This window comes from Bacterioplanoides pacificum (assembly GCF_042648445.1).
Classification (GTDB): domain Bacteria; phylum Pseudomonadota; class Gammaproteobacteria; order Pseudomonadales; family Oceanobacteraceae; genus Bacterioplanoides; species Bacterioplanoides pacificum.
In genome coordinates, this window is sequence record NZ_JBHRYB010000001.1 from 688,467 (window position 1) to 738,384 (window position 49,918).

Here is a 49,918-nt window from a genome sequence, read left to right on the forward strand (position 1 = left end):
CACCAGCCAGTACGAAAATTTAGGGTGCGGAATTCACATTTCCGCCGACAGAAAAAATGCTGCCGTTTTCGGCACTTTAAGAAAAATTTGTATTTTTTCCAAATATTTCTATTGCGGTGGATTTGTATCAGGTGATATTGATTAGGAGTCATTTTTCGTAGAGTAATTATTAATGAGTAAATCCAAATTTAGAACAATTTATGAGAGGGCAATATTTTATATTCAGTATGGCCGATATCCAAAAATCTCTACCCTGCTATCAGACTGGAAAAAATCTCCTGATGCGCATTTTCATGGGTACTTTAAAAACTCATTAAAATGGAGCAGTAGGGGGAGTTATGGATATGATATGAGTAATATTAGGTGCCAATATCCATTCGACGGAGTTGGTATTATCATCGGCCATGTCGAGAATGTAACAATGTCTAGGGCCGGAGTTGCGACAATAGGGCATTTTGCCGTTGCCTCAAATAATCGTTACGACCTGACAAACAATGTCGAGTATCGTGTGGGTAGGAGTCTAATTCTAGATTTGTTAGATTTTATGAGGGATCACAATGCAATTCAGGTTCGTTTTTTAGAGAGTCATAGCAAAAAAATCATGAATTACCGGAAATTTTTCGAGAAAAATGGTATTGCAGAAACCGAAAAAGGGTGCTGGACAGTTGATTTATATCCTGATGGTATTATTCCTCATCAGGTTAAAGAATTTTTGCGTATACAATGCGACTGATCTCAAGTGCGGTAGGAGTTACACCTACCGCTATTCACTCGCAACCTACGGAGGTATCGCTCTAGCTCGTTAACTCTCCCATCCTACTCAGCCATCAAAAAGATTTTTTAACTAGGTCGCCGAGTGAAGTGTATTCATCAATAGCATAAATTTGCCACTGTATACCAACGAATGTGGGTGGCAGTACTTGTAATAGCTGGGACCGTCCAATATACCGCCGTATACGTCCGGATGAGTCGATGGAATCACTCTCTATCCGGTCAAAAATATTTTGGAAGTAGCAGCCCTAGGTATCGTCAATCTGGCAAATCCATAGTGGTATCCTGATCTTCTCTAGTATATAGAAGGGAGAGTGCGGAAAAGCTTTGCTTCTGTGCTACAGGAATTGGGGGATATTGGTAGGCTAGGCGGTGAATAGTTCGCTCTGTTGTTACTCAATTACGATGATGAAGGAGGTGAAGTACATGCAAGGCGAAGACTGTTAAATCTTAGAAGTCTTCTATTTCCAGGCCTCCTTAGTATCAAAAATGTGACGGCGAGCATCAGTATTGCTACTCGCCACTTGGACTTAAGAGTCGATCGTTCACGCTGATAAGGCAATGCACAGGGTCGAAAGAAGCTATAGAAACGGCTGCCTACACTGAATAGCTTAGCATTTAGCCCTTCTGGCGGGTTACACCGCCCGTTATCAAATATCTTCTCCATTAATTGAGTGTGCGAATATTCTGATACTGATTTGTAGATGTTAGGGCAGCAGAAATTTTTGATAACCATACATATTGCTTCGATGAAGTGATCTTTCTTAGCTCTGGTGCTTAGGTTGTCTATAGCTTCTGGCGTGAGCTATGAGGAGGAAGCAGCCCTCGCAATTAGATAGTGTTTTTTGAATCTTTAGACATGGAACCTTTCTCGAAATTGAATGCCTCTTGATACTTCTGGAGCCAGGCTATAAATGTTATCAGTCTACCCAAAATTATAAAACCAATGCTGTCTAAAACTTATAAAAAATAATAAAGTTTAAAGATTGCCTACGATTTTCTACTTTGATTTTTGAAAAAAGTAAATTTTCAAAGGTGATTTTACATAAATACTTAATCTTTTACGAAGTTGATGATTTTCTAGGGCGAACGTGAAAAAAGATTAGTTATCGAATAAATACAGTATTTCGTTAAATACTCTTAGCCTTAAGGGAGAATACGTATTGCTTTTTATATTTTTTTTAGCGGATTTCCTGGATGAGGTGGTTTGAAATGCAGCCGGATATACGTTAGAGTTTTTAATGGCTTTGCAAGGGGGTGCCTCCCGAGCTTATGCGACGAGATCTAAGGGGTATCTCTTCAGCTACCCTGGAAATCTTAGGCACAGGAAACGCCTGCTTTAAAGCAGGTGTTTCTCTTCTTGGTCAGCTTGATAAGTTTCTGAGGTATATGAGGTTTCTTATGGCGAAATATATCGTTTACGTGGATATGGACCATACCTTATGTGACTACGACGAAGGATTTGGGCGCCATCAGCTTAAGCATCCAGAGCTCAAGTATCCCCAAAGTGAACCAGGTCTGTATATAAGCTTAAAACCACTCCCTAACGCTATAGAAAGCTTTGAGTGGCTAATGAAACACCCTGCCTTGGATGTTTATATACTGACTGCTCCTTCTATCCAAAACCCTCATTGTTATAGCGAAAAGCGCATTTGGGTCGAAGAGCACCTTGGAATGGAAGCGGTTCGCCGGCTTATTATTAGTCCTAATAAGGGCCTGAATAAGGGCCATTATCTGATTGATGATTGTGCTATCGGAAAAGGTCAGGAGAACTTTGAAGGTGAGCTGATTCAATATGGTTTTGGTAGGTTTAAAGACTGGAAATCAGTAATAAGCTTCTTTAAGGAAAAGCTTGCGGGTGAATAATTTTCTAATTGTAGACCTTGAGTGCACGTGTGATTCACCAGTTAACTTCCCAAAAGATGAGATTGAAGTCATTGAAATTGGTGCAGTAATTGGTTCAATTACTGAATTAGGCTTTGATTTACTAAGCAAAAAGCAAATCTATGTAATGCCGACAGTTCACACAGTGCTTACAGAGTTTTGTCGCGATCTGACTGGTATCACTCAAGAGGAAGTTGATTTAGCTAATGTACTAGGTGAGGCTTTGCAAGATTTTGATTTATGGCTAAGAGAATATAGTCCTGTTGCATGGGGAAGTTGGGGGAACTTCGATCGAAAGCAATTTGGAAGTGAGTGCGCTAGAAAAGGCTTGAATGACCCTCTTCACGGAGTTAGCCATATTAATATTAAGCAAGGCTTTGCGAGAAAATACGGGCATAGGGTTGGCTTAGGGCGTGCAGTGTCGATTTTAGGTTTAGAGTTTCAGGGAAAAGCACATTCTGGGGTTGTTGATGCAGAAAATATTGCGAGGCTATTATCAAGTTCAGAGAGTATTTGTAGCTATATTCATAAAAGAATTTCTTAATAGATAGGAAGTTTTTATGTATAAGGATAGGGAGTTATTAGGTATTTCTAATCGGTTATGTAAAAAACGAATAAAAAATGAGTAGAAAATAATTTGGTATAAGTTTTAGATGTGCATGGCGCTAGGCCATGTGGTGACTGGGCTTCTCTATTTCAGTTGGCTGCTTGTCTGAAAAGAATTATAAGAAAATCCTTCATTCATAGTTTTATGTCTTTTGTTTATTCTAGAAATTCCATAATTCAGTTGTTATTATTTGATTGAATTTTTCTGAAATAATTAGGGTGATTTTAATCGCTCTCGTATGGTTGTGGATTTTTTCTAGATATTTTATCGAATAATACCCGTTATTCGATAAAAAAATAAAGGAGATATAAATATGTAGATACAAAAAAACCGAAGCTAATTATTAATTAAATTATCTCCGGTTTTTAGGGAAGCGATGCTCCATGTGCTATGGCTTAGTATCAACTCCTTAAATTCCGGCGTCAAGTATTTTTAATCGAATTTTATATGTTCGAGGCCCAGACTCGCCTTTTCATCAGCGAATCTGGGCTGAGGGCAGGGAGTTCTACACATGTTAGATAGCTTAAAATTTCAGCAATATGCGGTTCGTTTACATGGGTTGTCACCGGCGGCAATTGAATACCTCACTACAACCAGGACATCTGAGCCCTCCAGGCCTGTTGGGGTTTTCGCAAGAACTAACGTCGTTTCTGCAGATGTTTCAATGAAAATGGGAAGAACAGTAGCTGCAGAGAGCCACACTGAGAGAACGGTTGCGCTGAAGTTTGAATGGGACCCAGAGGTACTTGAGTATTGGGATCAGCCTCCAAGTATCGAGATTCTTAAAGTAAACAAACGAGGGCACCGAAGGAGGCAGCAGTATACCTCAGACTTTTTATGTCTCAGTATAAATGGTCCAATAGTAGTTGAAGTTAAAACGATCGATGAAGCAGAGAGTTTAGTTAAAACAGACCCAAGGAATTGGGTAAAGACAGAGGATGGATATGACTATATTCCTGCTCGCGAAGCGTATGAGCAGCAGTATGGCTTAAAGTTCAAAGTCATTACGGTGGAAAGTGCCGATCATCTGGTGGCCGAGAATATCAGAATTCTCAACGCGGCCCGAACTGCTGAGCAATATGAGCCGATTCTTGGGCTAAGAGTTAATGAACTGCTAGCTGACCAGTCTGTTTGGAGGCTGGATGAGTTGAAGGCTGAACTTCTGCAGGCAGACTACACATCGGTTATTCAAATGATAGACAGTGGGGTGCTGGCATTTGATATGGCTTCTGCAAGTCTGGCTTTCCCTGATCAATGTTATGTCGCCTCGACTCCAGCCCTATTGAGTAACTTCAATCAGAATGACCCTGAGGACCTGCTGGGTGAAGACGCAGATCCGATTTCAACGACTCTGATGCCAACTGGACGGACTGCTAAACGTGCACTTGAGCGGCTAAGGCGTATAGAGTCAGGAGAAAGTAGTAGCTCGGTTAGGCGCTGGAAAAAACAGATTCTGGAGGGGCGGAAAAAAGGGCTGAACGCGCTTCAGGCATTGGTTGATGCTGATCGGAATATTATGGGGCGCCGCTCCAAGCTGAAAAAGGAGGTAAGAGAATTTCTGAATGACTTCATCGAAAACGAGTGTTTATCGATGAGAACGGAGTCGCTGATTCAAATGTACTATGAATACTGCGCCCAGGTTAAAACTGCAGAATACAAGCATAAGCCGGTAAGTACTCAAACTTTTTACAATAGAGTCGCGCAGATATCCCCAGAGCGTGTTGGTGAGGCAAAAGGGGGGAAGAGAATGTCACTCGCTATGGCTCCCCCGACGGATCCTAAGAAGAGACACATTGCACCTACTCTACCGTGGATGAAGGCGGGTGTAGATCACTACAACGTCGACATATCGCTTGTCGTTTATGAAGATTCTGAGACTATCTACACCGCTCGTCCATGGCTAACAATCATGAGAGATGTCGCGACAGACAAAGTGTTAGCTTTCTCGATTTCTTTAGAAGCTCCTTCCAGACGGTCTTGTGCAAAGCTAATTCGAGACTGTGTGCGTCGCCACGGAAAACTACCACGTGAAATACTTGTAGATCATGGAGCAGATCTTACCTCTGTGTATTTCCGATCTTTACTAGCGCATTACCATGTTACTCATTCTCTTCGCCCATCGGGAAGCGCGAGGGTTGGCTCTGATGTTGAGAGATTTTTCCGCCAGTTTATTGAGGAGCATCTCTCTCAGCGCCCTGGGTTTATAGCGGGAATAAAAAACCTAAGAGCGATTGATCGAAAAAAAGCACCTGAAAAAGCAGCGATACTAACTGTAGAGGATTTATATACTGAGCTGAGCGCCTATCTCATCTATCAATCAGAAAAGCCTATAGGGACGGCTGCTCAGTCCTCATCAGTTGTCTATGAAGATACGCTGAAGAGATTTCCATTTATTCCTATTCCTGTAGAGCTAGATCAAGAGTTTATTTTAGCTACTTCCGTTGATGCCGGGAGTTATCGAGTGGATCAGCAGCGGGGGATTCATGTCCGTGACTTGCACTATAGCTGTCCTGAACTTCAACTACTGCGCGGCGTTAAGACCCGGACTGATATTCGTATTGATCCAGAAAACCCGTACATGATTTTTGTACTGATACAAGGGTGCTGGTTTCCTGCGCGTAATACAAAAAATTATCGCTATAAGGCTAAGTCAATTGAGCAGAAAGTGGCTGAAGGAGTTTTGGTGTATGAGTGCTCCACTTTTAGAAGGTCAATCAAGATGGAGAAAGGAATTGGATATAGAGATGTACTAAACCAGAAGGATCAAGAGCTTGAAAGGCGGCTTGAAGCATCTGAAGAATTCTATAGACAAGAGAAACCCGATGTGTTCCAGCCTGTACAGCGCATGCAAGAAGATGATGTGTTCATTGTTCGTGATCTTAAAACGGAGGATTGGTAATCATGATAAATCTGGACTTAAAGATTTCTCATCGGAACTGGGAGGAAGCCTTAAATATGCTTTTTGCTCTCCTTATTCATGCTTCTCCTGGTGAAGTGGTTTGTGTTACTGGCCCTGCCAGGACTGGCAAAACCCGTATTATTGAAGAACTACGCACAATGCTGGATGGCCCCAATACCAGCAATGATGATCAGATTGTAGCGACGGCATATGTTCTTGTGGACAATGATGGAAATAATGGTCGTTTTACAACAAAGTCTTTCATCTGGGATGCATTGGTAGCGATACGTCATCCGGGGTTTTATGGGCTCACCGATACGGAAAATATCACCAGAAAGTTCGATCGCTCTTCCGAAGCCGCGATGAAAAAAGCGTTTATTGTTGGAGCAAAGCACCGGAAATTGAAGTATTTATTTTTTGATGAAGCACAGCACGTAAATTATGTTGCTAAAGGTGCAGATGCTCCTCACATGGTATTGGATTCATGGAAGAATATGGCGAAACAAGCGGGAGTCGTGCTTGTGTTAGCGGGAGCATACCCAATGCTGGATACACTGAGGAATTCTCCACACCTGATAGGCCGACAGTACAAGGTTAACTTGCCCAGATACTACGAAAATAAAGATGATCTCAACGAATTTGCTTCAATAGTTGGGCAGTATTCAGCTTGTCTTCCAGATGATCTCGTAGAAAACGATCTGGTGAGTCACACGCGCTATCTCCACCGGCATACATTCGGTTGTATTGGCCTTTTACGGTTGTGGCTATTGCATGCTGCTGTTTACGCAAAGCAGTATCGCACCCAAATCAATAAAGCTGTTTTGGAAAGTACACGAGCCACTGATGATGATCTCAAAAGTATAGGAAGGGAGATTGCTGCAGGTGAGGAGATTCTATTCAGAGGAACAGATTTTTCTGCTTTGAGTGTACCAGAGGCCCCTTGTTCACCCGAAGACCAACTCGGTAAACCTGTGAAGAAATCTCAACGCATACCGTTTAAAGCAAAGCAAAGACGGTATAAGCCAGGTTCCCGTACAGCGGGGGAGGAGTGATATGAGCCCCCATCCACTATTTAAGTTAGATTTGATGGGGAAGGGAACGGCAGAGGTTGAATCTCTGCCATCCTATCTCCATCGTTGTGCGATTGCCCATAGTTGCGATGTTGGGCAGTTGATGACAATTGCTGATCAGCTCGTCGATGGTTCAGGGCTTTGCCTTAAGGAATCAGGTAAGCCTCGATATACTAAACCACACGAACTGGTACGCTCTGGAAAGTTAGCCGACCTGTTTATCCACTCACTAGGGTGGGCGACTGGAGAACAATTGGATTCTTCAGTGATATGGGTGCTAAGGACGACCTTGGGGGTGTCAGCTAACGAAGTGGTTAAAGGGTTTCGCTGGTGTCCTGAGTGTTTTGCTGATAATGAAAAACTTGGAATCCCTGCGTACTTCAAGCTGATTTGGCATATGTCGTCAGTTACTGCTTGCCATATTCACCGCACACCATTGGTACAACAATGCGAATTTTGTGGTTGCAATCAAATACATTATAAAAAAACGCGAGAATTGGGTTTTTGCCAAGAGTGTGGCGTTAGTTTGTCTAAAAGGCGTGAAGAAATAGATCGCTGTGATCTTGCCAGTTCATGGGAAGACATAGGAAATGATATTGTAGAACTGTTTGGCGATTTAGCTTCAGTCAAACCAGGGTCATTACCAGAGGATGGCCCGTACAAATCGATTAATGATTTATTCGATTATTATTGGAAGATAAACCGTGAAGATGTGTTCTATGAAACTCTGACTCGTGATGAAATGATTGCTTTAGCCTATAAGCAGAAGAAGGTCAGTATGCTCACCGCGCGGAGGGTGGCTTTTCGTTTAGGAATTCCACTGTACGCCTTCTTGGCTGGTGAGGCAGCGAGCATATCCGGAGTGCTTAATCATGGGATGCTTTGTACATTACCTGACGGCTATTTGGATGTGAACCATAAGGCCCCTAAAAACCATATTGCAATTTTAAAGGAGGTTACAGAGATTATATCTGATTCAGAAGTACCGCTTACGGCTAAGGCTGTTTGTAAGCGTGCGGGTATCTCAACCGGTTATATGGCACACCGGTATCCAGCGTTGTACAGCTCTATTGTGGACAAGCGCAAAGACTACAACCAAGAGCAGCGGTTAAAGAAGCGGTATCGTGCTCAAGCCGCAGCATTGGAGTACTTTGTCGGTGATGAGTACAGTGCTAGTACAAAATCTCGTAATCATGCTTATAAGACGTTGAGGGAGAAGACTGGCCTTCCAAAGTGGGAGTTGGAGAGGGCGATTGAGGCAGCGTACCGAGCACTTAGCTGAGGATCGATCGTGAACTTCTACCTAAAATTGGATTTGAGTATATGTTGTATCTGAGCACTTTGTTTTTAGAATAGAGACGATGTTTTTAATATATGAATGGTGTTTACAGAATGAAAACACTGTGTTACCATTGATTTGAATGGGAAATTATCTATTGGTATGGATGATGTATTTCTCAATTTGGTAACCCTCACCCAGGGGTTTAGGAGATTATAGAAATGACTGAGCTAGGAATCTTTTTACGAAAAGCGCGCATTGATTTAGGCATTAGCCTTCGTCAAATGGCTGCTGCTGTAAGTATTAGCCCTGCTTTTCTCTCATCTATAGAAACTGGCAAGAAAGACGTTACTTCAGATGTTATCGATAGTTTGGCTGATTACATGAAGTTGTTTGGATCTGACCGTACAGACTTTCAAGTAATGGCTGTTCGTTCGAATTCTGAGTTGAAAGTTTCGTTAAAAAACAAGACCCAAGAAGAGGTCGATACTTTTGCTTTACTTGCACGAAAAATTAGCGGATTGACCGAGGAAGACTTGGGCAATATTCAATCCATTCTTAAAAAGAGCCAAACGATGGAAAAGTAATATGAGGTAATTTAGTGGCTGCGATTGTTCCCCCAAAAGACTTGAACGAGATCCGTGTAACTGCGGATGAAGTGAAAAACATAATCGGTGCATGGACGCGCGATGTATTCCCCGTAATGGAATTGATAGAGGCTTATGATGGCTTCAGCGTGCGTTCGAAAGGGGAGCACTTGCTAGAAATTGTCTCTAAAGAAGAGATGCCCTATAGCTCAGGGCAGACCTGCACTAAGAGCGGACTTATCAAGCTTCGGGAGGACTATTACATGGATGCATGTGATGGCAATTGCGAAGGTAGGTTTACTGCAGCACATGAGCTTGGGCACCACATATTGCACAAGGGAGTCACCTTGCAGCGAGTAGCTGACGGAATTGAGCTACCGGCAGACTATTGTCCTGAAGTCCAAGCTGATTCATTTGCCTGTGAGCTATTGATAGATCATGAGTATTTGAAACAGAACTTAGGAAAGCATGGCTTAGCGGCTATCGCTGAAAGGTATAGACTTCCTGTTCAAAAATTATTTGAACACGTTCAAAGGCTAATGGAGAACGGAGAACTAGCAGCTATTCAGCTTGAAATGAAATTTAGTTAAGAAAAAGACGCTAGTGAAACGTTGCCACTAGCGCCTCTTGTGAGGAACTGCGAATCGATGAGTTGGCGCTCATTGAACTACAGCTATGCCCTCGAGTTGACCCTTGAAGCCTAGCGTACCTGTAGAGAATTCGCAACCTTCCTTACAAGTTTCCATGATGCCGAAATGGAGACAATGTCTATGACTACTCCCGTTGATAATGCGGAGTACATCTTTGTGGCTAGCTTTCGACACCCAAAAACTGGGAAGAGGATTTATGCCTCTCAGCATGGGAAGAAAGCCTTCCGTATAAAAGTTAACAAAAGCCGTAAGTAAGGTTTGTAAATTTGGCCGAGGAGAACGTGATGCTACTCCGGCCCTTAGCAATGTCCTCGAGTTGACCTTGGGCAGCGTTGAGTCTATGCCATCACATGCAAGAGGAACCAAATCATGGTGCGCAAAACAGTGAAGGTACGTAAGTACAAGCGTTATCGATTAGGTCAGTGGGAAGAGGTTTGTACCCACTTTCGTCGTTGGCCGCGCAGCTAATGACCAGGGGGCTCAAAGCCCCCTTCTACTGAAAAACTATTGATAGACAAAAATATAGGTGAAAATATGGCTAAATCTGAAAATATCAGCGGTAATGCCGATGGTAAGAACGGTGAAAATCAATCTTATACCATTCGTGGTCGAGGTGAAGTTTCAAGGGCACAACTTGTGCGCGAAGTGAACAATGGACAGCATGAGGGTGTTCATGTTCAGTGTGTTAATGGAACAAATTACGTTCGTGCTAATCCAAATAGCCGGTCTTGTGACAATATTGATAAGTAGTCTCCTTAAGTAGATCTAGCTTTTCTGGTATTAACCTAGGAAGCTAGATCTATAGACTATTTGAGAATCTTTATATTATTTAAAGGCTAGAAGCTAAGATAAGTGCGGCAGCCTGCTCAACTTATCTAGAAACTCAGTATTGATGCGGTTTATAGGGCGATTTCGTTTTCAGAGAGAAATTTGGAGTGCTCAAGTTATCTAGAAAATGAGACTAAATTTGGAAGAATGCTCAGGTTGTCTAGAAACCTGCTCAAGTTAAGCTTTACCGCACACTGAGTACGATATCTGAGGATCAACTGGCCTCCCCACCAGGACTCGAACCTGGATCGATCGCTTAGGAGGCAACTGTTCTATCCAGTTGAACTATGGGGAGGCAGGTGGCGGATTCTAATACGTTATGCGGTTAATGTCATGTCTGACAGCTGAATGCCGGTTAAGGCAGTCGTTTTCAGACGTCACCCACTTCGGATTGCTGCTGTTCTTTGAGGCGTCGTTCTTCCCACTGGAATTCGGTAATCAGACGGTCGACATAACGCTGGGCGGTGGCAGATATCAGGGTAAAGGCAAAGCCGCAATGGGTGTTGCCGTCGTCGTCGAGAATGACATGGCGGGCTTCCAGCGAGCAGTCCATAAAGTGTTCCTGATTAAAGCGTACCTTGGCCACCGGGAAGTTGTGGGCTTCTTCCAGGCGTTTTTTCACATTGCCCTGAATGCGGGCGCGAAAGCCGCTGGACGACAGATCTTCTACTTTGCCCAGCAGGCTGCCTTCGTCATCCGGCATCTGAATCTTAACGCGGATGGTGTGAGCCGGTGGCACCATAACCCGGTAGGCTGTACGGCGTTGCAGGTAAAGTAATTCTTCCGGAAATTCGATGCGATAATGTTCTTTGGCTGCGCTGTATTTCAGCCGGCCGCTGACTTTAAATTCAATCCGGACACCCTGGGAGTCGCACTCGACACTGAAACGACGGCCCTTATGAATCAGGTCGTTGCCATCACTGGGGATCAGTTTGTCCATAAAGAAGCTGCGGCTTTTGAAATCGGCCTGGGTAATGGCCGAACGGAAAACCTCTTTGCTGCCTTCGATGTGGATATTGACGGGACTTTCCATCAATACAATTTTCCGTAGCGCACCGTAAACATCTTCCGGTGCGTTCAGCTGGTATTCCTGGTTGGTATCCTGTTGCATGTGGATTCCGCTTGTCCTGCCTGTGGTATTCAGCGTTAAAGTAGCCCTGACGTGCGCCCGCGCCGTCAGGCGCAGGTGTAACCGGAGCCTTTATTCAGGCCGCTGGTTCCGCCATTCGCATTATATAATTGTGGATCATTCTGCTTACCGCGCAAGATATTCAGTTGTTCCAGTGTGCGTTTTCGGGCTGTCAGCACCAGTTCGGCTAATAATTCGGACAATCGCTGGTTGTTTTCGTAGACGGCGGCCAGCTGTTGCCAGAGTCCGGCAAGGTCAGGGTGAGCGGCAAATTCCGGCCGCTGTAAACAGGCTGAGGAGTGTGGCAGCTGTTGGTCCGTCATCCAGTCAAGACGCTGACTGGCGTGTTGCTGCAGGGTTTGCAGTGCTGCTGATTTGGGTTGTTGCAGGTTGGCAAGCGGCTCCAGCTGTTGTTGTTGCAGGGCTTGCAGCTCTTGCTGCAACAGCTGATGGAGATGTTCAGCGTGCTGCAGCTCGGTGTTCAGGAGTTGGGCAAACAGTTCGGAGTTGGCAGGCATAAGCCCTCACAGGGTCAGTTTAAACGCTCCTCGAAATCAAGCATTTTCCCTGCCAGTTTTTGGTAGTCGACCTTGTATTCGCCATTTTCAATCTGACTGCGAATCCGCTCCACGGTGCTGTCATCCACTTCCGGCAGGTTGCGAACTTCAGCCTCAATCTGCTGGATGCTTTTACTGCTGGCGCTCAGCTTTACCTGGTCGGTAAAGGCGCCACTGTCTTTCTCCGCAGCCTGGCTTTGTGGTGTTGCCGGGGCCTTGGCGGGTTCATTACGGGTTCTCGCGTGATTGTCGAGACCCCCGGTAAACTTGTTGATGTTCATAACTAAATCTCCGAGCTTGATAGCCATTATACACTCCTGCATAGGTGTTATCGGCGCCTGAAATAAGAACTTTAGGCTTTTTTTGAAAAATTATTCGACCTGTACTAAACCGCGCGCCACGATGGTGGCACTGATGATTTTGCCTGACTGGTTGTTGCGTACCCGAATACGCTCTCCCTGATGACCGGAGCCCATCGCGGTACCTTCCATTTCTACCTGGATGCCGGGCCGTTCGATGCGGATGGCAACAAACTGACCACGCCTGACCAGCTCTGGCAGTTCCAGCATGTCAGGGCTGAGTATCGTGCCCGGGCGCAGCGCACGTTTTACCTGCAGGCCGATGACCTGATCCGGGGACTGATAAAAACCTTTGCTTAAGCTGCCGATATCCTGACGGCTTTGATGTAAATGCTGTGAGCTCAGCAGATCGTCACGGCGCACCAGCTGACTGAGTACCACGACTTGACGGTATACCTGCAACTGGATCGCCATATGTTGCTTCCAGTAGGGCGTGCCACAGCTGATTTCAACACCGTTACGGCCGGGTTGCAGCACTTTAACCAGCCGTATTTGTGGTGTATGACGGCACTCTGGCAGCTGGTAGTCATCGCCGATGCCAATAAAGCTGACAGCACTGTTGTTGTCCGGTTTATTGCCCGCAGTGGCTGCTGAATTGTGCCCCTGGCTTAGCTTGTGCCAGCGCATTAACAGATCCTGCTCAATTTGTGTCCGCCAGCCGTCTGCCCGGCTTACTGACACCAGGCTGAGCAGCAAAAAAGCAATAAATAACCGAACAAGTTGGCGGTTCTCTACTATGCTTTTTTTATTGTGAATATTAACTGTCATAAATCCGGCGGCTTTTTGTCACTTTGCAGTTGTTATAACGGACTGAGCAAGTGTCATGCCGGATAGGCGATAACCCAGGAGTGTTATATGGCGGGTGTGTTAGACACGGTCAACCAGAGGACTCAGCTGGTCGGGGAAAACCGGCTCGAGTTGTTGTTGTTCCGGGTGAACAGTGCTCAGGTCTACGGTATTAATGTGTTTAAAGTGCGGGAGGTGTTGCAGTGCCCGGATCTGACCATTTTGCCGGGCAGCCATCCGGTGGTGCGTGGTATCGCTCATATTCGTTCCGGCACACTGCCGATTATGGATCTGAGTCTGGCAACCGGTAATGCACCGTTACCGACGCTGGAAGATACGTTTGTCATCATCACTGAATACAACGGCAAAACCCAGGGGTTTCTGGTAGCCGGGGTGGAGCGCATCGTCAATATGAACTGGGGTGATATTCATCCGCCACCCAAGGGTACCGGGCGCGATCATTACCTGACGGCGGTAACCGAAGTCGATAAACAGCTGGTGGAAATTATCGACGTGGAAAAAATCCTCGCCGAAGTGGCACCAATCAGTGAAGAAATCAGCGAAGGTGTGGTGTCTGAGCAGGTCCATCAGGTGGCTCAGAGCAAGCGGGTACTGATTGTCGACGACTCAAAAATTGCGCGTAAACAAATTACCCGCTGCCTGGAGCACGTGGGTGTTGAAGTGGTGGCACTGAACGATGGTCGTGAAGCCTGGGAGCATCTGGTTGAAGTGGTTGAAAGCGGTGAAAAGCTGCAGGAACGTTACCTGATGCTGATTTCCGATATCGAAATGCCGGAAATGGATGGTTATACCCTGACGGCTCAGATCCGGGCAGATTCGCGTATGCAGGGTTTTCATGTGGTACTGCACTCATCCCTGAGTGGTGTATTTAACAAAGCCATGGTGGAAAAAGTGGGTGCGGACAACTTTATTGCTAAATTTGATCCGGATGTGCTGGCGGAACAGGTTGCCCAGCAAATTGATGGTAACAGTTAGGAGTTAAGCGCGGACATGACGCTGACAATTTCACCGGATGAGTACAACCGTTTTCGCCAGATGCTGGAGACCTCCAGTGGCATTATGCTGGGCGAAGGTAAAGAATATCTGGTCACCAGTCGCTTACGGCGACTGCTGGAACGGGAATCGCTGACTTCGGTTGCTGAGCTGCTGAAAGTGATGACGACTAACCGCTCGTTACAGGAAGCGGTGGTTGACGCCATGACCACCAACGAAACTCTGTGGTTCCGCGATGATCACCCTTACCGGATTTTCCGGGAGAAGTTGTTGCCGGAAATGGCCAAAACCCGGAGGCCGGTCAAAATCTGGTCGGCAGCCTGTTCTACCGGTCAGGAACCGTATTCTCTCAGTATCGAAATTGAAGAATATAAACGCAAAAATCCCGGAGTACTGGTGGCGGGTGAGCGTATTGTGGCAACCGATATTTCGGCCAGTGCCCTGGCGGCAGCTAAGGAAGGACGTTACCAGCAACTGGCGATTCGCCGGGGTATGAGTGATCAGTACCTGAAAAGTTATTTCAGTCAGCTGCCGGACGAAAGCTGGGCAATTAACAGCCAGGTGAAAAGCCGGGTCGATTTTCGTGCTCAGAATCTGCAGCAGAGTTATAGCCTGTTGGGGAAGTTCGACATTATCTTTTGCCGTAATGTACTGATCTATTTTTCCGCTGATTTAAAGACCGATATTCTCAAACGCATGCATGCCAGTCTGAACCCGGGTGGTTACCTGATGTTGGGGGCATCTGAGGCGATGAATAATCTGCAGGATTACTACGAGATGGTGCAATGTCATCCGGGTATTATCTACCGCGCAAAATAACCTTTCCGATACTCGGATGGCATTTGCCGCTGCTTGCCGCAGCGGCAATTTTTTGTCCGCTATTGCCGCTGAACTCTGGCACTATATTTCTGTAAGTCACTGAAGAACAAGTAAAAATAAAGTTGGCATTCACTTTGCTGTTAGTTTTATACGAACAACAACGGCAATGGCAACGATATGGCATCTATCAACTTCGATAACGCATTAGGACTGCATGCTTCAGCCCTGCAACTACGGGCCGCGCGTGCTGAGATCCTGGCCAATAATCTGGCCAATGCCGACACCCCGGGGTTTAAATCACGGGATATTAATTTCCGGGAGGTGCTGGCCGGCGAAGTCGAAGCGCGGCAAAGCGTTGCCGTCGAGCGGACACATACCGGCCACCTGGCAGGTCGTAGTCAGGCTGAGCAGCAACTGTTGTACCGTAATCCGACTCAGCCATCGATCGATGGTAATACGGTCGACAGTCAGATCGAAAAAGCCCAGTTCGCAAAAAACAGTATGGATTACAACACCACTTTTGAATTTCTCAGCAGCAAATTCAAAGGTCTGCGCAACGCTGTGCGGGGAGAATAATTATGTCACTGACTAACGTATTTGATATCGCCGGCTCCGGCATGAATGCTCAGTCGATTCGCCTGAACACCACCGCCAGTAACATTGCCAATGCTGAGAGTGCGTCCAGTTCGGTTGAGGAAACTTACCGCGCCCGTAAGCCCTGGTTTGCGGTTATGCAAAAAGAGTTTATGGCAGTTAATAAAGACGGTGAATTTCAGCAGCTCAGCGGTCAGACCGGTGTGGGTGTTGAGGTCAGAGGTATTGTCGAAAAAGACGCACCGTTAAAGCCGCGCTTTCAGCCGGATCATCCAATGGCCAATGAAGACGGTTATGTGTATTACCCCAACGTTAATATCGTCGAAGAAATGACCGATATGATGTCGTCTTCGCGCAGTTATCAGACCAATGTTGAGGTGCTGAAAACGGCGAAGCAAATGCTGCAACGTACTTTAACTCTGGGACAATAAGGAGCTGACGATGGCTGTTTCCAATGTTGGTGATACCTCAAAAGTTCTGGAGCAATATCAGAATCAGAACAAAGAGAATACCAAAACCGGTGATAACGAGCTGGGTAAGGACGCGTTTCTGGAATTGATGGTTGCCCAGCTGAAAAATCAGAATCCGTTAAAACCTACCGATAACCAGGCGTTTGTGGCTCAGTTAGCACAGTTTTCGACGGTTGAAGGTATCGGCCAGCTGAATGACACCGCTGAGAATCTCACCTCTCGTTTTAATTCCGCCTCCGCACTGCAAGCTTCCAGCATGGTTGGCCAAAACGTCATTGTCGAAGGTAATGACACCGGCCTGTTGCTGCAGAACGGCATCGTAAGCGGTTATGCCGAAGTACCGGGCAGTGCCAGTAATATCCAGTTGCACATTGAAGATGCTAACGGTCAGTTGCTGGAGCAGTTTTCGCTGGGCAATCGTGGCGAAGGCCCGATGTCGGTGCGCTGGGACGGTCTGAATCTGATGGTGGATGGTGAAGTGGTGCAGTTTGACGCCAGCAAGCTGAATCGCCAGGAGTATCTGAAAGATGAAGACGGTGAGTTCGTGACCGATGACGAAGGTAACAAGATCATGCTGCCCTACTCACCGGGTGAATATAAGTTTGAAGTCAGCGCGACGATTTCCGGTAAATCGGAACAGCTGAATATGGAAATGAGCTCCCGGGTTGATAGCGTCACCATGGGAGCGGGTGGCCAGGTAACGCTGAATCTGACCGGTGGTCAGAAAGCGGGAATGGATCAGATTAAACAGGTTCTGAGTTCGTAACTCAGGCAGACGAAAAATCCGGCAGGAGATAAAACATGGCATTTAATATTGGTTTAAGTGGAATTCGTGCTGCCTCGACCGACCTGGAAGTGCGTGGTAATAACATCGCTAACGCCAGCACCACGGGCTTTAAACATTCGCGCGCTGAATTTTCAGACGTTTATACCACCACTTTATTAGGTACCGGGGTACAGCCGGTGGGCAGTGGGGTCACGGTTGATAACGTGCGTCAGCAATTCAGTCAGGGCAATATCAGCGGCACTCAAAACTCGCTGGATATGGCGATTGATGGCAACGGCTTTTTTGTACTGAACGATCGTGGTTCGGTGTCTTACACCCGCTCGGGAATTTTCTCGCTGGATAAAGACGGTTATGTGGTCGCTAATAACGGTTCCCGGCTACAGGGATATGAAGCCAATGCGAATGGTGTGGTTAATGGCGTATTGGGTGATATTCAGATCCAGGTGGCCAATCAGCCGCCACGCTTGACCTCGCTGGTTTCTGCCATCGTGAATCTGGATGCCGGTGAAAGTGTGCTGCAGGAGCAGGGGCAGCGGCTGGTATCGAATGGTCTGGCCATTGGTGCCGCTGATGCCGGTATTATTGAATCGACCAGTTCCGTGCTGGCAACCTCCGGCCAGCCGACCAGCGCCGGGCTGCCGGCTCAGGTGGCATTTGCTACCGATCTGGCGACGGTCGCTACCGCCGGTTATGGCGCCATTGCCATGGATATCGACATCGGTGATGGCAACGGCGTGCAAACCGTAACGCTTAACGGTGTGGCCGCCGGCAGCACCGTGGCCGATGTGCTGAACGATATTCAGTCATCCCTGGACGGTGTGTTTGGCTCCGGCCAGTTGCTGGCTTCACAGCAAACACCCGGTGGCGAGTTGCTGATTTCCCGTGCCGGTTATAACGCCACGAATGGCACCAGCTTCAGCATCAGTAATACCGCCGCCTGGGACACCGCCTTTGGTGCCAGTGGGGCGGTGGTGGCCGGTACCGAAGGGTCACGGTTATTTGTGGGTTCTAACCCGCTGACGGCTGATTTCCGCAGTGTACCGGGTACATCCACAACAACCCGTACCACGGCGACGCCGCCGCTGAATATTGTTAACAGTGACCCGGGCGAGTTTGCGGTATTACCGGCCAATAACGTCTACGGCGCGCTGGATATCAGTACCGGCAGTGGCAATGTATTGGCCTTTACTATCGCTACCGAAACCGGTGCAACTTATCCGATAAACCTCAGTGAAGCGGCCTGGCAGGGCGCAGCACCAGGTTCCGGTTATGCCACGCTGGATGTGAATGATGCGGTGGCTCAGATCAATACACAGATCACCGCAACCGCCGGTGCCGGTGCCGAAGAAGTGGTGGCGGTCAATAATGCCGGCCGGATTGAATTCCGGGTTCAGGGCGCGCCAGCGGTACCAGGCAGTGCCGCCAGCCGGGGCGACTTTGTGCAGATCGCAGATAATCAGGTATCGTCGGTTAATCTGTCATTAACCAATCTGGGCTTCCTCACTGGTAACCGGTTTGACGGCGGTGAAGAGCCGGTATTAGCCAACAATGAATTCCAGCTGGAAGTAACCAGCACCACCGGCAACGCTGGTGGTCCGTTCACTATCACCATTCCACCGGCGGCGTATGCGTCACTGGATGACGTGGCGATTGCCATTCAGCAACAGATTGACGTATTTATCGGTGCCGCTGGTATTGCCGGTAAAGTCAGTGTTGATGCGGTGGGCGGCCAGTTGGTATTTACCAATACCCGTACCGGTTCCGGCGAAGGGTTATCGCTGACCGCCACCGCAGGTGAGCCGCAGGCACTGGCTGCTCTGGGACTGGACAGCATGTTTGTGGTGGCTGGTCAGAATGAAATTGACCGCAGTAATAACTTCCGTATCAACCTTACAGTGCCCGCTCCGGACGAAGAAAACCGCAGTGGTTCGGTGTTGATTTCGCTGGATGAAGAATACCGCTCAGTGCAACAGCTGGCGGCCAGTATTAACCGTCAGCTGAACAGTCAGGACTCCGAAAACTACATCGGTGTACGCGCCGAGGCAGTAGAGATTGAGCCGAATGTGGTGCCACCTGAGTTTAAACTGCGTCTGGTCGCAGTTGAGTCTGGTGAGGCGTCGATTATCTCCATCAGCGATGTGACCGCCAATGGTCCGGACATCAGTGCTGAAGAAATGTACGGTTTATTGCAGATTGATCCGGCAGACAATGCTTTGCTGACGACCGGGATCGCCGGAGTCAGTAATGAGTATCCGGAGCAGAAAGTGACCCTGACCGGACCGGATGGTGAAGAAACCGTGATTACCATTCCGGAAAATGCCGAAGCCAATGAAATTGTCTCGATATTTAATAAACAACCCGGGGTAACCACGTCGGCATTAACCACCATGACGATCCCGCTGTCGGGCTATAACTCGCCCGGCAATGATATGTCGCTGACACTGAATGGACAGGTGTTAACGGCAACCAGTATTCCGGATCTGGTGGAAGAAATTAATTCGTATCGCAGCACTACATTACCGGGCTTTAATGCCACCACCAATGATGCCGGCGACCTGATTATCACCAACGAAATCGGTCGTGATATTAAGCTGGAAATGTCCAGCAGTGAAGTCACCGACTCGATTGTGATTCAGGGGGAAGCGAATACCGGGCCGGTTGTTCTGGGTGGTAATCCGCAGGCAGACAGCGCAGCCGCAGTGGGTGGGGTCATTACCTTTACCCTGAACGAAGGTTATAGCATGAGCCAGCCGGATCCGATGGTGTCAGGTATTTTTGGCGCTTTAACCGAAGATGAGTTCACCCCTTATACTTTAAATGCGTTTGATCCGACCGATCAGGATACCTACAACCATGCGACCTCGACCAAAATATACGACAGTCTGGGTAATCCGCATGAAATGACACAGTTTTTTGTTAAGGAACCGCTGGATCCCGATCGTCCGAATGAGCAGAACCTGTGGGTGATGTACGTGCAGATTGATGGTTACGATGTCGGGGATCCGGACGCCTCGTTGCCTTTCCCGCAAAACCTCGAGCCAACCCGTTACCGCCACGAGCTGTTCTTTAATCAGGACGGTACTCTGGATACCGAAGCGACCGGGGAAATGTACATTACCAACTGGGATCCTCGTGATGCCGATGGTGCCTTAACCGGGGCGTTGGGGTCGACCAATGTGCTGGAAGGTGGTTTGCCGCTGAGTGATCCGCCAAGCAATTCTAACTTTCAGATTGATCTGACCGGTTCTACTCAGCACGGTGGTGCATTTGCGGTCAATGAGGTGAATCAGAACGGTTATTCCACCGGTCGCTTAACCGGGCTGGAAATTGATACCGAAGGGGTCATGTTTGCCCGCTTTACCAATGGCCAGGCACAGGTGTTGGGTCAGGTCGCTTTGGGTAACTTCCGTAATCCGGAAGGGCTGACACCACTGGGTGATACTGGCTGGGCAGAGTCGTTTGAATCGGGAGTGCCGACCATTGGTTCACCGCGTACGGCTTCGTTTGGTCAGATCCGTTCATCGGCACTGGAGGATTCGAATGTGAATCTGTCGGAGGAGCTGGTGGGGTTAATCATTGCTCAGCGGAACTTCCAGGCCAGCTCAAAAACCATTGAGACGGTGGATCAGGTGACGCAGACCATTCTGCAAATCTGATCGCTGAAAACTATCTGCGTTGCTACTACGGCGTTAAAAACAGGCTCAAAATGCTCATTTATGATTTATAAACTCTGCTTTTTCGCCTGTTTTTGCCTTGTATTAGCTGCCTCGAAAAACGTTTTCAAAACTTGATGCAAGGCTGCTATTAAAAATTCTCGTGTTTAATACGATTAGTGAGGGTTGGAGCGTAGCGGTACTTTTAAAACAGCCGTTGGAACGGCGGCTCGTCACCCGAGCCAGGGATGGCGATTGTGACGAGTGTGACTAAAAGTACTGCTATGTTCTGACCTGATTGACGGGGATAGGGGCAGCGGCAAGTCCCTTCCGTTATCTTGACGGAAAGCTTGCCGCTTTTACCGTCAAAATTCCCTTTAAAACAGTTAAATCACTGAAAACTATCAAATTTTTGTCTTTGGCACGACTACTGCAATAACTCTGGAAAGTCAGAATTTTTCAGAGGTCGTTATGGATCGTGCGTTATACATCGCCATGTCGGGTGCCAAACAAAACACCTTAGGGCAAAGCGCTCATGCGAATAACCTCGCCAATGTGAATACCACCGGTTTCCGCTCGGATTACACCCAGAGCCGGGCGATGGGGGTGTTTGGTGAACATTTCCCGACCCGGGCTTATGCCATGACCGAACGTCCGGCCAGCGATTTTCGCCAGGGGCCGTTAATCGAAACCGGCCGCCGTATGGACGTCACGATTGAAGGTGCCGGCTGGTTTGCAGTGGTCGGGCCGAATGGCGAAGAAGCTTACACCCGGGCCGGTGATCTGAGTGTGGATCCAGCCGGACGGTTATTAAATGGCAATGGTCTGCAGCTGATCGGTGACGGAGGTCCGGTGGTATTGCCGGAATTCGAAAAAATTGAAGTCAGTCGTGCCGGTATCGTCAGTGTCCAGCCATTAGGCGAAGCGCCGGCGGCGGTTGCCGAGCCGGTGCAGCTGAAACTGGTTAACCCGGATGCAGCACAGCTGGAAAAAGGCGAAGACGGTTTGTTCCGTTTCCGTGATCCGGCGATTCAGGAGGCCGCGGCCGATCCGAATATCACTCTGGTGAACGGCTTTATCGAAGGCAGTAATGTCAATGCCGTAAAAGAATTAACTGATCTGATTGCGCTGAATCGTCAGTACGAAATGCAGGTCAAAATGATGAAAAAAGCGGACGAAAATTCGTCCTCTGCCACACAGATTCTGGCAGCGCAATAACCCTGAACCAAGAGGAAATTAGTATGTTACCAGCACTTTGGGTAAGCAAAACCGGCCTTGAAGCTCAGGACCTGGCGTTATCAACGGTATCGAATAACCTGGCCAACGTGGCGACCACCGGCTTTAAAAAAGACCGTCCGGTATTTGAAGATCTGTTGTATCAGATTCAGCGTCAGCCCGGCGCTAATTCATCGGCAGACAGCCGTTTACCGTCTGGTCTGCAGTTAGGTACCGGGGTACGAACTGCGGGCACGCAAAAAATCTTTACTACAGGCTCTCTGGAATTAACCGATCAGCCATTGGATATGGCAGTTAATGGCCGCGGCTTTTTTCAGATCACCCTGCCGGATGGCAATATTGCTTACACCCGCGATGGCACCTTTCATATTAACAACGAAGGGGTGGTGGTGAATGTTAATGGTTACCCACTGGAGCCGCAGATTACCGTACCGGAACAGGCGAATAAATTAACCGTCAGCAAGGACGGCATCGTGCAGGTCACGATTACCGGCGACCCGAACCCTCAACAGTTAGGGCAGATCGAAACGGTCGACTTTATTAACCCGGCTGGCCTGGAAGCGACCGGTGGTAACCTGTTCCGTGAAACCGCGTCCAGCGGTGCTCCTCAGGCCGGTATTCCCGGTGAAGCCGGATTTGGCAATATTGAGCAGGGAGCACTGGAAAAGTCCAATGTTGAAGTGGTGGAAGAGCTGGTCAAAATGATTACCGTGCAGCGTTCTTATGAAATGAATTCCAAAGTCGTTTCGGCGGCGGATGGTATGCTGCAGTTTCTGACTCAGAACGTATAGGTGATGTTATGGTGCGTTTACTGATGTTACGAATGATGGCCTTTTCCGGCGTGTTATTAAGCGCCTGCACATCGGTGCCGTTCGAAGCCGATGTCTATCCGAATGATCCGGCCTACGCACCGGTTTCGGCACAAAGCCTGACGCCGCCACCGAATGTCAGTGGCTCATTATTTAACAGCGGTTACCGCAGCGGTTTGTATACCGATCAGCAGGCACGCCGGGTCGGCGACATCATCACGGTGATTTTTAACGAGCAATACCGCTCGCGCAAATCGGCTGAAACCTCCACTGAAAAAGATTCCAGTGCCGCCATCACCCCGAACGCGATTGCCGGTATGGTACCGGGCTGGCGTAATATTGGCCTGGATACCGATTACGACAGCGCGAAAGATTTTTCCGGTAAAGGGGAGGCTGACCGCTCCAACAGTTTAACCGGCCAGATCAGTGTGTCAGTGGCGGATATTCTGCCCAATGGCATCTTAAAAATCCGCGGTGAAAAATGGCTGACTCTGAGTGAAGGCGACGAATATATCCGTATTACCGGCATGATCCGGCCGCAGGATATTACCCCGGATAATACCGTGGCATCGAGTAAAGTCGCCGATGCGCGTATTTCTTTTGGTGGTCGTGGTGCGCTGGATAATTCAACCAAACAAGGGTTGGGCGATCGTTTGTTAAATTCTCCGTGGTGGCCTTTCTGAGGTAAAACTATGAAACTTTTTATCGCTGTTTTTCTGCTGTTTTTTTCCTCATTGACGCTGGCCGAACGCATTAAGGACATCACCAGTATTTCCGGCGTGCGCAGTAACCAGTTAATTGGTTATGGCCTGGTGGTTGGCCTGGATGGTACGGGTGACAAAGCGCCGTTCACCACCCAGACGTTCCGTAACATGATGACCGAGTTTGGCATCAGCCTGCCACCTGGTGTGGATCCGAAGTTGCGCAATGTTGCAGCGGTTACCGTGACCGCAGAATTGCCGCCGTTTTCCAAACCCGGGCAACGTATTGATGTTACCGTGTCGTCGTTGGGAAATGCCAAAAGCCTGCGTGGCGGATCGTTAATTTTTACCCCGTTAAAAGGTGCCGATGGCAATATTTATGCGGTGGGCCAGGGTAATTTAGTGGTCGGTGGTTTTGGTGCTGAGGGTAACGACGGCTCCAGTATCACAGTGAACGTGCCCAGTGTGGGCCGTATTCCCAATGGTGCTACCGTAGAGCGTGCGGTGCCGTCCAACTTCGCCCGGGGGGACAGCCTGATTTTTAACCTCGACCGGCCGGATTTTTCCACCGCCAGAGCGATGGTGGAAAAAATTAATGATTTATTAGGTCCCGGCACCGCCGAAGCCATTGATGCAACTTCGATACGTGTCAGTGCGCCGCGGGATACCACCCAGCGAGTCAGTTATTTGTCGGTGATTGAAAATCTGCAGATCGAAACTGGCAAAGAACGGGCCAAAATTATTATTAATTCACGTACCGGCACCATAGTCATGGGGCAGAATGTGATGATTGAACCGGTGGCGGTGACTCATGGTAATCTGGTGGTGACCATCACGGAAGATTTTAATGTGGAACAACCCAATCCGCTGGCGGAAGGCGAAACGGTGGTGGTGCCACAAACCGAAATCAATATTGATGATGGCGGTGATAACCGCATGTTTAAATTTGCCCCGGGTGTGTCACTCGACAGTATCGTTAAGGCGGTCAACGAAGTCGGAGCGGCGCCGGGTGATTTAATGGCGATTCTGGAAGCAATGAAGCAGGCCGGAGCGTTAAAAGCGGAGTTGATTGTGATATGAACGCAGAAAAATTCTCCCGTATTAAAAACCAGTCGCTGGAGATTCAGTCACTGATCCGCCAGGGAGTGCGGCAAGGGGTCAGTGAACTGATTGATGAACGCAACCAGCTGTTGCAGCAGTGGTTTGCCGAAATGAATGAACTGATTAATCTGACCAACGAACAGCAGCTGTTTCTTGAAACCTTACTCCGGGATGAGCAGCTGTTATTAAACGAGCTGGAACAGGAGCAGGCTGACATCGGCAAACAAGCCCGTGGCCGGCGCCAGCTGAATCAATATACCCGCATTGCCGATCAATAATCCTTTCTCTGCCGGCCTTCGTTAGCGGAGGCGGCTTCTCTGTTATGTCAGTATTACGTCTGTTTGTTTTTGTGCCCTGATAGTTGGCAAACATCCTGCATATTCCACCTCAGAGGTGGAAATTATGATTCAGACACAACAACAGGCAGCCAGCGTTTATACCGATGTACACGGCTTACAAAGCATTCGTCAGCTCGGTAAACAGGATCAGGATGCCGCGCTGATGGAAGTGGCGAAACAATTTGAGTCGATGTTCCTGAACATGATGTTGTCGTCGATGCGTGATGCCAACCAGGTGTTTAAGGAAGATTCGTTGTTCAGCTCATCTGAGTCTGATTTTTACCAGAAAATGTACGACGATCAGATCTCGTTATCCTTGTCGACTTCCCAGAGTACCGGCCTGGCGGACGTGATTTATCGCCAGATGTTAAGCAATTATGGCCAATCCCAGGATAAACCGGAGCTGCAGCAGGGTGACTTGCGTCGTCACCATTCCAGCCTGGACGGAGTGATGCACCAGGTGCAGCAGGTTATTGCCGATTTGCCGGCGGAAGAAACAACCGGCCCGCAAGTAACAACACCTGTTGCCTCCGGGCGCGGTGATAAAGGGCAACAGTTTGCCACTGCGGAAGCATTTGTTGCCGCTTTGTATCCGCACGCCCGGCAGGTGGCACAACAGCTGGATGTTGATCCGAAAGCGGTGATTGCCCAGGCAGCGCTGGAGACCGGCTGGGGCAGGTTTATGATCACCGACCAGCAGGGTAATAACAGTTTTAATTTTTTTGGCATTAAAGCCGATCAGCGCTGGCAGGGTGAACGTGTCAATATTCAGACCCATGAATACCGCGCCGGGGTGCGGGTGAACGAGCGCGCCGATTTCCGCTCTTACCCATCGGTGGCAGCCGGACTGCAGGATTATGCCGAGTTTCTGCAAAGTGGTGATCGTTATCAGCAGGCGCTGGGTAAAGGTCTGGCAGCCGATCAGTTTGGCCATGCATTACAGCGTGCTGGTTATGCCACTGACCCGGCCTACGGCGAAAAAATTCAGCGGGTATCCAACAGCGATACTCTGAATCAGGCACTGAACTCCTTGTTGTCGGCGCAGCCGGCGGCGGCCACTCAGCTCTGAACAGGTAACCGACGATGGCAAGTTTATTAGATATTGGTATTTCCGGTCTGAAAGCTCACCAGGCCGCGTTATCGGTGACGGGTCATAACATCACCAATGCCGGTACGGAAGGTTATAGCCGCCAGGAAGTGAATTTTAACGAAAATAATCCGCAATACCTGGGTGGTGTGTGGATGGGCAACGGCGTGTCGGTCGACAGCGTCAGACGGGTTTACGATCAGTTTCTGACTGAACAATTACGCCGTGATACCTCAACTTTTAATCAGTTTGATACCCTGGCACAGAATGCGGGTCAGATCGACAGCTTACTGGCCGACCCGGGCACCGGCATTCAGCCCGGTTTGGAACGAATGTTTGGTGCGTTGCAGGCGTCGGTGGATGACCCTTCTTCTTTACCGGCACGGGAAGTCCTGATATCCGAAGCACAGGGGCTGGCGGATCGTTTTTCTTCCATCAGCGACCGGCTGATTGAGCAGAACGAAATTATTAATGGCCAGATGGAAGTGATTGCCGGAGAAATCACCACCATTGCCGAAGCTATTGCTGAACTGAATGAGCAGATTCAGTTTGCCACCGCATCGGCCCAGGGAAATGAACCGAATGATTTACTCGATCAGCGTGACCGTTTATTAACCAAGCTGTCTGAGCTGGTGGAAGTCAAAGTCGTACAGCAGGATAACGCCGGCGTTAATGTGTTTATCGGTAATGGACAGGCGCTGGTGATCGGTAACGATTACAACGAAATGTTTGCCGACAGTGGTCAGGCTGATCTGTCGCGCAGTGATATCTATTTCCGCAAAGGTGACGTGGTACAGAATGTTACCCGTGAAATTAAAGGGGGGCAGCTGGGCGGAACACTGGATTTTCGTCGCGAAATCCTCGACCCGACGTTAAATGGTTTAGGCCGTACCGCACTGGCGATTACCCAGACGTTTAATGAACAACATAAACTGGGGATCGACTTTGATGGTTTAAAAGGCGAAAACTTTTTTGACGATATTAATGAAGCCGCCAATACCTATGGCCGAGTGTTAGGCGACCGGGATAATGCCGATCCGGATGATCGTCTGGTATCGGTTCATATTAAAGACGCCGGTGCGTTAACCGCCAGTGATTATCAGCTGAGTTTCCCCGGACCGGATGATCAGACGTTTCGTATTACCCGGCTGAGCGATAATGAAATTATTACCACGCAGAGCCTGACCGGCGAAGTGCCGCAGAATATTGAAGTGGATGGTTTTGAAATCCGGCTTGAAGGAGGCAGTTTTCAGTCGGGGGATAAATTTTTACTGATGCCAACCCGTATGGGGTCGACCCAGGTTGAGGTAAATATAACCCGGGCTGAGCAGGTTGCACTGGCTTCGCCGATTACCACTGATGCCGCCATTGGCAACCAGGGCAGCGCCACCATTTCGGCCGGTGCGGTATACGATGCCAGCACCCGTTACCTGGCCAATAACGGCGAACTGGATCCACCGATTCTGATTCGCTTTACCTCTCCGACCACCTATGATGTGCTGGATAATACCGACCCGGGTAACCCGATTCCGTTATTCCCACCACTGATGAACCAGACATATACACCCGGCATTACCAATTCCATTTTGCCGGCCGATCAGGGGAAAACCGCGTTTACCAGTTTTGGTGGTATGTTGCCGAATGCACCAACCTATCAGCCACCGGCTCCGGCCGCTGTGGTGGATTCTGTAAATGGCTTTTTTCCTGAGCGGATTAATATCAGTTATACCAATCCGGTAAGCGGTGAAATCACCACTCAGCCAACTCTGATTACCCAGGAAAATGCCAGTGCTAAAGAAATTGCTGCCGAACTGAGTAAACGTCCCGGCGTTGAGGCTATGGCCCGTACTCAGATTCAGCTGGCTGATTTCAGCGATGACAGCAATGGCTTTATGCCCACCAATGTGTATCTCAATGGCGTGGAGTTAACGGATACCCTGGGGCCGATGCAAACCAAATACGATGAGGGTTACCCGGAGGAAGTCCCGGACCCGATGACGCCTAATTTTCTGGCCGAACGTATTAATGCCAATCGCGAATTACAGGATATGGGCATCGTTGCCCGCAGTGACGGCGAACGTGTCACGATCATTGCCCTGAATGGCGACGACCTGAATGTTGAAATCGACGGTGACGCGGGCGATGGTTTTTCGGTCAGCAATGGTGAAGATATTAACCTGAGGAGCACCGGGGAAACTCCGTTTACCCGGCTGAACGAGGTCGATGGTTACGACTTTTCTGCTGGTGGTCCTTTTAGCTATGAATTTGACGTTCCGGGGCAGGGGACTTTTGCCATTGAATTAACCGAAAATTATGCCAGTGGCGCCGATATGCTGGCCGGTATTCGTGACAAAATTGAGCAAGCCGGTGTTGTGTTACCGGGTGATCTGGATGTAACCATCACGGAAAAAGGTGGCATCCAGTTTCAGAACCGGCTGGAAATGCGCGCCACCGGGCCCAATGGCTCCAGTAAAATTACCATGGGTGGCCAGGTGAAAGTGATCACCGATCCGAACTACAGCATGGAAATTGCACCCCCCGGCAACAACCTGTTTCCGGAAAGTCCGGTGGGTGAGCCGGTGTATTTTGGTTTTGATGTGGAAATCAGTGGCCTGGCTCAGGCAGGGGATGAATTCACCATCGATTTTAATGAAGATGGTTCATCCGACAGCCGCAATGGTGCGGCGCTGGTTGGTCTGCAAAATCAGGATACCGTGTCGGGTAACACCAATTATTCCGAATCCTATGCCCGGCTGGTTGAAAATATCGGCTCGATTACCAGTCGTGCACAGATTAATAAAGATTCCAGTGAAACCCTGTTACGCAATACTGAAAATTCGGTCAGTAGTTTGTCCGGGGTCAATCTGGATGAAGAAGCGTCGAAACTGATTCAGTTCGAACTGGCTTATAACGCCAGTGCCCAGGTTATTCAGGTGGCGCGCGATATTTTTGATACCTTAATTGGCACATTCCGTTAGGAATTCAGGATAACAGGCAGGAATTATTATGCGGGTATCCACTCTTCAGACATTTAATATCGGGTTAAATAATATTCTCGATAATCAGTCCGCCGTTAATAAAACCCAGCAGCAGGTATCGACCGGCCGGCGGGTACTGACTCCGGCAGACGATCCGATTGCGTCGACCAAAATCCTGCAGCTGCAGCAGGATCTGGCCCAGCGGGAACAGTACGACCGCAATATGACGGCGGCAGAAAACCGCCTGAAACTGGAAGAATCCACGCTCGGGTCAGTGACTGATATTCTGACCCGGGTGAAAGAGCTGACGGTGAAAGCCGGAGGGGGTTCATTAACCCTGACCGACCGCCAGGCGATTGCGGCTGAGGTGTCGGAAATACAGGGTGCCCTGGTTGATCTGTTTAATACCCGCGACCCGAACGGCGAATATATTTTTGGTGGTTTTAAGGGCCAGAACCCTCCTTTTGTGTTACAGCAAAACGGCCGCTATGAATATGAAGGTGATGAAGGACAGCGTATTCTGCCGATTGGTGCATCGACCAATGTCGCCACCGGTGACAGCGGTAAAGCCCTGTTTGTTGATGTTAAAGCGGCGGATAACAGTTTCACCAGTTTTGAAAATCCGCTGAACAGCGGCACGCTGAATATCAGTCCCGGTTTTGTGGTGGATAAAGAGGCGTACACTGAGTTTTACCCGGATGACATCGTGATCACCTTTAATTCGGAGTCTGACATTACTCCGCCGGGGCCAAACTATACGGTACGGCGGATGTCGGATAACCGGGTGGTGGATGGCCTGGCGAATGAGCCGTTCAGTGCCAGTACTGAAATTACCGCAGCGGGTATCGCCTTTACCTTAACCGGCGAGCCGCAGCCCGGCGATGAAGCGCTGGTGAAGTCGACACCGAAACAAAGCATCACGGATACTATTTTCCGTTTACAGCAGGGTCTGAACCGGCTGGAAGATAATCCGACGGACTCAGCGACGCTGGATACGCTGATCGAAGACACCCTGACCAATCTGACGTTTGCTCAGAGCTCGGTATCGGAAATCCGCAGTCAGGTAGGGGCGCGGCTAAACGTGGTGGAAAACACCCGTAATTTATCGGCCGATATCGAAATTGTGAATAAAGAAGTGTTGTCGAAGTTATCCGATGTCGACTTTGCCGAAGCGGTCAGCCGGTTATCGTTGCAGAGTTTTTTGCTGGAAGCGGCACAGCAAAGTTATTCCACGATTTCACGTTTATCGTTATTCAATAAGCTGTAGGGCAGGTTCAATCAGGAGGGATCGGTTTTGTCGGGTCTGGCTTTAAATAACCAGATCCACAGCGATGTCGAGGCGCCGTGCAGGAACACACTCAGGGCAATGGTGACAATCGCCGTTGCCTGCAGTAGCGGGTAGTTATCCGACGTGCCGGTTTGTTGCATGACCAGCAAAAGATACAGAATGCTGGCGATACCTCGCGGACCAAACCAGGCCAGAAATAATTTACTTTTTGTCGCCAGGCCGGTCCCCAGCAGGCTCAGCCAGACCGGTAACATACGTACCAGGGTCAGGCTGAATAACGCATAAAGCACAATATCGGCGCTAAGATATGGCCAGGCGAGTGGCACAAAAACCGCACCAAAAATAAAAAATACGCTGAGCGTTAATAATTCGCCTTCCGCTTCGCCAAACTCTTTCAGTCGCTGAATCACAATTTTGTGGCGTGTCTGCATAAACAGTCCGGCAACAAATACCGCAATAAAACCATTACCCTGTAACAACTCCGCAGCACTGAAGGCCACCAGGGCAATACTGATGGAGGATAAGCGCTGATACAACGGGGATATCCAGTGGCTGTAGTGCGCCCGATTAATCAGGTAGCTGCCGCTACGGCCAATGAATACCCCAACAACCGCACCCAGAATCAGCTGCAGGCTGATAAATTCCAGCCAGTGGCTGGTGTTCAGCTGGTTGATACTTCCCAGCTGAGACAGTGCTAATGCCAGTAACAGCAGCGGCAGGGCGATGCCGTCGTTCAGGCCACTTTCAACATTAATAGAATGGCGCAGGTTGCGGTCGATGGCTTTTTTCTCCATCACACTCTGGGCCAGAGCAGCATCGGTGGGGGTGAGAATAATGGCCAGAATGACGGCGTTCAGCCAGCCCAGCCCGGTCAGCCAGAGACCGGTTAATGCGCCACAGACAATGGTCAGTGGTAAACCAATGGCCAGCAGGCGAATGGGGTAACGCTCGAATTGGGTCAGATGTTTTAAGCGGATTTGTGAAGCATCGGTAAATAATACCACTGCCAGAGTAACTTCTGCGATGATCATTACCAGCTCATCGTTTAGTTCAGTCGATATCCAGTTGAGCCCGAGTGGCCCACAGGCAATGCCGAGGGCAGTAAATAACATCGGCGCGGTGATGTCGGCCTGCTCAATTTTGCGCGCTAATAAACCGTATAAAAAGAGAGTGGCAGCTGCCAGCAGCAGGATATGCTCTTCCATGATGGACCTGTTAGTCTTCCCAGATAATACGTAACGGCTCGCCGAAATCGTCGTAGATAATTTTTTTGCGCGGTCGCCGGGAGGGCGTTTTGTGTTCCGGTTTACGTTTTTGCTGACGGCGCTGATCAATATCGCGCAGCAGGTGGTCAACCGGAGTGCGTTGTTCTTTCGGTTTTTCAAACCCCAGTGAACGGTCGTTATAGGCGCCGTTCACCAGGCCGCTGACACCGCGTTCCAGCTCTTTGACCTCTCCGCCCTGGCGCAGAAATTCCTCAACTTCCTGGCTGATCTGATCGCGAACCTGATTTTTGCTGGGACGTTTATTCATGACGGAACTTCTGGGTTATCAGAGGTCTGATCGGCTAGTATAACGCAAAATAATTGATAATTTCGGCCACCATCGATTCTCCGCTATGAAGTTAAAACCCTATATCCAGCCTCAGCTGGCCCGGCTGCTGAGCAGTCACGGGCTGAAAAATACCCGTCGCCGGTTGTGGCGGGCCCGCCAGGCCTTGTCTGCCGGGCAACCGGTAGTGGACGTCTGGTTACGTGCCGCCGATCCTTACAGCTATTTATTGGTGCAGGTGTTGCCACAGCTGCAACAGCGTTTTGCCGTGAACTGGCAGCTGAATATCTGTGCTGAGTTGCAGGATGATATGTACCCGGAGCCACAGATGTGGCAACACAACGCCCGGCAGCAAGGCCGCGCTACGGACTATTTATTGAGTTATGCCCGCGGCGTGAACGCCGAAGGTATTTTGTCGGAAACCGATGCCGGATTAAAGTATATTGTCGAACGTGCCGGGTTGCAGTGGTCACAGGCAAAAGCCATTCTTGAACGGCCGGATTGGCAGACCGCCTGGCACGATTGGGCGGAAGCCAATCGCGAAGAAATGATCGCTCAGGGCCAATGGGGTGTACCGTCGCTGCGCTACGGTGAGCTGACGCTGTGGGGCCAGGATCGGATTGAATTTATTGAACAGGCAATCCGGCGTCATTTAGGCCTGGCAGATTAGTGGCCCGCCCGAAATAATACTAACAGGCTCGGGTGCCAAAGATTCACTCAGCAAAAAAATTAAAACCCATTACAAGGAAGTCCGGATGTCTGATTCTCGTTCTTTACCTGCCAATAAAAAATACAACAAGAAAAAGGGCCGCATTGTTGGCACTGTGTTTGGTGGTATTTTTGTGGCCGCCGGTTTGTTTGCCGCGGTGGTTATTCTCACCGGTGATGCTCAGGAGGAGCCACTGGCGTTCCGGCTGTTGATGGCGCTGTTTTTTGCGGTTGTGTTTAGCGGTGTTGGTGGCGCCATTATCTGGTTTTCGTTAAAGAATGCGGATTTGCAACGGGAGCTGAAGAAAATACGCGACCAGGGCATCGCCAGTGAGCAGAAAGGTGCGCACAAACCGTTAATGATAATTGGTGCTGTATTTGGCACCCCAGGCCTGATTGTGAGCCTGCTCGGCCTGATTAACATGGAAGGCTATGTGTTTGGCGGTTTACCGTTTTTGGTGGTGGGTGGCGGTGTGTTTTTGTGGGGCCGCAAATCGCGACGCGATTATCAGAAAATCGGCCCGACGGTCATCACTCCGGATCCATTACCCGCGATAGTCGGTCACGAGGTTGGTGGTCACTTTATGCTGGCCGCTAAGCCGCGCAATGGCCTGATGCTTCGCCTCAGCTGTTTGCACACTTACAGCAGTGGTTCTGGCGATAACAGCACGACTCACACCAGTGTGATTCACCAGCAGCAAGCTCCGGCGTACATTGAGCCTCAGGCTGGCGGTGTACAGAAAGTCAGCTTTCTGTTTACCTTGCCGGAGAATGTGCCGGAAAGTAACAGTGCCGAATACCATGGTACGGTGAGCTGGCAACTGACGGCCACAGGCCAGGTCAGCAACGATCATAAAGTACCGGGCACTCAGATCACCGAATTGATCGAATTCAAACGCAGCTGGGAATTACCGGTGTTATCGCCGGCCTATGCCGCTGCCATGGGTCTGTCGGCCAGCCCCAGCCAGGTCAGTATTCCGCAGCAGCACCAGCAGCAGGTTGAGCAGCAGCAACGTCGGGAGGCTGAAAAGAGCGTCGAGCAGCAAATTGATATGCAAACCGATGCCCTGGGGGCAACCGAGATTGTCAGTGAAGCCGGACGTAACGCCGGTATGTGGGGCATATTACTGGGCATTGGGGCGGTCTTTGGCCTGGTGGGGTTAGGGTTATTGCTGTTGATGCTGGAGGAGGGTGGTGTGTTATGGCTGATTGCACCGGTCTTTACTCTGGTGGGCTGGAGCCTGTTTGGTTTTGGTGTGTTCCTCGTGGGGCGCAAACTGGAGGCCCGGATTCATCAGGGCAATGTGCAGATCATTCGCAGTGTTTTTGGCCGCCAGTTATATCAGCGTAACGGTCGTATTACATCGCCGTCACAGCTGAGTCTGGATGTGACCATGAGCTCAACCTCGCAGGATCATGTGAAAACTGAATACCTGGCGATCTACGCCAATATCGACGGCAAAAAGATCAAGTTGGCTGAAGGCATTGAAGGGCGTTTAGCCGGAGAAGCCATGATGGCGAAAATCAAAGCGGCGCTGACTCAGGAGCTGAACGACGAGCTGCTCTGAGTCGCCGCCAGGGTCGCTGTTTAAATTGCTCTGGCGTTGGTAGAATGCGCGGCTTATAACCGCCTTAGATCTGTCAACGCTATGAGCCATACCCCAGAACACGAAACCGATACCATTTATCAATCCGACCAGGGACAGGTTGCTGATTTTACCTTCGATCAGGCCGTCGCCCGGGTATTCCCGGATATGATCAAACGCTCGGTGCCGGGCTATGCCGAAACGGTAGCTATGTCTGGTGTGATCGCCGGACGTTATGCTCAGCCTGGCAGCAACCTGTACGACCTGGGTTGTTCTCTCGGTGCGGTTACCCTGGCGATGCGTCATGGCATCCACAATAAGGTGGCAGACTGCCGCATTATTGCCATCGATAATTCGCAGTCAATGGTTGAGCGTGCCGGTCATTATGTCGCCCTTGATGAGGCGGATTTTGTTGCCGACGCGGCGCCGGTGGAACTGGCCTGCGCCGATATCTGCCAGTATCCGCTGGTTAATGCCTCGGTGACAGCACTGAACTTTGTGCTGCAGTTTATTCCACTGGAGCAACGCCTGGCGCTGTTAAGCCGTATTGCCGCAGCGACCCTGCCGGGTGGTGCGCTGATTCTGTCGGAGAAAATTTGTTTCGATGATCAGGAGCAGCGGTTACAAACCGATCTGCATCACGACTTTAAACGGGCCAATGGCTATTCCGATCTGGAAATTGCTCAAAAACGCAGCGCCATTGAAAATGTGCTGATCCCGGAAAGCGAAAACGTGCACATCGAGCGCCTGAAGGCCGCGGGCTTTAGCAAGGTGATTCGCTGGTATCAGTGTTTTAATTTTGTGTCGTTTCTGGCGGTTAAATAATCGCCGGGAAACGTTAATTAAGTACCTTATAAAATTTTCCGGCCGGCACGCAAAAGCCACGTCCCTGTGATCGTTGCGTGCGCGCAACATCCATGTTGCTTCTGCGGAAAACTTTATAAGGTACTTAATTTAAATTTACCGAGAAATCGGGGGAACTGATTTCTGAATACAGTCGAGTATCGAAATGGGTGTTCTTTTTATAGCAGAAACAGGATGTTTCGGGCCTATCGTAGGCACAGGGATGTGCCTTGCGATAGGTGCGGCTAAAAGAGCTCCCGTTTCGTTACTCCCGATTTAGCAAGTAACGATGAAAGAAAACATACTCAGCTGGTTCGACGAACTCACTACCTTTATGCGCGATGGCAAACTGGCCCCCTGGGCCGGGGTTTTGCCACAACAAATGCAGCAGATCCTGGTCGATAAAGAACACGGCGACCAGCAACGCTGGCTGGATGCACTCCACAGCCTGCCCGTTATCGATGAGGTGGTGGCGGATTTAACCGCCCATGACCTGCGCCTTAGCAGTGATGCCATCAGCGCTGAGCAACAGCAGCAGGTGTATGAGGGGCTGAAAGGTCTGATGCCGTGGCGTAAAGGCCCGTTTCAGTTTTTTGATACACACATCGATACCGAATGGCGTTCAGACTGGAAGTGGCAACGGGTGCTGCCACATCTGTCGCCGCTGAAAAACCGGCTGGTACTGGATGTCGGTTGTGGCTCGGGCTATCACATGTGGCGAATGTTGGGGGAGGGCGCTTACCGGGTAATTGGCGTCGACCCGTCGCGTTTGTTCCTGATGCAGTTTCAGGCGATGAAGCGCTATCTGCAGTCTGCCCAGGCGGAGCCGGTGCGTGCTGACTTACTGCCATTAAAAATGGAAGACGTTCCGGCCCGGCTGAAAGCCTTTGATACCGTGTTCTCCATGGGCGTGTTGTACCACCGCAAATCGCCGCTGGAGCACCTGCAGGAGTTAAAGGACGCGTTAAAACCGGGAGGCGAACTGGTGCTGGAAACGCTGGTGATAGAAGGGCAGCTGGGCGCCACGCTGATGCCGGAAGACCGCTACGCTATGATGCGTAACGTCTGGTTCCTGCCCTCCACTGAAACCTTACTGCTCTGGTGTCGCCGTATTGGCTTTAAAAATGCCCGGGTCGTGGACTTAAACCAGACCTCACTGGAGGAACAGCGCAGCACCGACTGGATGCAATACAACTCACTGCAGGACTTCCTCGATCCGAACGACGTCAATAAAACCGCCGAAGGTTACCCGGCGCCGCTGCGCGCGGTGATCATTGCCGAGGCTTAACTCGACTTCGATTTTGATAATAAAAAAGCCGTGGCAGCCTTGAATTAGCTGCCACGGCTTTTTGTTTGTCGGATACTTTAATTATTGAGGTCTGCGGCGTAAGCCATAAACCCCGATAAATAACATCATCAGGTACCAGAGGTGTATTGCACCGCCGCCTCCGCCAGACGATTCTGAGCCAGAGTTGTCACCATCAGAGCCGTTATCACTGCCTGATCCATCTCCAGGCGTTGGTTCGGTCGTCGCTGCTTTTACCTCAAAGCTGATTTCAGCCTGAGCAGACAGGGGGGGCGTTGCATTGTCGGTAGCCGTTACGACAACCTTATATTCCTGCACAGGTAACCCTTGTGGATTAACGGTGACGGTTTCTCCCGCTTGAGCGGCAAGACCCAAATCGTTCAGATCCCACGCCAGAACATGCTGATCCTGAATATTGGGGTCGGTAACTACAGCGGTCAGAGTGACCAAGCCTGCATCTTGTTTCACTTCACTGATAATTTCACCGCCTTGTCTTAACACCAAGGTTACCGCTGGTGGCAGGTTCATCTCAGTAATGGTCAGCAGATGAGTCCGGCCATCGTCAGGCAGAGCATAGCCAAACTGGTTGCCACCCTGGCTGTTTGGTTTGCTGGCAATTTGAATTTGCAGGGTTTCATCCTGTTCTGAAATATTATCCTCCAGAATCGGAATCTGCAGATTACCTGTAGTATTAGCCGCTTCGCCATCTCCTAACTCAATAACAACAGTGTGAATTGCCGTTGCTTCAAATTCAGGCGCAAGATCCAGCGCGGAAGTTGTCGAGTTATCCAGATTTAATTTCACAGGGACTTCGACCGGGTATTCCGGTGAAATACCTGACAATTCGATCTGAATTTCCGCGTTTACATTTTCAGTGCTCTGACTTTGCGCAAGGCTGAAACGAACTTCTGGATAGATGTAAACCTTCTGCTCTTTGGCGACACTGCGGTTGCCTGCACCATCAATGGCGTACCAACTAATCGTTTGCAAACCAACCGGAATTTCAACGTTTGTATTGCCCGTCAGATCCAATGCAGAGCCATTTAAAATACCCTGATATCTTATCGCTGAAGCAGTATCAACAATATCTGTTGCAACCAGTTGGCCTGTCATCAGATTAAGATTGGCTGCGCTCAATATATGGGCCGTGCCATCTTCATTATTAACCGGGCTGTACCAGACAGGGGCGACAGAAACTAACGTTGGCTTACCGTTGTCAGTATTATTGTCTGTATCGATATCGTTTTTAACGCCATCGTTATCGGTATCGTTTAACTGAGCATCAAGCATCAGGCCTGAACCTGTACGGCAGCTGGAACTGCAAGCTGAGTTCCAGCTATCTGGTAAGCCATCTTTATCAACGTCAATAGATGCTGCAGCATTTAATCTGAATGCATCATCAACGTCATTAATACCATCGTTATCATCGTCAGGGTCCGCCATCATGCCGCTTGCCTGACAGGTATTGTCACATGTATCCGGACGACCGTCGCCATCGAAGTCAGCATGGTTACCAATGGCTACGATTGGGTAACCATCCAGTACATCGGTAATCCCGTCATTGTCATCGTCATCGTCTGCTGTTTTGCCGGCATTTAAACAGTCAACATCACATTCATCCGGTAAGCCGTCGCGATCAGTATCTTTCATATCAACAATAGTGAGGGTATGACGACGGCCATCTTCAGGCAGAGTGTAGCTGAAATCATCTGGAGCTTTGCTGGCAGGTTTGGCAGCGATATTCAGGATCAGAGTTTCATCCTGTTCATCAGCAAACTCCTGTAAAACGGGTACAGCAATGCTTGCTGTGGTTGGTGGAGTTTCAGCATTCCCACGTTCAATACGAACCACATGAGTATCGGTAATATCAAATGATTCATTAACGTCATCCTGGGATGCGGTTGAATCAGCAATAACGACTTTAACCGGAATATCAACCGGATATTCTGGTGATGGTCCGGTTAGTTGCAGCGCAATCTTGGCAGTATCCGGCTCGCCAATTAATGATGAATTAAAGGAAAATTTAATCTGAGGATAGATATTAACCTGCTGCTCCATGGCATCACTGCGGTTCCCGGAACTGTCTTCTGCAACCCAGGAGATAATTTGCTTACCTGCCGGAATGATCACTTCAGCTTCGGTATTTTCAACTAATTCTGTGCCATTCAGATATGCTCGGAATCTGATTTTATCGGAAGTATCAACAACGTCGCTGGCAGATAATTGCGACAACATACGATCAATATCCTGCGCAGAAGCAATGTAGGCAGAACCGTCTTCGTTATTGACCGGTGTGTACATGGTTGGTCCAACAGCAATGATTGTAGGCTTGCCATTGTCTGCTTCGTTATCCGGATCCTCCGAATTAATAACACCATCGTTATCGGTATCATTCAGTTGAGTATCCAGAGACAAGCCAGAATCAGACTGACATTGGAAATCACAGCTATCCGCCCATTTATCCGGAAGACCATCATGATCAGCATCGATGGAAGCAGCAGCGATTAGTGGAAAGCGATCTTCACTATCAATGACTGAATCACCATCATCGTCATCGTCTGCTGTTTTGCCGGCATTTAAACAGTCAACATCACATTCATCTGGTAAGCCGTCGCGATCAGTATCTTTCATATCAACAATAGTGAGGGTATGACGACGACCATCTTCAGGCAGAGCGTAGCTGAAATAACGTGGAGCTTTGCTGGCAGGTTTGGCAACGATATTCAGGATCAGAGTTTCATCCTGTTCATCAGCAAACTCCTGTAAAACGGGTACAGCAATGCTTGCTGTGGTTGGTGGAGTTTCAGCACTCCCACGTTCAATACGAACCATATGAATTTTGGTAATATCAAATGATTCATTAACGTCATCCTGGGATGCGGTTGAATCAGCAATAACCACTTTAACCGGAATATCAACCGGGTATTCTGGTGATGGTCCGGTTAGTTGCAGCGCAATCTTGGCAGTATCCGGCTCGCCAATTAATGATGAATTAAAGGAAAATTTAATCTGAGGATAGATATTAACCTGCTGCTCCATGGCATCACTGCGGTTCCCGGAACTGTCTTCTGCAACCCAGGAGATAATTTGCTTACCTGCCGGAATGATCACTTCAGCTTCGGTATTTTCAACCAATTCTGTGCCATTCAGATATGCCCGGAATCTGATTTTATCGGAAGTATCAACAACGTCGCTGGCAGATAATTGCGACAACATACGATCAATATCCTGCGCAGAAGCAATATAGGCAGAACCGTCTTCATTATTGACCGGTGTGTACATGGTTGGTCCAACAGCAATGATTGTAGGCTTGCCATTGTCTGCTTCGTTATCCGGATCCTCCGAATTAATAACACCATCGTTATCGGTATCACTCAGTTGAGTATCCAGAGACAAGCCAGAATCAGACTGACATTGGAAATCACAGCCATCCGCCCATTTATCCGGGAGACCATCATGATCAGCATCGATGGAAGCAGCAGCGATTAGTGGAAAGTCGTCATTAATGTCGTCGATACCATCATTATCATCGTCCGGGTCTGCTGCCATCCCTGTTGCCTGACAGTTTGTATCACAACTATCCGGGCGGCCATCTTTGTCATTATCAGGGTAATCGCCAATAGCTACGTTCGGATATCCATCAGACTCATCCGGAATCAAATCGTTATCATCATCTTCGTCAGCTGTCATGCCCAGTGCAATACAAGAAGGGTCACAGTCATCAGGAATACCATCTTGGTCGGCATCAGTCAGTGCGCCAATAGAGATGAATGGGTAGCCATCACTCAGATCGTTGACCGAGTCATTGTCAAAGTCATAAGGCTTTTCGTCATTGGTATCTATAACTCCGTCGCCATCACTGTCGCGATAAAAATTATCACCTACTTTTAACGCCGGAAGCTGCTGGTTGGTGCCAAAGTCCCACTGACTGGCATCCCAGCCAGAGAACAGAATGACATCTTCATTATCATGACAAGCACTGCTATTTACAGAGGTTTCTGCCTGAATCGGACACTGTAATTGCCGCAGAGAAAATGAACCGATATTAATTGCTGTATCATCGTAGCTCACAGGAATATCGACAGAAATGGACGTATTCTGCCAGTAAATCGAATTCACAATAGATGTATACAAATTGCCAGCAGGCGCAACAGGATTCTTACCATCGGGGGTTAGTACCAAGCTATAGGAATTACTGATGGTGCTTTCAATTGCTCTTCCTATAATCCCGCCAGTATAGGATGTATCCGATTTTGCCTGGCCAAACGCCATAACATTGTTAATGGAAGAATTTACTGAGACGCCGGCTATCAGGCCAACCGTATCGCTCTCGGAATATACTTCACCACTGGCAACAATATTATTAATGGTTGAGGTTTTCATATTACCAGCAAGCAGTCCGGCGTGATGACCTGAATTTAAAATACGCCCGGTAATAATCAGATTATGAATGCGTGCGTCTTCCAGTTTGCTAAACAAACCGTAGAGTTCACGCCAGGCATATTCGTCATTGTTTATGTATAAATTATCGATACGGTGGCCATTGCCGGAAAACTCACATCTGAAACGCTCGAACGCTTCGTTTCCAATCGGAGACCAGCCTTTACCGTCATTCCAGTAGTCATCCAGTTCAGAAACAGCACCATCACCATTGCTATCAAAATCCAGATCAGCAACTAATTCGTAACCTTGGCAACGACGAACGTTCTGACCGTTATGAATCATTATCGGACAGCCAGTACTATCCGGATCAGCTGTTTCACTAACCACTTTTGCAGCACCCTCTAACTGGAAGCGCATCGCATCCAGATCGGCCAGGGTACGGATATCAATTAAGCCATTACCATTGCTATCAGCGTTCAAAACGCCATTGGTATCCTCATCTTCTGCGTCTGGTATTCCGTCGTTGTCAACGTCATTAGCATAAGGGTCCGGGCTAATACCAGTACCTTCCAGTGTTGCTGCACAGCTTGCATCACACAGCTCTGGCATGCCATCCAGGTCAGAGTCACTCCAGATTTCCTGATGTTGCGGGAAGCCATCCAACTGCAGGCCAGAATTAGCAACACACTCGCTATCACAATGTGGACTCCAGCTATCGGGGTAACCGTCCTGATCTGCATCTTCGTGAGCCGCATAAAGCAGTGGCCAGTTATCAGAAGCGTCGTCGACGCCATCGCCATCACTATCGCGGTACTGTTCTCCGGCGATCGTTAACGCAGGCGTTTGATTGCTGTTGCCAAAATCCCAGATTTCTTCGGACCAGTCCTGGTACAGAGTGGTATCTGCACAATTTGTGTCTGAGGCGGCTACCGGGCAGGTTAATTCGCTCAGCGTTGAACCGTTATCATTCTGATGGCTGCCTTTCACCCAATAGTTATTGTTAAAAGTGGTCGTTCCTTCAGGGATCCCCAGTAAGGGGCCGTTGCCAGCATGATTATAAGTACCGTTAAGTGTTCCGGAAAAATAAGAATTCTCTATAAAACTGTTCTTTGGAGTCTCGCCACTAACATTGCCGCCCAGCAAGGCCGATGCGAACTGACCAGTAATAACTGCACTGACGAAGCTGTTGGTAATTTGATAGTCGGATATTGCCGTGCCGATTAATCCCGCCTTACGTCCTAGGGCCAACGGATCCGAAGTGACACTGCCGATAAAGGCAACTTCATTCAGGCGAACTCCTTCGTTAGCATGACCTATGATGCCGCCAACGGTGGTTTGGAAGAGTGATTGAATCTCTATGGAGCCCGAGAACAGCACTTTGTGCAAACTGGCATTGTTGGCGAGGAGGGCGATGCCAGCAGCTTCATACCTCCTTCTTGTGGAAGTAACACTGGAGTTAATAAATGCAAGGTTCCTGATTTCAGCATTACTTAATTCACCAAAAATAGCGACGTTTTCGTATGGCTCGGTTGAATGAATTGTCAGATTGCGGATCTTAAAACCGTTGCCTTCTAAAATACCGTGTAATGCAGGAATTTTTACAAACCCTTTGCTGTCATTCCAGAAGCTGTCGCCATGATCGAACTTACCATTATTATTAGTGTCAAAATCCAGATCATTCACTAATTCATAGCCGATACATTGCGCTTTTGGATAACCATCGATTATCGCCAGAGGGCAGCCACTGCTGTCTATTTCGCCATATCCTGATAGTCGGCGGCCAGCTCCGTTAGACTGAAAACGGATGGCCCTGAATTGCTCTAGTGTAGAAATTTCAATCAGACCGTTGCTGTCAGCGTCGGCATCAATCTGACCATCGTCGTTGTCATCGTTGTCCGTAAGGTCAGAACCATTTTTATTGTTTCTGTCATTCGGGGATGCATCGATAACCAGGCCTGAATTTTGCTGACAGGTTTGGTTGCAGCTTGAGTTCCAGGCTTCAGGCTGATTATCAGCGTCAGCGTCTAAAGATGCTGCGATGTTATAAGGGAGATGATCGACCGTTAAACCTGAACTATTCTGGCATTCAGTGTTACAGCCAGCGGTCCAGAAATCCGGGTAGCCATCGTTATCAGAATCTTTATAAGCGGCATAGTTGTGAGGGAAGTCATCGTCTTCATCAAGAATACCGTCGTTGTCGGTATCGCGAATAATAGCTCCATTCCAGATTAACGCAGGCAATTGCTGACCCGTGCCAAAGTCCCAGACCGGACTGCCATCTTCATAAGTTGAGGTTTCCCATTCGCTGTAAAGCTCGGTGTCTGCGCAGTCTGTGTTATTGGCGGTTGTCGGGCAGGTTAGTTCAGCCAGAGAAAAGCCACCGCCATTACTGATCTTGGAAGATGCTCCGAGCCTGGTGGTGTTAATATAATCGGTTACCCAATGGCTATTAACGCCTCTGCCGCGAATATAGGCGATAGCCGCTTTACTCAAACCATCTAGGTGAACAGCGGTATAGCTGTTTTTGATTGTGGTATTGGACCTACCGGAATTAATAAAACCGCCAGCACCGCCAGCACTGCCATGGCTGATGCTGCCTGTTGCATATACTGCTTCCAGTGTGCTGTCCTGATCTGTCCTGCCTACAAGAGCCCCCACCCAATTGCTTGATAACCTAATGTGTGCGGCAGAAGCAAACAGAGTTGAGTTTTTGATGTCGCCAGCTATACCACCAAGAGTATACGTTGCGGTTGCTTCGCCATAAGCAATCAGTTCCGATAGGGCGGAATTACTAGCCTCGCCAACAATTAGTCCCACTTCGGAACGCCCGGTAATGGAACCATCTACTCTAAGACGGCGGATCTTGGCATTGTCAATTTCACCGAACAGACCGACATTACTGGTACTGCGATTAAAGTGAAAGTTGTCTATTGTGTGGTAGCTACCATCAAATATTGCGCTGAATTTGTTAGATGAATCGCCAATTGGCAGCCAGCCTTCACCCCTGTTCCAGTAATCATCCAGTTCGGTGATTGTGCCGTCACCATTGGTGTCAAAATCAAGATCGGTGGTTAGTTCGAAGCCATTACAGCCTTCCGCGGGGCAGCCGTCGCTTGAGGCGTACAGGGATGAACCATCGAGATTGTTGCGGATTTCATCTAAGTCCGCTAAGTCGTTAATTTCGATTAAACCATCATTATCCAGATCGTAATCTGAACGTCCGGATTCGGCATGTGAGGATGGTGAGAGTAAAATCAGAAATGCAGAAAGGCTTCCTGCCAGCTGGTGCCGCAGTGTCATGTGTTTCTTCCCTGAAATCAAATTGTGACAAAGTTCTAAGGCGCGGATGTTAACGAAGACTAAAACCATGCACCAGTACTGATTTGCTAATGGTGATATTGGTATCAATTCTGGCGTATTCGGTCCTGAGTTAGTGAGCGATACGCAATAATCAGAGGTTTTTAGCCCGATTATTCGAGCTTCTTAGTGAATGCTGATAAAAACCTCAGTATATGCCTGTGCTTTTATATTGTTAAATAAAAAGGGGTAGAGTCCCTTTTGTCTTAGCAATTGTTCCGAATAGTTAAACAATCCTTTCCGCCAGGCTCCTCTAGCTTGTTTACTGACAAATCGTTATAAACTACGCTTCCGATTTTTAACTGGCAGGGTTGCCGGTGGACGCTGGCTGGGATTGCTCCCGTTTGTTTCCGCTGTGCCCGGCGCCGATCGCACACATTGAGGACCTTATGGCAACAATTGCTTCACGTTTCAGGTTATGGGCTGCCGCTGGTGCCCTGCTGGCTGGACTTTCAGGCTGCAGTGAGCAGCAGGCCGGACCACAGGCTGGTCCACAAATGCCACCACCGGGAGTGGGGGTGGTCACGTTATCCAGCGAACGTCTGGAGCTGACCGATACGTTACCGGCCCGGGTGTCCGCCTACCGTACAGCAGAAATCCGGCCGCAGGTCAGCGGCATTATTCTGCAGCGTTTCTTCAGCGAAGGCGCCACGGTTAAAGCCGGCGATAAGTTGTATCAGATTGATCCGACGTTATACGAAGCGGAATTAGCCAGTGCCAAAGCCAATCTGGCCGTGGCGGAAGCGAATGCTTACACCGCACGCCTGAAAGCCAAGCGATTTAAAGAGCTGGCGCGTAAATCTGCCATCAGTGCTCAGGAAGTGGATGATTCCGATGCGCTGGCAAAACAGGCGGCTGCTCAGGTAAAAGCGGCCCAGGCAGCCGTTCGTGCGGCTCAGATTAATCTGGGTTACACCAAAATCACCGCGCCGATTTCGGGTGTGATTGGTCGTTCCACTATTACCGAAGGGGCTCTGGTTTCCGCTCAGCAGGCAACCGCACTGACCATTATCCGTCAGCTGTCACCTGTGTATGTCGATATCAAACGCCCGGCGGCGTCGCTGTTGCAAATGAAAAACCCGGAACTGTCGCGTGATGTTCGGGTAGCACTGGATGACGGCACTCAGTTTGGTGAAACCGGCAAGCTGCAGTTTGCGGATGTCAGCGTTGATGAAGGCACCGGCACCATTAACCTGCGGGCTTTGTTCCAGAACGACGCTGCGGCGCTGCTGCCGGGTATGTTTGTTCGTGCAGAAGTCCCCAGTACGCTGATTGACGACGCGATTTTAGTACCACAACAAGCGGTTGTGCGTCAGGCCACCGGCCAGACCATGGCCTGGGTTGTGGGCGACGACAACAAGGCGCAGATGCGCAATATCGTGGTAACCCGTGCTATTGGCAACCAGTGGTTATTACAGTCTGGTCTGCAGGCCGGTGAGCGGGTGGTGATCAGTGGCATTCAGAAGCTGCAACAGGCCCGCACCCGTGACCCGATCGCCGTGACACCAGAAGAAGCCAAACGTTAAGGAGTATCCTGAAATATGGCTAAGTTTTTCATCGACCGGCCGATTTTTGCCTGGGTGATCGCCATCATCATTATGTTGGCGGGCACTCTGGCAGTATTGCAGCTGCCGGTTCAGCAATATCCGACCATTGCACCACCGTCGGTGCGGATTGCCGCTATGTATCCGGGGGCTTCGGCCAAAACCTTGGAAGATACCGTCACTCAGGTGGTGGAACAGAATATGACGGGTATCGATAACCTGTTGTATATGTCGTCCCAGAGCAGCAGCTCAGGTAGCGCTACCATTACTCTGACCTTTGCGCCCGGCACTGATGCCGATATTGCTCAGGTTCAGGTGCAGAATAAGCTGTCGCTGGCGGAAGCGCTGTTACCCGACGAAGTGAAACGTATGGGTCTGAGCGTTACCAAAGCGTCCAGTTCCTTCCTGATGGTGGTGGGCCTGGTATCAGAAAATGGTGAGATGACCCGCTCTGACCTGGCCGACTACGCCAACAGTTATCTGAAAGATCCGTTATCGCGTACCACTGGCGTTGGTGAAATGCGGGTGTTTGGTTCGCAATACGCCATGCGTATCTGGCTGGAGCCGGAAAAGCTCAATGCCTTTGGCCTGACACCGCTGGATGTTAAAGCCGCCGTAGGCGCGCAGAACAGCCAGTTTGCTGCCGGTCAGCTGGGTGGTTTGCCCGCCATTTCCGATCAGCAGTTAAATGCCACCATCATCGCCCAGACCCGGCTGGAGTCGGTCGAGGAATTTGAAGACATCCTGCTGAAGGTGAATACCGACGGTTCTCAGGTGCGGCTGAAAGACGTGGCCCGTATTGAACTCGGGGCACAGGATTATTCGGTATTGGGTTATTACAACGGCAGCCCGGCCACCGGTATTGCTATTCAGCTGGCACCGGGTGCCAATGCGCTGGATACCGCAGCAGCAGTGCGCACCAAAATTGAAGAGTTATCGGCGTTCTTCCCGGAAGATCTGAAGGTGGTGTATCCCTACGACACCACGCCGTTTGTAAAAATCTCCATCGAAGAGGTGGTGAATACCCTGATTGAAGCTGTGGTGCTGGTCTTCCTGGTGATGTTCCTGTTCCTCGGTAACTTCCGTGCCACCCTGATTCCGACCATCGCCGTGCCTGTGGTGCTGTTGGGTACCTTTGGTGTGATGGCACTGTTTGGTTACAGCATCAACACGCTGACCATGTTTGGCCTGGTGCTGGCGATTGGTCTGTTAGTGGATGACGCCATCGTTGTGGTGGAAAACGTTGAACGGGTAATGGATGAAGATGGTCTGCCACCGCGTGAAGCCACGCGGAAATCGATGGGTCAGATCACCTCGGCACTGATTGGTATTGCACTGGTACTGTCGGCGGTATTTGTCCCAATGGCCTTTATGGGCGGCTCCACCGGTGCGATTTACCGTCAGTTCTCGCTGACCATTGTATCGGCCATGTTGCTGTCGGTACTGGTGGCGCTGATTCTGACGCCGGCTTTGTGTGCCACCATTCTGAAACCGGCTCACAAAGGTGAAATGGAAGAACAGGCCGGATTCTTCGGCTGGTTTAACCGCTTATTCCACAAAGCCACCAATGGTTATGTCGGCACTGTCGGCGGCACGCTGAAACGTCCGACCCGTATGGTACTGGTTTACCTCGGTATGGTAGCGGTGATGGCGGTCTTGTATGTGCGGCTGCCAACGTCTTTCCTGCCGACCGAAGACCAGGGGTTGGTGCTTAACCTGGTGCAATTGCCTGCCGGTGCCACTCAGGAGCGCACGGCGGTGGTGATGGACAAAATGCGTGAGCATTATATGAATGATCCGGCGGTGGAATCGATCTTTACCGCAGCAGGCTTCAGTTTTGCCGGTATGGGTCAGAACATGGGTATTGGCTTTGTGAAGCTGAAACACTGGGATGAGCGTCAGGATCCTGGCCTGGCGGCCGGTGCGGTGATTGGCCGTGCCTGGGGCGCGCTGAGCCAGATTAAAGACGCCACCATCTACCCGATTAACCTGCCGCCGATTCCGGAGTTGGGTACCGCATCCGGTTTTGATGTGATGCTGCAGGATCGTAATAACATCGGCCATGAAAAACTGCTGCAGGCGCGTAACATGCTGCTCGGTATGGCTTCGCAGGACCCACGCCTGAGCCAGGTGCGGCCAAACGGTATGGAAGATGTCCCTGTGTTCCGCATCGACATCGACTACGAAAAAGTAAAGTCTCTGGGGCTGAGCGTATCGGATGTAAACGCAACCCTGAGTACCGCCTGGGGTGGCTCTTACGTCAACGACTTCCTCGACCGTGGTCGGGTGAAAAAAGTTTATGTTCAGGGCGATGCACCGTCGCGTATGTTGCCGGAAGATCTGCAGCAATGGTATGTGCGTAACAATATGGGTGATATGGTGCCGTTCTCTGCCTTTGCCAGCACCCGCTGGGAATACGGTTCGCCACGGCTGGAACGTTACAACGGTGTACCGTCGATGAATATTCAGGGCCAGGCGGCGCCGGGTCTGAGTACCGGTGATGCGATGAAAGCAATTGAAGAAATTGTCGCCAAGCTGCCGCCGGGTGTTGGTATCGAATGGACCGGCATGTCGTTCCAGGAGCGGGAGTCGGGTTCCCAGGCGCCGCTGTTGTACGCCTTATCGCTGCTGGTGGTATTCCTCTGCCTGGCAGCCCTGTACGAAAGCTGGTCGGTACCTTTCTCAGTGATGCTGATTGTACCATTGGGGGTGATGGGGGCACTGATTGCCGCCACCGGTCGTGGCTTAAGCAATGACGTGTACTTCCAGGTGGGGCTGTTAACCACCATCGGTTTGTCAGCGAAAAACGCCATCCTGATCGTTGAATTCGCCAAAGCTCTGGTGGAGCAGGGTAAAGGACTGGTAGAGGCCTCAATGGAAGCGGCGCGTATGCGTTTACGGCCGATCATTATGACCTCGCTGGCGTTTATTCTTGGGGTATTACCGCTGGCGCTGAGCAGTGGCGCGGGTGCGATGAGCCGTCAGGCGATTGGTACCGGTGTGATTGGTGGTATGTTAGCGGCCACCTTCCTGGCGATCTTCTTTGTACCGCTGTTTTATGTGCTGGTGATGAAACTCACCTGGAAGCTGCGCGGCAGGCCGGAAGGCGTTAAAGACTGATCGTCTTAACAAGCGTTAGCCTGAGCCCGTTTATCGTCAGATAAACGGGCTTTTTTGTGGTTGATTACCCGGCGTTAATATCAGCAACTGACTATCGGTGCTTATGTTTTCTGGCTGCGACATGAGTCACAGGCTTAACGGCAAAATCGCTGGCAGCTATTACTGCGTTTCTACATAATAACAGCCCTGTGCTAGCCGTAGCGCACTAACCCGAAGTTATGTTTAAGGATAGATATGAGTTATTACCTGAATATTTATGCATGCCCACACGCGCAAGTCAGTGAATTTCTAAATAGTGGAGTGGATTCCCGACAGGTTGTGGCGCTCATAAATAGTCTCAGTCCGGAGGAGCAAGCTGAACTCAGAAAACTGGTGTTAAAAAATTACTCGCGTGATCCGGAAACCGCGGAAAGCGATGATGCCAATGAACTGATTGCCGCGCTGGAAGCGGTATGTCATCAGCTGGCGGATAATAAAACCGTGGTTGAATTCGAACTGGATGAAGATCTGCTGCCGGAAATGTGGGAGTTCGCATTTGATGACTGGGACGTAGCGGATGATTTTGAATTGCCGATTTCTGCCGATGGCACACCCGCGGTTATTTACCGAAATAACGAATCACTGGAAGAGTACCTGGCCAAGTTTAAAGAAATGGAATCAAGTGGTGATTACGATGAAGACTGCCTCGAAGAAGAGGATTTAGAAACACTGATTCAGGTAATAGAGCAGGCTGTGGAATCAGACAGTGGCCTGTTTGTATTTTGTTGGCAATAAGCCCGGCAGATATCCGCAATGATTGCGGGCGCACTCATTAAGGAAAAAACCATGGAAGAAATCAGAGAATCACTGCAACAAATTCAGAAAATATTTGAAGCGGATCTCAGAACGGCAATAACTGCCTGTTGTGAGGAATCATCACCTTATGGATTTGCGCTGATGCTGGGAGAGGATCTGGAGATGGCCACCCCGGTTGTGGTAACCAATTCAGAAGCGGATTTACCGGACCCAGAAGATAACGACGCCCGCTATATTCCGGATGAATGGAAAGGGTGGAAATATGAGTATTTCGGCAACTTTAAGCGTGCTTATGCGGAGCTGTTTAACACGTTTTCAGGAGACTATAAATAATTCTGTGTAACTGCACTGATTAAATATAGTCTCTCAACTGCTCTTCAAACTCAATAATGAAATGATTTAATGCCGGCTTCCAATTGCGAATCGGCATTGTCCATTTTCTTG

General features: G+C 49.3%; 38 protein-coding genes and 1 tRNA gene. 31 read left to right on the forward strand and 8 right to left on the reverse strand.

The window, feature by feature from the left end:
• Positions 1–172 precede the first annotated feature (172 nt).
• The 9 genes from ACFOMG_RS03125 to ACFOMG_RS03165 all read left to right on the forward strand — a co-directional run bounded on the left by ACFOMG_RS03125 (position 173) and on the right by ACFOMG_RS03165 (position 10,497).
• Positions 173–733 (forward strand): hypothetical protein, encoded by a 561-nt coding sequence (locus ACFOMG_RS03125; RefSeq protein WP_376864750.1) that lies wholly within the window; start codon positions 173–175, stop codon positions 731–733.
• Positions 734–2,172: 1,439 nt separating this feature from the next.
• Positions 2,173–2,637 carry a 5' nucleotidase, NT5C type gene (locus ACFOMG_RS03130; protein ID WP_376864751.1) on the forward strand — a complete coding sequence of 155 codons (465 nt, stop codon included), beginning with the start codon at positions 2,173–2,175 and terminating at the stop codon, positions 2,635–2,637.
• Positions 2,630–3,199: an exonuclease domain-containing protein gene (locus tag ACFOMG_RS03135; protein WP_376864752.1), complete on the forward strand. Its 570-nt coding sequence runs from the start codon at positions 2,630–2,632 to the stop codon at positions 3,197–3,199. The genes ACFOMG_RS03130 and ACFOMG_RS03135 overlap by 8 nt, the downstream gene beginning before the upstream one ends.
• 574 nt (positions 3,200–3,773) lie before the next feature.
• Positions 3,774–6,161 (forward strand): hypothetical protein, encoded by a 2,388-nt coding sequence (locus ACFOMG_RS03140; RefSeq protein WP_376864753.1) that lies wholly within the window; start codon positions 3,774–3,776, stop codon positions 6,159–6,161.
• Between the two features lie 2 nt (positions 6,162–6,163).
• The gene (locus ACFOMG_RS03145; protein WP_376864754.1) at positions 6,164–7,213 is read left to right on the forward strand and encodes an AAA family ATPase; all 1,050 of its coding nucleotides are present in this window, start codon (positions 6,164–6,166) and stop codon (positions 7,211–7,213) included.
• A gap of 1 nt (position 7,214) precedes the next feature.
• The gene (locus ACFOMG_RS03150; RefSeq protein WP_376864755.1) at positions 7,215–8,513 is read left to right on the forward strand and encodes a TniQ family protein; all 1,299 of its coding nucleotides are present in this window, start codon (positions 7,215–7,217) and stop codon (positions 8,511–8,513) included.
• Between the two features lie 218 nt (positions 8,514–8,731).
• Positions 8,732–9,097 carry a helix-turn-helix domain-containing protein gene (locus tag ACFOMG_RS03155; RefSeq protein ID WP_376864756.1) on the forward strand — a complete coding sequence of 122 codons (366 nt, stop codon included), beginning with the start codon at positions 8,732–8,734 and terminating at the stop codon, positions 9,095–9,097.
• Between the two features lie 14 nt (positions 9,098–9,111).
• A complete protein-coding gene (locus tag ACFOMG_RS03160; protein ID WP_376864757.1) occupies positions 9,112–9,687 on the forward strand; it encodes an ImmA/IrrE family metallo-endopeptidase in 576 nt (191 codons plus the stop codon).
• Positions 9,688–10,281: 594 nt separating this feature from the next.
• Complete coding sequence (locus tag ACFOMG_RS03165) at positions 10,282–10,497, forward strand: DUF3892 domain-containing protein (protein WP_376864758.1); 216 nt, start codon at positions 10,282–10,284, stop codon at positions 10,495–10,497.
• Between the two features lie 297 nt (positions 10,498–10,794).
• On the opposite strand, the gene ACFOMG_RS03170 is transcribed toward ACFOMG_RS03165, so the two are convergent.
• From ACFOMG_RS03170 to flgA, 5 genes are all read right to left on the reverse strand, one after another.
• A tRNA-Arg gene (locus ACFOMG_RS03170) sits at positions 10,795–10,870 on the reverse strand.
• Positions 10,871–10,945: 75 nt separating this feature from the next.
• Positions 10,946–11,686, reverse strand: a complete 741-nt coding sequence (locus ACFOMG_RS03175; protein ID WP_376864759.1) for a flagellar brake protein — start codon at positions 11,684–11,686, stop codon at positions 10,946–10,948.
• A 65-nt stretch (positions 11,687–11,751) separates the two neighbouring features.
• Positions 11,752–12,222 (reverse strand): flagellar export chaperone FlgN, encoded by a 471-nt coding sequence (flgN, locus tag ACFOMG_RS03180; protein ID WP_376864760.1) that lies wholly within the window; start codon positions 12,220–12,222, stop codon positions 11,752–11,754.
• 14 nt (positions 12,223–12,236) lie between these two features.
• Entirely contained in the window at positions 12,237–12,569 is a 333-nt protein-coding gene (gene flgM, locus ACFOMG_RS03185) for a flagellar biosynthesis anti-sigma factor FlgM (protein WP_376864761.1), read from the reverse strand.
• Between the two features lie 63 nt (positions 12,570–12,632).
• Positions 12,633–13,388: a flagellar basal body P-ring formation chaperone FlgA gene (gene flgA, locus ACFOMG_RS03190; RefSeq protein WP_376864762.1), complete on the reverse strand. Its 756-nt coding sequence runs from the start codon at positions 13,386–13,388 to the stop codon at positions 12,633–12,635.
• 87 nt (positions 13,389–13,475) lie between these two features.
• Between flgA and ACFOMG_RS03195 the strand changes: the two genes are divergently transcribed.
• From ACFOMG_RS03195 to flgL, 14 genes are all read left to right on the forward strand, one after another.
• A complete protein-coding gene (locus tag ACFOMG_RS03195) occupies positions 13,476–14,402 on the forward strand; it encodes a chemotaxis protein CheV (protein WP_376864763.1) in 927 nt (308 codons plus the stop codon).
• A gap of 15 nt (positions 14,403–14,417) precedes the next feature.
• A complete protein-coding gene (locus tag ACFOMG_RS03200; protein WP_376864764.1) occupies positions 14,418–15,239 on the forward strand; it encodes a CheR family methyltransferase in 822 nt (273 codons plus the stop codon).
• Between the two features lie 177 nt (positions 15,240–15,416).
• Positions 15,417–15,815: a flagellar basal body rod protein FlgB gene (gene flgB / locus ACFOMG_RS03205; RefSeq protein WP_376864765.1), complete on the forward strand. Its 399-nt coding sequence runs from the start codon at positions 15,417–15,419 to the stop codon at positions 15,813–15,815.
• A 2-nt stretch (positions 15,816–15,817) separates the two neighbouring features.
• Positions 15,818–16,264, forward strand: coding sequence for a flagellar basal body rod protein FlgC (gene flgC, locus ACFOMG_RS03210; RefSeq protein ID WP_376864766.1), 447 nt, complete (start codon positions 15,818–15,820; stop codon positions 16,262–16,264).
• Between the two features lie 10 nt (positions 16,265–16,274).
• Positions 16,275–17,069: a flagellar hook assembly protein FlgD gene (locus ACFOMG_RS03215; protein WP_376864767.1), complete on the forward strand. Its 795-nt coding sequence runs from the start codon at positions 16,275–16,277 to the stop codon at positions 17,067–17,069.
• A 35-nt stretch (positions 17,070–17,104) separates the two neighbouring features.
• Positions 17,105–20,746, forward strand: a complete 3,642-nt coding sequence (locus tag ACFOMG_RS03220) for a flagellar hook-basal body complex protein (RefSeq protein WP_376864768.1) — start codon at positions 17,105–17,107, stop codon at positions 20,744–20,746.
• A gap of 468 nt (positions 20,747–21,214) precedes the next feature.
• Complete coding sequence (locus ACFOMG_RS03225; protein ID WP_376864769.1) at positions 21,215–21,961, forward strand: flagellar basal body rod protein FlgF; 747 nt, start codon at positions 21,215–21,217, stop codon at positions 21,959–21,961.
• A gap of 23 nt (positions 21,962–21,984) precedes the next feature.
• Positions 21,985–22,770, forward strand: coding sequence for a flagellar basal-body rod protein FlgG (flgG, locus tag ACFOMG_RS03230; RefSeq protein WP_376864770.1), 786 nt, complete (start codon positions 21,985–21,987; stop codon positions 22,768–22,770).
• Positions 22,771–22,778: 8 nt separating this feature from the next.
• Positions 22,779–23,471, forward strand: coding sequence for a flagellar basal body L-ring protein FlgH (locus ACFOMG_RS03235; RefSeq protein ID WP_376864771.1), 693 nt, complete (start codon positions 22,779–22,781; stop codon positions 23,469–23,471).
• A gap of 9 nt (positions 23,472–23,480) precedes the next feature.
• Positions 23,481–24,569 (forward strand): flagellar basal body P-ring protein FlgI, encoded by a 1,089-nt coding sequence (locus tag ACFOMG_RS03240; protein WP_376864772.1) that lies wholly within the window; start codon positions 23,481–23,483, stop codon positions 24,567–24,569.
• Positions 24,566–24,868 (forward strand): hypothetical protein, encoded by a 303-nt coding sequence (locus tag ACFOMG_RS03245; RefSeq protein ID WP_376864773.1) that lies wholly within the window; start codon positions 24,566–24,568, stop codon positions 24,866–24,868. The genes ACFOMG_RS03240 and ACFOMG_RS03245 overlap by 4 nt, the downstream gene beginning before the upstream one ends.
• A 124-nt stretch (positions 24,869–24,992) precedes the next feature.
• The gene (flgJ, locus tag ACFOMG_RS03250; protein ID WP_376864774.1) at positions 24,993–25,997 is read left to right on the forward strand and encodes a flagellar assembly peptidoglycan hydrolase FlgJ; all 1,005 of its coding nucleotides are present in this window, start codon (positions 24,993–24,995) and stop codon (positions 25,995–25,997) included.
• 14 nt (positions 25,998–26,011) lie between these two features.
• Positions 26,012–28,993 carry a flagellar hook-associated protein FlgK gene (gene flgK, locus ACFOMG_RS03255; RefSeq protein WP_376864775.1) on the forward strand — a complete coding sequence of 994 codons (2,982 nt, stop codon included), beginning with the start codon at positions 26,012–26,014 and terminating at the stop codon, positions 28,991–28,993.
• Positions 28,994–29,021: 28 nt separating this feature from the next.
• The gene (gene flgL / locus ACFOMG_RS03260) at positions 29,022–30,260 is read left to right on the forward strand and encodes a flagellar hook-associated protein FlgL (RefSeq protein ID WP_376864776.1); all 1,239 of its coding nucleotides are present in this window, start codon (positions 29,022–29,024) and stop codon (positions 30,258–30,260) included.
• Between the two features lie 11 nt (positions 30,261–30,271).
• On the opposite strand, the gene ACFOMG_RS03265 is transcribed toward flgL, so the two are convergent.
• A complete protein-coding gene (locus ACFOMG_RS03265; RefSeq protein WP_376864777.1) occupies positions 30,272–31,486 on the reverse strand; it encodes a cation:proton antiporter in 1,215 nt (404 codons plus the stop codon).
• Between the two features lie 10 nt (positions 31,487–31,496).
• Positions 31,497–31,814, reverse strand: a complete 318-nt coding sequence (locus ACFOMG_RS03270) for a hypothetical protein (RefSeq protein ID WP_376864778.1) — start codon at positions 31,812–31,814, stop codon at positions 31,497–31,499.
• A gap of 85 nt (positions 31,815–31,899) precedes the next feature.
• Here ACFOMG_RS03270 and ACFOMG_RS03275 point away from each other — a divergent pair, with 85 nt between their 5' ends.
• The 4 genes from ACFOMG_RS03275 (at position 31,900) to cmoB (ending at position 36,257) form a co-directional block, all read left to right on the forward strand.
• Positions 31,900–32,502: a hypothetical protein gene (locus ACFOMG_RS03275; protein ID WP_376864779.1), complete on the forward strand. Its 603-nt coding sequence runs from the start codon at positions 31,900–31,902 to the stop codon at positions 32,500–32,502.
• 85 nt (positions 32,503–32,587) lie between these two features.
• Positions 32,588–34,108, forward strand: coding sequence for a hypothetical protein (locus ACFOMG_RS03280; RefSeq protein ID WP_376864780.1), 1,521 nt, complete (start codon positions 32,588–32,590; stop codon positions 34,106–34,108).
• Between the two features lie 81 nt (positions 34,109–34,189).
• The gene (gene cmoA / locus ACFOMG_RS03285) at positions 34,190–34,951 is read left to right on the forward strand and encodes a carboxy-S-adenosyl-L-methionine synthase CmoA (protein ID WP_376864781.1); all 762 of its coding nucleotides are present in this window, start codon (positions 34,190–34,192) and stop codon (positions 34,949–34,951) included.
• A gap of 307 nt (positions 34,952–35,258) precedes the next feature.
• The gene (gene cmoB / locus ACFOMG_RS03290; protein ID WP_376864782.1) at positions 35,259–36,257 is read left to right on the forward strand and encodes a tRNA 5-methoxyuridine(34)/uridine 5-oxyacetic acid(34) synthase CmoB; all 999 of its coding nucleotides are present in this window, start codon (positions 35,259–35,261) and stop codon (positions 36,255–36,257) included.
• Between the two features lie 81 nt (positions 36,258–36,338).
• Here the strand turns inward: cmoB and ACFOMG_RS03295 are convergent, their stop codons facing one another.
• Entirely contained in the window at positions 36,339–43,958 is a 7,620-nt protein-coding gene (locus tag ACFOMG_RS03295; RefSeq protein ID WP_376864783.1) for a hypothetical protein, read from the reverse strand.
• Between the two features lie 446 nt (positions 43,959–44,404).
• On the opposite strand from ACFOMG_RS03295, the gene ACFOMG_RS03300 reads away from it, so the two are divergent.
• From ACFOMG_RS03300 to ACFOMG_RS03315, 4 genes are all read left to right on the forward strand, one after another.
• Complete coding sequence (locus ACFOMG_RS03300) at positions 44,405–45,541, forward strand: efflux RND transporter periplasmic adaptor subunit (protein ID WP_376864784.1); 1,137 nt, start codon at positions 44,405–44,407, stop codon at positions 45,539–45,541.
• Positions 45,542–45,556: 15 nt separating this feature from the next.
• Positions 45,557–48,679 (forward strand): efflux RND transporter permease subunit, encoded by a 3,123-nt coding sequence (locus ACFOMG_RS03305; protein WP_376864785.1) that lies wholly within the window; start codon positions 45,557–45,559, stop codon positions 48,677–48,679.
• 372 nt (positions 48,680–49,051) lie between these two features.
• A complete protein-coding gene (locus tag ACFOMG_RS03310) occupies positions 49,052–49,453 on the forward strand; it encodes a hypothetical protein (protein ID WP_376864786.1) in 402 nt (133 codons plus the stop codon).
• A gap of 18 nt (positions 49,454–49,471) precedes the next feature.
• Positions 49,472–49,807 carry a hypothetical protein gene (locus tag ACFOMG_RS03315; protein WP_376864787.1) on the forward strand — a complete coding sequence of 112 codons (336 nt, stop codon included), beginning with the start codon at positions 49,472–49,474 and terminating at the stop codon, positions 49,805–49,807.
• Positions 49,808–49,918: the final 111 nt, after the last annotated feature.

Excerpts from the sequence above, each read along its gene's own strand:
- flgN (WP_376864760.1), bottom strand. The coding sequence starts at position 12,222 with ATGCCTGCCAACTCCGAACTGTTTGCCCAACTCCTGAACACCGAGCTG.
- ACFOMG_RS03280 (WP_376864780.1), top strand. The coding sequence starts at position 32,588 with ATGTCTGATTCTCGTTCTTTACCTGCCAATAAAAAATACAACAAGAAA.
- ACFOMG_RS03155 (WP_376864756.1), top strand. The coding sequence starts at position 8,732 with ATGACTGAGCTAGGAATCTTTTTACGAAAAGCGCGCATTGATTTAGGC.
- ACFOMG_RS03275 (WP_376864779.1), top strand. The coding sequence starts at position 31,900 with ATGAAGTTAAAACCCTATATCCAGCCTCAGCTGGCCCGGCTGCTGAGC.
- ACFOMG_RS03150 (WP_376864755.1), top strand. The coding sequence starts at position 7,215 with ATGAGCCCCCATCCACTATTTAAGTTAGATTTGATGGGGAAGGGAACG.
- flgA (WP_376864762.1), bottom strand. The coding sequence starts at position 13,388 with ATGACAGTTAATATTCACAATAAAAAAAGCATAGTAGAGAACCGCCAA.
- ACFOMG_RS03200 (WP_376864764.1), top strand. The coding sequence starts at position 14,418 with ATGACGCTGACAATTTCACCGGATGAGTACAACCGTTTTCGCCAGATG.
- ACFOMG_RS03225 (WP_376864769.1), top strand. The coding sequence starts at position 21,215 with ATGGATCGTGCGTTATACATCGCCATGTCGGGTGCCAAACAAAACACC.
- ACFOMG_RS03245 (WP_376864773.1), top strand. The coding sequence starts at position 24,566 with ATGAACGCAGAAAAATTCTCCCGTATTAAAAACCAGTCGCTGGAGATT.
- flgB (WP_376864765.1), top strand. The coding sequence starts at position 15,417 with ATGGCATCTATCAACTTCGATAACGCATTAGGACTGCATGCTTCAGCC.
- ACFOMG_RS03315 (WP_376864787.1), top strand. The coding sequence starts at position 49,472 with ATGATTGCGGGCGCACTCATTAAGGAAAAAACCATGGAAGAAATCAGA.
- ACFOMG_RS03140 (WP_376864753.1), top strand. The coding sequence starts at position 3,774 with ATGTTAGATAGCTTAAAATTTCAGCAATATGCGGTTCGTTTACATGGG.
- ACFOMG_RS03195 (WP_376864763.1), top strand. The coding sequence starts at position 13,476 with ATGGCGGGTGTGTTAGACACGGTCAACCAGAGGACTCAGCTGGTCGGG.
- flgC (WP_376864766.1), top strand. The coding sequence starts at position 15,818 with ATGTCACTGACTAACGTATTTGATATCGCCGGCTCCGGCATGAATGCT.
- cmoB (WP_376864782.1), top strand. The coding sequence starts at position 35,259 with ATGAAAGAAAACATACTCAGCTGGTTCGACGAACTCACTACCTTTATG.
- ACFOMG_RS03175 (WP_376864759.1), bottom strand. The coding sequence starts at position 11,686 with ATGCAACAGGATACCAACCAGGAATACCAGCTGAACGCACCGGAAGAT.
- ACFOMG_RS03130 (WP_376864751.1), top strand. The coding sequence starts at position 2,173 with ATGGCGAAATATATCGTTTACGTGGATATGGACCATACCTTATGTGAC.
- cmoA (WP_376864781.1), top strand. The coding sequence starts at position 34,190 with ATGAGCCATACCCCAGAACACGAAACCGATACCATTTATCAATCCGAC.
- ACFOMG_RS03265 (WP_376864777.1), bottom strand. The coding sequence starts at position 31,486 with ATGGAAGAGCATATCCTGCTGCTGGCAGCTGCCACTCTCTTTTTATAC.
- ACFOMG_RS03165 (WP_376864758.1), top strand. The coding sequence starts at position 10,282 with ATGGCTAAATCTGAAAATATCAGCGGTAATGCCGATGGTAAGAACGGT.
- ACFOMG_RS03145 (WP_376864754.1), top strand. The coding sequence starts at position 6,164 with ATGATAAATCTGGACTTAAAGATTTCTCATCGGAACTGGGAGGAAGCC.
- ACFOMG_RS03305 (WP_376864785.1), top strand. The coding sequence starts at position 45,557 with ATGGCTAAGTTTTTCATCGACCGGCCGATTTTTGCCTGGGTGATCGCC.
- ACFOMG_RS03215 (WP_376864767.1), top strand. The coding sequence starts at position 16,275 with ATGGCTGTTTCCAATGTTGGTGATACCTCAAAAGTTCTGGAGCAATAT.
- flgG (WP_376864770.1), top strand. The coding sequence starts at position 21,985 with ATGTTACCAGCACTTTGGGTAAGCAAAACCGGCCTTGAAGCTCAGGAC.
- ACFOMG_RS03300 (WP_376864784.1), top strand. The coding sequence starts at position 44,405 with ATGGCAACAATTGCTTCACGTTTCAGGTTATGGGCTGCCGCTGGTGCC.
- ACFOMG_RS03240 (WP_376864772.1), top strand. The coding sequence starts at position 23,481 with ATGAAACTTTTTATCGCTGTTTTTCTGCTGTTTTTTTCCTCATTGACG.
- ACFOMG_RS03125 (WP_376864750.1), top strand. The coding sequence starts at position 173 with ATGAGTAAATCCAAATTTAGAACAATTTATGAGAGGGCAATATTTTAT.
- ACFOMG_RS03220 (WP_376864768.1), top strand. The coding sequence starts at position 17,105 with ATGGCATTTAATATTGGTTTAAGTGGAATTCGTGCTGCCTCGACCGAC.
- flgJ (WP_376864774.1), top strand. The coding sequence starts at position 24,993 with ATGATTCAGACACAACAACAGGCAGCCAGCGTTTATACCGATGTACAC.
- flgL (WP_376864776.1), top strand. The coding sequence starts at position 29,022 with ATGCGGGTATCCACTCTTCAGACATTTAATATCGGGTTAAATAATATT.
- flgK (WP_376864775.1), top strand. The coding sequence starts at position 26,012 with ATGGCAAGTTTATTAGATATTGGTATTTCCGGTCTGAAAGCTCACCAG.
- flgM (WP_376864761.1), bottom strand. The coding sequence starts at position 12,569 with ATGGCTATCAAGCTCGGAGATTTAGTTATGAACATCAACAAGTTTACC.
- ACFOMG_RS03270 (WP_376864778.1), bottom strand. The coding sequence starts at position 31,814 with ATGAATAAACGTCCCAGCAAAAATCAGGTTCGCGATCAGATCAGCCAG.
- ACFOMG_RS03295 (WP_376864783.1), bottom strand. The coding sequence starts at position 43,958 with ATGACACTGCGGCACCAGCTGGCAGGAAGCCTTTCTGCATTTCTGATT.
- ACFOMG_RS03235 (WP_376864771.1), top strand. The coding sequence starts at position 22,779 with ATGGTGCGTTTACTGATGTTACGAATGATGGCCTTTTCCGGCGTGTTA.